At 62.1% G+C, this 45,002-nt stretch carries 41 protein-coding genes; 18 read left to right on the top strand and 23 right to left on the bottom strand.

Annotated elements, in window-relative coordinates; all coding sequences use genetic code 11:
- From NE547_RS18440 to NE547_RS14420, 13 genes are all read right to left on the bottom strand, one after another.
- The coding region (locus tag NE547_RS18440) for a 4-hydroxyphenylacetate 3-hydroxylase N-terminal domain-containing protein (protein ID WP_305148467.1) at positions 1-127 on the bottom strand (127 nt) is incomplete at its 3' end.
- A 31-nt stretch (positions 128-158) separates the two neighbouring features.
- Complete coding sequence (locus NE547_RS14475) at positions 159-2,276, bottom strand: alpha/beta hydrolase (RefSeq protein ID WP_256176253.1); 2,118 nt, start codon at positions 2,274-2,276, stop codon at positions 159-161.
- A gap of 66 nt (positions 2,277-2,342) precedes the next feature.
- Complete coding sequence (locus NE547_RS14470; RefSeq protein ID WP_256176252.1) at positions 2,343-3,467, bottom strand: homoserine O-acetyltransferase; 1,125 nt, start codon at positions 3,465-3,467, stop codon at positions 2,343-2,345.
- Positions 3,468-3,496: 29 nt separating this feature from the next.
- Positions 3,497-4,837, bottom strand: a complete 1,341-nt coding sequence (locus tag NE547_RS14465; RefSeq protein ID WP_256176251.1) for a GntP family permease — start codon at positions 4,835-4,837, stop codon at positions 3,497-3,499.
- A gap of 315 nt (positions 4,838-5,152) precedes the next feature.
- On the bottom strand, positions 5,153-6,601 hold the full coding sequence (locus NE547_RS14460; RefSeq protein WP_186906963.1) for a sigma-54-dependent Fis family transcriptional regulator: 1,449 nt from the start codon (positions 6,599-6,601) through the stop codon (positions 5,153-5,155).
- A 54-nt stretch (positions 6,602-6,655) separates the two neighbouring features.
- The gene (locus tag NE547_RS14455) at positions 6,656-6,970 is read right to left on the bottom strand and encodes a hypothetical protein (protein WP_186906964.1); all 315 of its coding nucleotides are present in this window, start codon (positions 6,968-6,970) and stop codon (positions 6,656-6,658) included.
- Between the two features lie 144 nt (positions 6,971-7,114).
- A complete protein-coding gene (locus NE547_RS14450; RefSeq protein WP_186906965.1) occupies positions 7,115-8,359 on the bottom strand; it encodes an ABC transporter substrate-binding protein in 1,245 nt (414 codons plus the stop codon).
- Positions 8,360-8,431: 72 nt separating this feature from the next.
- A complete protein-coding gene (locus tag NE547_RS14445) occupies positions 8,432-9,310 on the bottom strand; it encodes a branched-chain amino acid ABC transporter permease (protein ID WP_186906966.1) in 879 nt (292 codons plus the stop codon).
- A 13-nt stretch (positions 9,311-9,323) separates the two neighbouring features.
- Complete coding sequence (locus NE547_RS14440; protein WP_186906967.1) at positions 9,324-10,199, bottom strand: branched-chain amino acid ABC transporter permease; 876 nt, start codon at positions 10,197-10,199, stop codon at positions 9,324-9,326.
- An 18-nt stretch (positions 10,200-10,217) separates the two neighbouring features.
- Positions 10,218-10,919 (bottom strand): ABC transporter ATP-binding protein, encoded by a 702-nt coding sequence (locus NE547_RS14435; protein ID WP_186907009.1) that lies wholly within the window; start codon positions 10,917-10,919, stop codon positions 10,218-10,220.
- 1 nt (position 10,920) lies between these two features.
- Positions 10,921-11,682, bottom strand: a complete 762-nt coding sequence (locus NE547_RS14430) for an ABC transporter ATP-binding protein (RefSeq protein WP_256176250.1) — start codon at positions 11,680-11,682, stop codon at positions 10,921-10,923.
- A gap of 117 nt (positions 11,683-11,799) precedes the next feature.
- Positions 11,800-13,200 carry a cell wall metabolism sensor histidine kinase WalK gene (locus NE547_RS14425; RefSeq protein ID WP_186906968.1) on the bottom strand — a complete coding sequence of 467 codons (1,401 nt, stop codon included), beginning with the start codon at positions 13,198-13,200 and terminating at the stop codon, positions 11,800-11,802.
- Positions 13,187-13,864: a response regulator transcription factor gene (locus NE547_RS14420; RefSeq protein ID WP_186906969.1), complete on the bottom strand. Its 678-nt coding sequence runs from the start codon at positions 13,862-13,864 to the stop codon at positions 13,187-13,189. The genes NE547_RS14425 and NE547_RS14420 overlap by 14 nt, the downstream gene beginning before the upstream one ends.
- Before the next feature lie 352 nt (positions 13,865-14,216).
- On the opposite strand from NE547_RS14420, the gene rbsK reads away from it, so the two are divergent.
- From rbsK to NE547_RS14375, 9 genes are all read left to right on the top strand, one after another.
- Positions 14,217-15,182, top strand: coding sequence for a ribokinase (gene rbsK / locus NE547_RS14415; RefSeq protein WP_256176249.1), 966 nt, complete (start codon positions 14,217-14,219; stop codon positions 15,180-15,182).
- Between the two features lie 30 nt (positions 15,183-15,212).
- Positions 15,213-15,824, top strand: a complete 612-nt coding sequence (locus NE547_RS14410) for an SIS domain-containing protein (protein ID WP_256176248.1) — start codon at positions 15,213-15,215, stop codon at positions 15,822-15,824.
- Positions 15,817-16,224, top strand: a complete 408-nt coding sequence (locus NE547_RS14405) for an RbsD/FucU family protein (protein ID WP_256176247.1) — start codon at positions 15,817-15,819, stop codon at positions 16,222-16,224. The genes NE547_RS14410 and NE547_RS14405 overlap by 8 nt, the downstream gene beginning before the upstream one ends.
- 346 nt (positions 16,225-16,570) lie before the next feature.
- Positions 16,571-17,329: a carbohydrate ABC transporter permease gene (locus tag NE547_RS14400; protein ID WP_256176246.1), complete on the top strand. Its 759-nt coding sequence runs from the start codon at positions 16,571-16,573 to the stop codon at positions 17,327-17,329.
- A 10-nt stretch (positions 17,330-17,339) separates the two neighbouring features.
- The gene (locus NE547_RS14395; protein WP_256176245.1) at positions 17,340-18,185 is read left to right on the top strand and encodes a carbohydrate ABC transporter permease; all 846 of its coding nucleotides are present in this window, start codon (positions 17,340-17,342) and stop codon (positions 18,183-18,185) included.
- Between the two features lie 64 nt (positions 18,186-18,249).
- Positions 18,250-19,575 carry an ABC transporter substrate-binding protein gene (locus NE547_RS14390; protein ID WP_243204691.1) on the top strand — a complete coding sequence of 442 codons (1,326 nt, stop codon included), beginning with the start codon at positions 18,250-18,252 and terminating at the stop codon, positions 19,573-19,575.
- A 78-nt stretch (positions 19,576-19,653) separates the two neighbouring features.
- Entirely contained in the window at positions 19,654-21,156 is a 1,503-nt protein-coding gene (locus NE547_RS14385; RefSeq protein ID WP_186906975.1) for an FAD-dependent oxidoreductase, read from the top strand.
- 61 nt (positions 21,157-21,217) lie between these two features.
- Positions 21,218-22,120 (top strand): dihydrodipicolinate synthase family protein, encoded by a 903-nt coding sequence (locus NE547_RS14380; protein WP_186906976.1) that lies wholly within the window; start codon positions 21,218-21,220, stop codon positions 22,118-22,120.
- Between the two features lie 123 nt (positions 22,121-22,243).
- The gene (locus NE547_RS14375) at positions 22,244-23,251 is read left to right on the top strand and encodes a LacI family DNA-binding transcriptional regulator (RefSeq protein WP_186906977.1); all 1,008 of its coding nucleotides are present in this window, start codon (positions 22,244-22,246) and stop codon (positions 23,249-23,251) included.
- Between the two features lie 93 nt (positions 23,252-23,344).
- On the opposite strand, the gene NE547_RS14370 is transcribed toward NE547_RS14375, so the two are convergent.
- A complete protein-coding gene (locus NE547_RS14370) occupies positions 23,345-23,575 on the bottom strand; it encodes a hypothetical protein (RefSeq protein ID WP_256176244.1) in 231 nt (76 codons plus the stop codon).
- A 43-nt stretch (positions 23,576-23,618) separates the two neighbouring features.
- Complete coding sequence (locus NE547_RS14365) at positions 23,619-24,794, bottom strand: NADP-dependent malic enzyme (protein WP_256176243.1); 1,176 nt, start codon at positions 24,792-24,794, stop codon at positions 23,619-23,621.
- A gap of 523 nt (positions 24,795-25,317) precedes the next feature.
- Here NE547_RS14365 and trpE point away from each other — a divergent pair.
- From trpE to NE547_RS14325, 8 genes are all read left to right on the top strand, one after another.
- Positions 25,318-26,793, top strand: a complete 1,476-nt coding sequence (trpE, locus tag NE547_RS14360) for an anthranilate synthase component I (RefSeq protein WP_256176242.1) — start codon at positions 25,318-25,320, stop codon at positions 26,791-26,793.
- Complete coding sequence (locus tag NE547_RS14355) at positions 26,790-27,368, top strand: aminodeoxychorismate/anthranilate synthase component II (RefSeq protein WP_186906981.1); 579 nt, start codon at positions 26,790-26,792, stop codon at positions 27,366-27,368. The genes trpE and NE547_RS14355 overlap by 4 nt, the downstream gene beginning before the upstream one ends.
- Positions 27,361-28,374 (top strand): anthranilate phosphoribosyltransferase, encoded by a 1,014-nt coding sequence (trpD, locus tag NE547_RS14350; RefSeq protein WP_186906982.1) that lies wholly within the window; start codon positions 27,361-27,363, stop codon positions 28,372-28,374. The genes NE547_RS14355 and trpD overlap by 8 nt, the downstream gene beginning before the upstream one ends.
- A 2-nt stretch (positions 28,375-28,376) precedes the next feature.
- Positions 28,377-29,171, top strand: coding sequence for an indole-3-glycerol phosphate synthase TrpC (gene trpC, locus NE547_RS14345; protein WP_256176241.1), 795 nt, complete (start codon positions 28,377-28,379; stop codon positions 29,169-29,171).
- Entirely contained in the window at positions 29,168-29,773 is a 606-nt protein-coding gene (locus NE547_RS14340) for a phosphoribosylanthranilate isomerase (protein WP_256176240.1), read from the top strand. The genes trpC and NE547_RS14340 overlap by 4 nt, the downstream gene beginning before the upstream one ends.
- Before the next feature lie 4 nt (positions 29,774-29,777).
- Positions 29,778-30,962, top strand: a complete 1,185-nt coding sequence (gene trpB, locus NE547_RS14335; protein WP_186906985.1) for a tryptophan synthase subunit beta — start codon at positions 29,778-29,780, stop codon at positions 30,960-30,962.
- Positions 30,959-31,765: a tryptophan synthase subunit alpha gene (gene trpA, locus NE547_RS14330; RefSeq protein ID WP_256176239.1), complete on the top strand. Its 807-nt coding sequence runs from the start codon at positions 30,959-30,961 to the stop codon at positions 31,763-31,765. Before trpB ends, trpA begins: the two co-directional genes overlap by 4 nt.
- 226 nt (positions 31,766-31,991) lie before the next feature.
- The gene (locus tag NE547_RS14325; protein WP_256176238.1) at positions 31,992-36,371 is read left to right on the top strand and encodes a glycerophosphodiester phosphodiesterase family protein; all 4,380 of its coding nucleotides are present in this window, start codon (positions 31,992-31,994) and stop codon (positions 36,369-36,371) included.
- A gap of 78 nt (positions 36,372-36,449) precedes the next feature.
- On the opposite strand, the gene NE547_RS14320 is transcribed toward NE547_RS14325, so the two are convergent.
- The 8 genes from NE547_RS14320 to NE547_RS14285 all read right to left on the bottom strand — a co-directional run bounded on the left by NE547_RS14320 (position 36,450) and on the right by NE547_RS14285 (position 43,748).
- Positions 36,450-36,869 carry a MaoC family dehydratase gene (locus tag NE547_RS14320; protein ID WP_256176237.1) on the bottom strand — a complete coding sequence of 140 codons (420 nt, stop codon included), beginning with the start codon at positions 36,867-36,869 and terminating at the stop codon, positions 36,450-36,452.
- A gap of 17 nt (positions 36,870-36,886) precedes the next feature.
- Positions 36,887-37,309: a MaoC family dehydratase gene (locus NE547_RS14315; protein ID WP_186906990.1), complete on the bottom strand. Its 423-nt coding sequence runs from the start codon at positions 37,307-37,309 to the stop codon at positions 36,887-36,889.
- Positions 37,306-38,328, bottom strand: a complete 1,023-nt coding sequence (locus tag NE547_RS14310) for a 3-oxoacyl-ACP synthase (protein WP_186906991.1) — start codon at positions 38,326-38,328, stop codon at positions 37,306-37,308. The genes NE547_RS14315 and NE547_RS14310 overlap by 4 nt, the downstream gene beginning before the upstream one ends.
- A gap of 1 nt (position 38,329) precedes the next feature.
- Positions 38,330-39,889, bottom strand: a complete 1,560-nt coding sequence (locus NE547_RS14305) for an AMP-binding protein (RefSeq protein ID WP_256176236.1) — start codon at positions 39,887-39,889, stop codon at positions 38,330-38,332.
- A 13-nt stretch (positions 39,890-39,902) separates the two neighbouring features.
- On the bottom strand, positions 39,903-40,520 hold the full coding sequence (locus NE547_RS14300; protein ID WP_186906993.1) for a flavodoxin family protein: 618 nt from the start codon (positions 40,518-40,520) through the stop codon (positions 39,903-39,905).
- 325 nt (positions 40,521-40,845) lie between these two features.
- On the bottom strand, positions 40,846-42,342 hold the full coding sequence (locus NE547_RS14295; RefSeq protein WP_256176235.1) for a sodium:solute symporter: 1,497 nt from the start codon (positions 42,340-42,342) through the stop codon (positions 40,846-40,848).
- 1 nt (position 42,343) lies between these two features.
- The gene (locus NE547_RS14290) at positions 42,344-42,787 is read right to left on the bottom strand and encodes a hypothetical protein (RefSeq protein WP_186906995.1); all 444 of its coding nucleotides are present in this window, start codon (positions 42,785-42,787) and stop codon (positions 42,344-42,346) included.
- Positions 42,788-43,133: 346 nt separating this feature from the next.
- Positions 43,134-43,748 carry a TetR/AcrR family transcriptional regulator gene (locus NE547_RS14285; RefSeq protein WP_186906996.1) on the bottom strand — a complete coding sequence of 205 codons (615 nt, stop codon included), beginning with the start codon at positions 43,746-43,748 and terminating at the stop codon, positions 43,134-43,136.
- A 332-nt stretch (positions 43,749-44,080) separates the two neighbouring features.
- Here NE547_RS14285 and NE547_RS14280 point away from each other — a divergent pair, with 332 nt between their 5' ends.
- Complete coding sequence (locus NE547_RS14280; RefSeq protein WP_256176234.1) at positions 44,081-44,824, top strand: alpha/beta fold hydrolase; 744 nt, start codon at positions 44,081-44,083, stop codon at positions 44,822-44,824.
- Positions 44,825-45,002: the final 178 nt, after the last annotated feature.

The raw sequence follows: 45,002 nt of genomic DNA, 5'->3' as shown, positions 1-45,002 counted from the left end.
CGCTGTTCAGCGAGGGCCGCAGAATGGGGTCGTCCACCGGGTCCTCCACCTTTTTCCCAAACAGATATACCTGCATCTTCCGCTTCCGGATGCTCTCAATGTACTCCTCGCCCGTCATCAGTGACATAATAAACGACTTCCTTTCCAATTTATCTTTTTTAGATGGATATGACCATATGGGAGATGGTAAAGACCAGCACGATGAACGCCGTCAGGAATCCGCCCAGCCAGACGCTGCCGCTCTTTCTGCAAAGCACACGGCTCATAACAGCGGAAATCGGCAGGATAAAGAGCAGTCCGAAGCACATGATGCCCGCCAGGGCGGTGGGGAAGGCCATGCCGATGGTGGACATCCACTCCGCGGAGGTCGTGCCGGGGATATACTGGATGCCCCGCACGCCGGTGGCGAAGAGCATGCCATAGTCGTAGGCAAACAGGACTGCCAGTCCGCCGCAGGAGACCGCCGCGATCAGCAGATAGCTCACCCAGGCGGGGGCATTGTTGATGCGGGTCAGGGAATTGTAAATCACCCCCGCCAGCAGGAAGAAGAGGATCCAAACCGGAAGGTATTTGAAAAACGCGATCCAGTGGGCGGCATCCATCGGCATAATGTTGAATTTGAAGAAGGCGAAGTGCGTGCCGGAACAGGCGGCGCAGAGGTAGACCACGGCGTACACCCCGCCGAAGGAGACTGCGGCCAGCAGCAGGGACTTGAGCACCTGCGCCGCCGGCAGCTTCAGGCCGGTGTTTTCCAGGCCGAAGCCCGCTCTCTTGGCGATGAGGAAAAACACCAGCAGGTACAGCGCCAGGAAAACGGCGCCCACCACGCAGTTAAAGAGCATCAGAGAGTTCATGGGCGCCATATTGAAGAAGGCGTTGGGCATAAACTTGGTCAAAAACTTGAACCACTGGGGCTGCATGTAATAGGGATATCCGATCAGCCAGTAGTACAGCAGCGGCGCCGGCAGCAGGAAGATCAGATACAGCGCGGCGTATTTCAGCGCGCCCTTCCCGCCGGTCACCGTGCTCATGGATGGGGCCTCCGGCCGGACGATGGTGGCAAAGAAGGGCAGGCGGAGCAGGGTGAGCGCCAGGGCCACGAACGCCGTCAGGGTGGCCGTCAGGCCGATCAGTCCGCAGGCCGCCCGGCCGTGCCACACCTGGTCGGCGGGGTCGATGGTGGCCTCCCCGCCCCGCAGGGTGATGTCGAAGAAGTCGATACCGTAGGAGATGGCGGTCTCGTCATAATAGGTATCGGAGTGAGTGCCGTCGAAGGAATAGGCGGCCCGGATGGGCTGCATGGTCACAGCGGCGGAGGCGGCGGCGGTCACGGCCTCCGCCCGGCTCAGGGGCGTGGCCGCGGCATCCCCGTACAGGAAGTAGGTGCCGGAGGGCACGTTGGACGCCCCGCCGGTGCCGCAGGCGAACTTAAAGCTGGTGGTATACCGGGCGGCGTCGTCCACCCCCCAGAGCAGGCCGGAGAACTCGTCGTAATCCCCCTCGATGGTACACATATTTACAGGTGCGGCATACAGGGGGAACACGCCGTTTTCAGCGTTGACCCCGTTGTACGTCAAGTCGTTGACGTTGCGCACATTATAGTTATAGCCGGTAAGCACCATGGAGCTGGGGAGCACGATGCCCGCGTCCATGGCGGCCAGATAGGCGGCGCCGGCCGCGGCCGTCTCGTCCTGACCGGCGGCAGCGGCCTCAGTCTGGGCCGCGGTATAGGCGGCCTGCCACTTGGCGTACGCAAGGTAGGCGCCCTCCTGGATGGCGGCGGTGCCCATGGAGTGGCCCAGCATACCGATCCTGGCCGCGTCCACATACTCCAGCTTGCCCAGCTCCTGAAGGGCGGAATAGCTGCCCAGGTCGGGCGCGTAATTTTCTACGTTGCCCATCTCCGCCTGGCGGTAGCCGTCGGGCGGGAGGGCGGACTCCCCGTGGCCATAGAGATCCAGCGCCATGACCACATAGCCCCGGCGGGAGAGTTCAATGGCGTTTGGCTCCATGGCGTCCAGGCTGGCGGTATAGCCGTGGCAGAGCAGCACGGCGGGCAGCTTGTTCTCCGCGCTGGCCTGGACCGGGATATAGAGCTTGGCGTGACTGAGTGCGCCCACATCGGTGGTAAAGGTGATCTCTTCGGTGCGCACCGCGCCGCCGCCGGTGGCGATGACGCCGCCCACGGCGGAGCTGATCAGCATCGCCAGCAGGGCGGCGATCAGCACGATCGCGCAGGCCCGCGGGCCCCGCTTGTGCGAAATGTTCTGTTCCATTCTTCTTCCTCCCCGCCCCCCCGGCGGACGCTCCGCCGGGGGGCTCGCTTTTCTTTCCGCAGCCGGTTACAGGCGGGACAGGAAATCCCGCACTTTGTGGTCGAAGCGGAAGGTTTCCAAAATCCCGGCCATATGGCCCAGGTCGCTGTCGATGGGGTAGCATTCCGCGTTCCCCCCCAGCCAGGTGATGCGCTGCGTCACCCAGTCCACAAACTGCCATGGGTGCAGCACGTCCAGCCGCGAGGGAATGGCCAGCACCTTTGCCTTGATCCGCGCCAGCGCCGCGTCAAGATCGCCGCCATAGGGTCTGGAAACGTCATAGTTCAGGCAGGTGCGGCAGGTATACAGCCAGTGGTTCAGGTCTACAAAGGGCACGGACAGCTCCACAATGGCATCCAGCTTGTCTTCAAAGGACGCCTGGCCCAGCACGCTCTCATAGCAGGCCCGGTCGGCGCTGACGTCACGCTTGTAGGTCCGTTCGTAGTAGCCCGCCTGGAAGGCGGCCACATTCATCATCTCCAGGCACAGCCGCAGGGTATCGGTGGGCTGTTCTTCCTGGTCATAGTAGTTTCCCCCCTGGAACTTCGGGTCGATCTTGGCCACCTTGATGGCGTACTGAAGGGGGTTAAAGCCGCCCCAAACGGGCAGTTTCGGCGTGCCGATGACCGGGATGATCGCATCCATCATGTCCGGGTAGGCCACCGCCCACTGCCAGGAGGTCATGGCGCCGAAGGACGGGCCCATGACCGCCTTCAGGTGGGTGATCCCCAATTGCTCCAGCAGGTGCTTTTGGGTATTTACCACGTCCAGCACCTCGGGCACGGGAAAATCCAGCGCGTAGGGCTTCCCGGTCTCCGGATTCACGGTCATGGGGCCGGTGGTAATGACGTTCGGATTCTTGGCGCCGCAGTTGCACAGATTGTCGGCGCAGACGACAAAGTATTTCTCGGTATCCACTGCCTTACCGGGGCCGATCAGCCCGTCCCAGAAGCCGGGCAGCGGGTCGCTCTCCTGGTATTTGCCGCAGCAATGGCTGCTGGCGGAGAAATAGTGGACCACCAGGATCGCGTTGTCCTTCGCCTCGTTCAGGGTCCCGTAGGTCTCATACCCCAGGCGGACCGGCAGCGTGCGGCCGCAGGTAAAGGAAAACGCGGGGATCTCAAAGGATTGTTTTACGCTCTTCAGGCTCACAGGAAGCCTCCTCCTTTCCAGCCGTGGGTTCAGATAATGCCGACGGAGATCATAAGGATGCACAATACCGTCAGCAGGATGGGCATCACCACGGTCAGGGGGAATACATGCTTGTAGGAATCCTTGGCGGTGACGCCGCAGACGGAGCACATCAGAATAAAGGTGGAGCAGTGGGGCAGCGTGTCCAGGCCGCAGCAGGCGATGGTCATCAGGCGATGGAATGCCTCGGGATTGATGCCCAGGTTGATGTAGTTGGGCAGCATGGTGTCAGCAAAGATCTGCAGGCCGCCCAAAGCGGTACCGGTGATGCCGGCTACCACGTTGACCGCCACGGACGCGGACACATAGGGGTTGAAGGCAGTGGTCAGGCCGTTGGCGAAATCCACAAAGTACTGGAAGCCGGGGGCCGCCTGCACCACGCCGGCGAAACCCATGACGCCGCCGGTCAGCAGCAGGGCGGAGGTGCAGGAGGACCACATTCCAGTGGTGAAGGTCTTGAGCACGCCGTGCTTCTTATGGGCGCCGAAGAAGACCTTGGGGTTGAGGACCACGCAGGCCACGATGGCGATGCACAGAGAGGTCAGGATGCTGTTGGTGGCGCTCATCACGTTCTTCAGCAGGATCATGACGAACACAACAATCAGCAGGGGGATAATAGAGGCCCAGAAGGGGGGCAAATTCTTTTCCTCGTCATCATCCAGCGCATCCGTGCCGGAGACCACGTAGCCCACGCCCAGGGCGGTCTGCCGTCTGGCCTGCCAAGTGACATAGATCCCGGCCAGGACGGTGCCCACGATGCAGGCGATGACGCCCATTACAGGAGCCGAAAACGCGTCCACCCCCAAGCCGTACTCCGGACGGGCCAGCAATGCGTTGGTGCTGGTGGGGTTGCCGGGCAGGCACAGGCACAGGGTCACCGAAGCGCACAGCACAATGCCGGGCAGCAGGTTTTTCGTAATGTTGGCCTTGCGGAACAAGGGGGCGGCCACGGGGTAGACGGCAAAGACGATAACAAAAGCGGAAACGCCGCCCATGGCCATCAGCAGGGTGATGAGCAACGCGCCCAGGGGAGCCCACTTCACGCCGAAAATCTTGAACAGCACCTTGGCCACACTCTCAGCCGCACCTGTGACCTTCAGGAACTCACCGTAAGCGGCCGCCAGGCCGAACAGCAGGAAATAGTTTCCGACAAAGTTTTTCAGTCCAGTAGCGTAAGCGCCGCTGAAGGTCTCCCAAAAGGGAAGCAGGTTGGTAACGACAACTACCAGTGACGCGATCAGAGATGCAATGAATGCATTGACGCCCTTGTAACTTAAAATGATCAGACACGCGATGGCCAGAAGCAGGCCGATAACACCAATTGCGCTCAAACGAATTTCCTCCATTTCTTTCTGTTGGACCATTCTCCGCGGTGAACCGTATTTACGGCGTCTCAGGTAGATCAAATCTGCTCGTACAGTTGGCCAACTGTCCCTCGACGCAATCGATAGTTGCAAACGGCGTGCCAACTTCGGTCTTTTCTTTCTCACCTGCGCAAACCCGTTGCGGCACAGCCGCTTCTGAAGTTTTTGCAAAAAAGTCCGCCCCTCGCTTTTGTTGCAAAAATAAAACAAAAGCGGGGGGCTTGTTCCAAAATCATTTCTGATCCGGCCATTTGGGCGTTTGTTGCAAAAATGAATCGTGTTTTATTTTTGCAACAGCCGTTCCTGTGCGTACCGCTTCCGCTTTCGCACAAAAGTAGCCGGGTCCATGCCCAGACTGCGGGCCGCGTCCCGGACGTTTCCGAAGCGCTCGTAAGCCCGGTTGATAAACTGCAGCTCAAACTGTCCGGTGAGGGCCTTCAGGTCCACCGTGGGGCCGTCCTCCCCGCCGGGCAGGGGCGGCGTCCAAACACTGTGAAAGGGCAGGTCCTCGGCCCGGATCTGATCCGAGCCGCTCATGATGACCATACGCTCGATGATGTTTTTCAGCTCCCGCACGTTGCCCGGCCACGCATAGTTCAGCATGGCCTGACACGCGGAGGCGGTAAGCCGCTTGCGCAGGTTGTACTTTTTGTTTAGCTCCTCCAGAAAGCTCTCGGCAAAGGGGATGATGTCGTCCCGCCGTTCCCGCAGGGGCGGGATGGTGATGGGCACGACGTTGAGCCGGTAGAACAGGTCCTCCCGAAAGGTCTTGTCCCGCACCATCTGCCCCAGATCCCGATTGGTGGCGGCCACGACGCGCACGTCCACGCTCACCGCCTCGTTTCCGCCCACCCGGGTGACGGTGCGCTCCTGAAGCACCCGCAGCAGCTTTACCTGCATCTCCAGCGGCAGCTCCCCAATCTCGTCCAGGAAGAGCGTGCCCTTGTCCGCCACCTCGAACAGGCCCGGTTTACCGCCCCGGCTGGCCCCGGTAAAGGCCCCCTGCACATAGCCGAACAGCTCGCTTTCGATGAGGTTGGGCGCGATGGCGCCGCAGTTGACCGTGAGGAAGCGCCCCTCCCGGCGGGCGCTGTTCTTGAAGATGTATTTGGCGATCTTTTCCTTGCCCACGCCGGTCTCCCCCAGCAGGAGCACCGTGGTATCCAGCGCCGCCACCCGGTCCACCAGTTCCAGCACCTCCAGCATCCGCCGGTCGGCGGCGATCAGGTCCGCGGAGTCCAGCACCTGCTTGCGGGTGTATTCGATCTCGGAATAGTACTTTTCGTTCTGCTCGGCGCTCCGCCGGTACTTTTCCTGCAGATCGTAAAGCTCGGTGGTGTCCCGCACGTTGGTCACCACCATGACGATGTCCCCACTCTCGTCAAAAACCGGGGTGGAGGCAATGAGGGCGTGGCGGCCGTTGCGGAAGACCTGCTCCAGCGTGACCGGTTTTCGCTTGGAGATGGCGATGAGCGTGCCCGAGCGGTCGACGATCCCCTCCCGCTCCAGGTCCCACATGCTGCGCCCCAGCACTTCCTCCGCCCGCAGGCCGGTGATGGTCAGATAGGCCTGATTGACCCGGATGGTGACGGCCTGCCCGTCGGTAATGAAAATACCGTCGTACGAGCTTTCGATAATGGCGTCCAGGCGGTCGTAGGCCTCCTGGAGGCTCCCGAACATCCCGGCGGCCTGGTGGGGGTGATGCAGAAATGCGGGTTCCCGGTTCGGCATGGCGGCGCCCTCCCTTCTCAGATGGTTCCAGTATAATTTGCCCCGGAATGCCTGTCAAGCGCGGACAGCGCCGCCCCCGGTGCGGCATGCGTACCGGGGGCGGCCAAGTCTCTGCGCCTCAGCCGTGTCCCCGGGCCTCCAACGCCCGGGCAGTTCCCGCCAGCAGCCCACGGTACACAGCCAGTTGGTATAGCCGTGCTCCTCTCCCCGCGCCCCCGCCGGAAAGGGCGCGGGCCGAAAGCTCTCGAACCGGGCCAGCCAGGGCCCGTACCGGCGGACGATCTGCGGTGCGTGGGCCTTGTAGTACCACTCTTTGCAGGGTGCCAGCCAGTTATAGTCCAAATCGTGCAGCACAACGCGTTTGATCATAAGACCGCCTCGCCTTCCGCTCGCTGTATGCAGACCGCCCGCAAAATACGCAGTCCCTCCCCAGAACCGAAAAACGCGGTCCCGGCCGAGTGCCGGGACCGCGTTCGGATTTTTGGGGGAAGGCGCGCTTCCCCGGAGCGGCTTTTACTCCACAGCCTTGGGCGCGCTGCCGTCACACTGGAAGAAGTGGACATCGGCTACCTTCTTGCCGTCTACCCACTGGAAGCTCCCCTGGACGCCTTCGAAGACGGGAGAGTTGTACAGCCAGTTGCCCAGCGCCTCGCGCTCCTCGGAGAGCTTGGCGGGGTCGCCGGTGAGCTCCAGTTCCTCAATGCCCTGCTTGATGGCCATCATGGCGTCATAGAAGCCGGGCACCGGGGGCGCGGTGGGGGTTTGTCCGTCGTTGGCCTGCTGATAGGCGGCCACCAGGGTCTGCCATTCCTCGCCGGAGTAGTCGGGGTTGAGCTTGTTCCAAATATAGGTGCCGTCGCAGTCGGAACCGGCCACATCGAAGTAGTTGGCGTCATAGCTGGCGAAGGTGGCGCAGATGCGGCGGCCTTCGTCCACGCCGCGCTTGCGCAGCTCGGTCAGGACCTTGGCGGCCTCGTCGGCCCGCAGGTTCAGGTAGTAGCCGTCGGCCTTCAGGTTCAGGGCCTGGATGGCGGAGGCGGAGCAGTCCAGCTGGCCGGTCTGCACCTCCACCGTGCCCACCACTTCGATACCGGAATCGGGCAGCTGTGCAGTGAGCAGCTCCGTGGCGGCCGCCTGGGAGGCGTCGGTGGGGGTGTAGAAGATCACGATCTTCTTGATGTCGTCGTTTACGGCGGTCCACTCCTGCGCGGCGGCCAGGTCGCCCTCCTCGGAATCGGTCATGTAGCCCATGACGTAAGGGGCGTACAGGTCGCGGATATCCTGGAAGGAGTAGGCGGCGATGTTGGGCACGCCGCCGTCATAGGCCACCTGGCCGGCGGATTCGGCGCCGGGGGCGTCCATGGGGCCCAGCACCACCAGGGCGTTGTCCACCACGCTGGTCATCTGGGTGACGGCCTTGGAGGTATCAAAGGCCGTATCCAGCACCGTGACCTTCACCGGCACGCCGCGGATCCCGCCGTTCGCGTTGATGATCTCGGCGGCGTATTCGGCGGCCCAGCCGGCGGGCTTTCCCACATAGGCGATGGCGCCCGTGGCGGCGGTGAGCATGGGGATCTCCCACTCGGTGACGGCGACGGCGTTGGCGTCGGCGGGGGCGTCGGTACCGGCCGCGGGGGCGGTAGCGGGCGGCGTGCTCTCACCCGCAGAGCCTCCGCTGCTGGAACAGCCGGCCAGCAGGCCGATCATCAGCGCTAGGGAAAGCAAGAGGGCGGACATGCGAAGCTTGTTCCGTTTCATGCAGTTTCTCTCCTTTTCGTGACGTTATCTTCAAAGGCGGAGCCTTCCGCCGTTTGAACGGATGGGGGTACTTCAGCTGCGTCCCGCCGGGACCCTTGCTTCTCCCCCGCGGGCAAAAAGGCGCTTGATCTTACCGGGCAGTTCCCGGGTGATGATGCCCTCGGGCCGGGCCATGAGGATGACCACCAGGATCACGCCGTAGATGATCTGGGTAAAGCTGTTGATGCTGGCGGGCACCCACTGGGGCAGGCCCCACAGCAGGGGCACCGAGACGAACACCCCCCATTGGGTATAGCGCCCGCCCACAAAGAGCATGGTCATGACGGACAAAAGCAGGGAAAAGCCGAAGGTCTCGGGATAGATGGTGCGCATGTTGAAGGCGTAGACGGCGCCGGACACCGCGCCGTAGATCGAGGAGATGGTCAGAGAGAAGACCGTCATCTTCTTCACGTTGATGCCCAGCGTGGTGGCCATATCGGCGTCGGTGCCGATGGCCTCCAGCGCCCGGCCCAGCTTGGAGTGGTTGAGCCGGTAGAGGAAGGCGCCCAGCAGGATCACCAGGATCACAGAATAGAGCAGCAGGTGCTCCACCTTGGGGATGCCCCGGATACCGCGGGTGCCGCCCAGAAAGTCCAGGTTGCGGATGACCGATTGGATGATGAAGATCAGAGCCATAGAGGCCACGGCAGTGACCACGCCCGAGGTGCGGGAGAAGCCAAGCGCGGGCAAAAAGCCCAGGATCGCGCCCACCACGGCGGCGCCCAGCACGCACAGGAAAAAGGGCCAGCCCAGCTCCTTGGCGGCAAAGGCGGCAAAGTAGCCTCCCACGGCCATGCAGTAGACGGTGCCGTTGTACAGCAGCCCCGCCCGGAAGGGCACCAGCGCCCCCCACACCAGGAGGATGAAGGCGCAGCAGAAAATCAGATACAGGGTCATGGATGTGGACAGCATACGTCTTCCCCCCTTAGTGCTGCTTGCCGAACAGGCCGTTCGGCTTCCAGATGATGACCAGCATGATGACGCCGTAGAACACGGCCTCGGTCCAGCGGCCGGGCAGGTAGGCCAGGGCCATGGCCTCCACCACGCCCATGAACAGGGCGGAGAGCAGTCCGCCCTTCAGGTTGCCCATACCGGCAAAGAGCATGAGGATAATGGCCTTGACGGCAAAAGTGTCGCCCAGGGCGGGGGACCCGGCGCCCAAGGTCATGATGCACAGGATGGCGATGATGCCCGCCAGCAGGCCTGCGATCCCGAAGCCCAGCACGCCGGTGCGGCCAAAGGGGATGCCCAGCATCCTGGCCACCCGCAGGTTCTGCGCCATAGCCCGGATGGCGCGGCCCTCCTTGGATTTGAAGAGGAACCACATCAGCGCCACCGCCACCACGGCGCAGCATACCAGGGTGACGATATTGGCTGCGGAGAAGCTGATCAGGCCGATATTGATGGTGTTCTGGCGGCCGGTCATGGCGTCGGGAAAGGCGAAATTGGCGCCGCCGTTGATGTACTTGGAGATAAATTCCGTAATGATGATGCCGATGCCCATGGCCAGAGTGACGGTCTCCAGGTCCGCCCCCCGCACGGACAGGGGCCGGAACAGCGGCTCGGTGGCAATGGTGAACACGATGGCCGAGACCAGCATCACCACGATGCACAGGGGGATGTTGTTTCCGGTATGGGTCAGGGTGAGCCAGCCCATGGCCATGGTGAGCACCACAATGTGGGAATAGCTGTGGTGTACGATGTTGCGCACCAGCACCAGCAGGTTCATACCCAGCACCAGCAGCGCGTAGATGCCCCCGGTGGCGAGGCCGACGATGATCTGTGCGATGAACGATTCCATGGATTCCCCGCCTCCTTTCTATTCTCCGCCCAGGTAGGCGCGCCTGACCTCGGGGTCGTCGGCCAGTTGCCGGGCGGGTCCTTCCATCACGGTCACGCCCAGGTCCAGCACATAGCCCCGGTCGGCATACTGCAGCGCCTTGCGGGCGTTCTGCTCGGAGAGCAGGATGGTCAGGCCCTGCCGTTTCATCTCCACCAGGAACCGGAAGATCTTGTCCACGTAGGCCGGCGAAAGGGCCAGGGAAGGCTCGTCCAGCAGCACCAGCCTGGGTTCCCCCATCAGCGCCCGGCTGATGGCCAGCATCTGCTGCTCGCCGCCGGATAGGGTGCCCGCCTTCTGGGTCTTTCGATCATTCAGAATAGGGAAGTAGGAGAAGACCTTCTCCAGCATGGGGCCATAATCCCCTTTGTGGTGGTAGGCGCCCAGCTGGAGATTCTCCAGCACCGTCATATCGGCCAGCATGCCCCGGCCCTCGGGCACCACCGAGATGCCGGCGGCCACCACCTTCTCCGTCTTCCAGCGGGTGATATCCTGGCCCAGGAACGTGATCGTTCCGCTCTTTGCCCGCTGCAGGCCCAGGACGGCATTGATCAGGGTGGATTTCCCCGCGCCGTTCGCGCCGATCAGGGCCACGATCTCGCCCGGACGGACCTGCAGATCGATCTTCCTGACCGCGCAGATGGGGCCGTAACAGACCGACAGGCCCTCGACGTTCAACACATTAGTCTGTTCCAAGGTACGCTTCCACCACCTTTGGATGATTTTTGACCTCCTCGGGCAGGCCCTCGGCGATCTTCGCGCCGAATTCGATGGCCGTCACCACGTCGGAGGAGCGTGTGACCAGCTTCACGTCGTGGGCGATGAGGATGATGCTGGTACCCTGCTCCTTGATTTGACGGATCAGCGCTTCCAGCCGGGCCGACTCCTCGGCCCCCATGCCCGCGGTGGGTTCGTCCAGCAGCAGCAGCTTGGGGCCGGTGGCCAGGGCGCGGGCGATCTGCAGCAGGTGCTGGTCGGCCCAGGCCAGGTCCCGGGCCCAGCGTCCGGATGAGCGCTCCAGGCCCACAAAGGCCAGCTGCTCCATCGCCCGCTCCCGCATCGCCCGCTCCTGCCGGGACGCCCGGAAGGGCGCATGCAGGAAGGTGTCCGCCGCTTCGGTCTTGGTCTTGGCAACATAGCCGCACATCACGTTATCCAGTACGCTCATGCGCCCCATGACCTTGGGGATCTGGAAGGTGCGGCTGATGCCCAGGCGGGCGATCTCGTAGGCGGGCAGGCCGGTGATGTCCCTGCCGCCGAAAAAGATCTGTCCGTCGGTGGGCGGGAACACGCCGCTGATGACGTTGAATGTGGTGGTCTTGCCGGAGCCGTTGGGGCCGATGAGGCCATGGACGGTCCCTTGCGTTACGGTCAGGTCCAGTTCCTTGATGGCATGCACGCCGCCAAAGCGCTTGTTGACTTTACGCAGTTCCAGGATATCCAAGGCGTTCCCTCCTGTCTCTCTCGAATTTGGCTCCAGTATATCGGCGCTTTGTGATGGCCGCGTGAAAAAGGCGCAAAAAAGATGCACAATATTTCGTTGAAATATTGTGCATCCTGCTTATTCACAGGGCAGTGCAAACCAGAACCGGCTGCCCTCCCCCTCCCGGCTGTCCGCGCTGTAGCGGGCGTGATGGAGCTCCAGGATGGCTTTCACGATGGACAGGCCCACGCCTGTGCTGGCCGCATTCTTGTCAAAGCGGTTGATCTTATAGTAGCGCTCCCAGATCTCCCGGAGCTGCTCCGTCGAAATGCCGCCCCCGGTGTCGATGACCTCGAACAGGCCCTCCCCGGCCCAGCGGCTGACCCCCACGTACACCAGCTTATCTCCGCCGGTATAATTGAACGCGTTGCTGATGAGATTGAACGCGGCCCGCTCCAGCTGCTGCCGGTCCCCCCGCACGAGCACGTCCCGGTCCAGCGAGAGAAAGAGGCGGTAGCCCTCCCGCTCCCACAGATGCCGGAAGTCCCCCAGGGCCCGCTCCACGCTCTCCGCCAAGGGAAATACCTCCATATTCAGCTCCATGGTGCCCGACTGGAGCCGGGACAGGTCCAGCGTTTCGTTGACAAACCGGGTCAGCTTTTCCGTCTCCCGGACGATCACGTCCAGGTGGGCCTCCCGTTTTACCGGATCATCCCCGGAGATCTGCTGGACCATCTCGGCGTAGGCCCGGATCATGGTCAGGGGGGTACGCATGTCGTGGGAAACGTTGGCGATCAGATCCCGGCGCAGGGCCTCGGTATTGCTGAATTCCGTAGCCGCCGTGTCCAGAGCGTGGGAGAGGTGGTCCAGCTCCGTACAGGAGCCCTTGGGAAAGTCCACCCCGTAATCCCCGCCGGCCAGCCGCAGGGCCCGCTGGGTGATCTGAGTGATGGGGCGGGACAGGTTGGACGCCAGCAGAAAGGCCAGCACCGTCGCCACCACCAGTACCACCGCCGTGACCAGAAGAAACCGTGAGGAGAGCATGGAGAGCGTGGTGGATACCGGCACCATGTTCGTGCTGGTGAAAAGCACCTCCCGCAAGCCGTCCTGCAAAGCCACCACCTGGACCTGGACCAGCCACTCGCTGTCATGGACGGTGTCGGGGACCCGGTAAAAATAGTAGCCGTCGGTACCATCCAGGCGTGCAAAGATACCATAATCCACCAGATCCTCCTGGGGCGGAGGCGCATCGGCCCCGTCGTTGCCCAACGAGCGCAGCAGCACCCCGTCCTCCCGCAGGATCTGAATGAAAAAGCCGGACCGGGCCACCGAACGCAGGGAGTCCGCGAACCCCTCCCGCCCGTAGGTGGAGGAGATGATATTGCCCGCCTGCTTGAGCCGGTCGATCCGGTCGTTTTCGTAGGTGGTGCGGATGGTGGTGATCTGGACGACCCACATCAGCCCGCATACCAGCACCGCAAATCCCACCAGCGCCGCCCAGAGCCGGAAGCGGAAGGAATGCACGTCAAACCGCTTCAAATTTATACCCCGCTCCCCGCATGGTCACGATGAAGCCGCGGTAGGGCCCCAACGCGCTGCGGAGCATCTTGATGTGGGTATCCACCGTCCGGTCGTCTCCCAGAAAATCATTTCCCCACACCTTGCGCAGCAGCTGTTCCCGCGAGAGGACGATGCCCTTGTTCTGCACCAGGGTAAAGAGCAGATCATACTCCCGGGGCGTCATCGGCACCGCCCTGCCGTCCACCCGGACGCTGCGGCCCGCCGGGTCCACCTCCAGCCCCCCGAAGGCCGCGGGCCGGACCGCGCCCCCGTCCTGCGCCCGGGCGGAGCGGGCGCAGATGGCGCCCAGGCGTGCCACCAGCTCCCGGGGGGAAAAGGGCTTGACCACATAATCGTCAATGCCCAGCTGAAAGCCCTTGAGCTTGTCGTACTCCTCGCCCCGGGCGGAGAGCATCAGCACCGGCACCGACGGATCGCCCCTTCGGATCTCCCGGCAGGCGGCAAAGCCGTCCATCACTGGCATCATGATATCCATCACGATGAAGTCAAATTTCTGCATCCGGCACAGGGAGACCGCCTCCGCCCCGTTGGCTGCCTCCGCCACCGTATGTCCGTCAAACTCCAGATACTCCCGGATCACATTGCGGATCCCCTCCTCGTCGTCCGCCACCAGTCCCCGCATCTCGCTTCCTCCCTCCGTACACGTCTGTTTTCTTTAATCTTATGAGAACGTGCCGCCCCTGTCAAGAAAAACCGCCTCCCGTGCAGCTGGGAACGGCCGTTCCAGGCCGCATATCGCCCCCGTTTTTTGTGCGTTTCAGCCAAAGAAAAACAGGCATTTTTGATCTGTTTAACAAATTTGTGCAGAGCACTCAAAAAAGGGCTTGCCAACGGGAGCATTTCTTGCTACGATATAGAAAACGTTTGGTGTAAAACGTTTGCGTGAAAACGTTTTGTATCCAGACCAGACTTGACTAGGCCACACCGCAGATTGCGTTCGTCCCCGTCTGCGGCGGCGCCGGGAAGAGGGAGCCATGGGCAAAAAACCGAACATTTTAGTGGTGGGCAGCTTTGTGATGGACCTGATCGTCAGCACCCAGCGCCTGCCGGAGAATGGCGAGACCGTCCTGGGCACCGGCTTTCGCACCGCGCCGGGCGGCAAGGGCCTCAATCAGGCCGTCCAGGCCGCCCGGCTGGGCGCTCAGGTGGAGATGATGGGCTGCGTGGGCCGGGACGCCTACGGGGACACGATGCTGGCATGCGCCCGGGAGGCGGGCGTGGACGTGTCCCATGTAAAACACACCGACCAGGCGCCTTCTGCCATCGGCAATGTGCAGCTGTTCCAGCGGAGCGACGGCAGCACCCAAAACCGCATCGTGGTGGTCCCCGGGGCCAACCTGCTGCTGACGCAGGCGGACGTGGCCTTCCTCCGGGAGAAAATCGGCGGCTTTGACATGGTCATGCTGCAGCTGGAGATCCCCCTGCCGGTCAATATCGCCGTCGCCCGGTATGCCCGTGCCGCCGGGGTGCCGGTGATGCTCAATCCGGCTCCCGCGGCGCCCCTGCCCGCCGACTTGCTTTCCGCCGTGACCTATCTCTCCCCCAACGAGAACGAGGCGGAACTGCTCAGCGGCGTGCCCCTGCACCGTACCGAGCACGGCATCGACCTCAAGCGGGTGGAACATGCGGCGGCGGTCCTGCGGGACAAGGGCGCGGCGCATGTGATCGTCACCCTGGGGGACGTGGGCTCAGCCTATCTGGGAAAGGAATTTCTCCACTGTCCCAGTGTGTCCGGTATCCAGGCCATAGACCCCACGGCGGCCGGCGATTCTTACATCGGGGCCCTTTCGGTGGCCCTGGCCGGCGGCGAGCCGGTGGACGAGGCCATGCGCCGGGCTACCCACACCGCAGCCATCACGGTCTCCCGCATGGGGGCGCTTCCCTCGCTGCCCACCCTGGCGGAAGTGGAAGTCTCGCTGGCCCGGCGCAGCGTCTCCTAACTTCAAGTCCGTCCTACGGAGGTGTTTGTTATGGAATCCCTGACCCAATTTCAGCAGATCGTGGGGGAGAACGTCGCTCAGTTCGTCCAGGAACTGGATGAGGACTACCTCGCCCCCGCCCTGTCCCTTTTGATCGCGGCCAACGACCGAGGCAACCGAATCCACATCACCGGCATCGGGAAGCCCTCCCACGTGGCCCAATACGGCGCTTCCCTCATGTCCTCCATCGCCGTGCCCACCTATTTCCTGGACGGCACCGAGGCGGTCCACGGCTCCTGCGGACAGCTGCGGGCGGGCGATGCGGTCATCTGCATCTCCAACAGCGGCGAGACCATGGAGATGCGCGCCACCGTCACAGCCATTGCCAACAACGGCTGCAAGGTCATCGGCATCAGCCGCAGTCCGGATTCCTGGCTGGCACGGCACGCGGACGTGCACCTGACGGTCCGTGTGGATCAGGAGGGCGGTCCCATGAATCGTGCCCCCATCAGCTCGGTCTTGCTGGAAAACATCGTATTGCAGGCCCTCAGCGTACGCCTGCAGGCCCACTATGGTCTGACGCCTCAGGAGTACGTCCGTCACCACCCCGGCGGCACGCTGGGCAGGCTGCGGCCGGAAGAACAGGAGGCGGGCCATGGTTAGTACCCGATGCATCCATCCCGGCATCCTGTCCGCCCTGGCCCACGGCGGACACGGAGACAAAATCCTCCTTGCCGACGGGAACTTTCCGCTGTCCACCCGGGCGGGAAGTGCGGAAAAAATTTATCTGGGCCTGGAACGGGACCTGCCCACGGTGTCCCAGGTCCTCGCGGCCCTGAACAGCGTGGCGGTATTTGAGCGGGCGGAGGTCATGCTGCCGGAACACGGCGAGGAACCCGAATGCTTCGGTGAATTCCGTTCCCTGCTGGGCGGAATAGCGCTCTCCCCGCTGGGCCGCTACGAATTCTACGACGCCTGCTGTGAACCGGGCGTGATCCTGGCCATCTCCACCGGCGAGAGCCGGACTTACGGCAATCTGCTTTTGACCATCGGCGTGTGCTGACGCCCGTTCAAATGCATCCGCCGCGGATGTCCAAGCCGTTTAGGAACGCATAAGGGGGAAATGATTATGCCTGGAAGCAGCCGAGAAGTACGGCTTACCCGAAAAAGTTCGGACGTCGGTGTCGCCACCGCTTTTTTAGCGCCGGCAATCCTTATGATCGTGCTGGTTACGATCATCCCCATCTGTATGGCGATCCGAACCAGCTTTCATGCGACAAATTGGGGCTGTTGACAAAGTCCCTTATCGAAAAAGCAAATAGGTTTTTCTTGCTTGTTTGTTGTTATTTACTATCAAATATATGCTATTTGATAAACTTTTTGCAAGGCCATATTTTTGAAAACAGACTTTGTCAACAGCTCCAAATTACGCCGAGGTCGGTGCGTTTGTCGGACTGGATAACTTTATTGCCGTCTTTACCGGAAACGGCCTGAAAAACATCCTTAATTCCATTCGATATGTCCTGCTGTCTCTGGTGGTCGTCATCCCTCTGGGTGTGGCGATCGGGTCTCTGCTGAACCGCAAAATCCGGGGCAATACGCTCCTGCGTACCCTGATCATTATCCCCTGGGTCCTGTCCCAGACGGTGACGGCGCTCTTGTGGCGGTGGATTCTCAATGGCAATTACGGACCGATCGCGTATCTGGTTTATGAGCTGACCGGGCGGAAGGTAGACTTTTTTAGTTCGGCGGGCAGCGCAAATGTCATGCTGGTCTTTGCTAACGCCTGGAATACGGTTCCGGTGGTAATTATCCTGACCGTTGCAGCACTGCAGACCATCCCGGGCGATGTGATGGAGGCCGGGCAGATGGATGGCGCCACCCGCTGGCAGATCTATACCCGTATCACCCTCCCATTGATCCGCCCCACCATCATCACCGCGGTCGTCATGCAGAGTATGGAGTACTTTAATATGGTCACGCTGATTTACACCCTCACTGCGGGCGGCCCCTTCGATTCCACACAGACGCTCAGTCTGGCGGCTTATCAAAATGCCTTCAACTACTGGCACATGGATATCGCCTCGGCTTACGGCGTGATCATCTTCCTGCTGAATATCGTGTTCAGTCTGGTCTACGTGAAGCTGCTGAACACCAACCGAGAATGAGGTGCGTGCGATGAAAAAATCGAAGCTGGGCCGTACCCCCGGTCTGGACGCGCTGACCTATGCGGTATTGATCGCCGCCGCGCTGGTGGCGCTTTTCCCGGTGCTGTGGGGCCTGTTTACCGCCCTGAAGTCCCCTGCGGAAGTCAACTCCTTCCCCCCCACCCTGCTTCCCAACGAATTTACTCTGGAAAATTTTTTATCCGTTCTCTTTCGTTCCGGCTTCCCCCGCTATCTGCTTAACTCCGTAATCGTTACTGCCATCTGTATCGTAGTGGCCACCATTGTGGCCTCCCACGCCGCCTATGCCGTGACCAACTTCCGTATCCGCTTCCGTAACCAGATCATGTTTCTCATTTTAATGACCAGCATGATTCCCCCCGTGGTAATGCTGGTACCTCTGTATATGCTCTCCGTCAAAATCGGCCTCTACGACACCCACTTCCTGCTGATTCTGATCTATACCGCCTGGCGTATCCCGGTGCTGACCTGGATTTTGCGCGGCTTTTTCGAAAAGCTCCCCAAAGAGATCATCGAGGCAGGCACACTCGACGGCTGCTCCAAGCCTATGATCTTCTATCGCCTGATCCTGCCCATTTCCAAGCCCGGCATTGTGGCTGCGGCGCTTTTGTCCGCGGTATATGTCTGGAATGACTTTTTGGTCTCCTCCACCTTTACCAGCAAGGACAGCTTGCGTATGCTGTCCGTGGGTCTTTACAACTATATCTCCCAATATGGCATCCAGTGGGGCAATCTGATGGCGGCCGTGATGATCTCCATCGTCCCCATGGTGATCCTCTTCATCCTGCTGCAGCGGCACTTTGTGGAGGGTATGGCGGCAGGCGCGGTCAAGGGATGACCTGTTTTGTGGAAAACGGCTGGAACGCCGAGGATATATCATGAAATGTAAGGAGGAAATTCACATGAAAAAGCTCAAAAGGACCCTGACCCTTTTGCTGGCGGCAGCGATGGTACTGGCCCTGGCCGCCTGCTCCAACTCTAGCGGCGGTACTCCCGCTACCACCGCACCCGAAAGCAGCACGCCCGAGACTACGGTGCCGGAGCAGCCCCAAGGCGGCATCGACATGACCTTCTCCATCTTCTTGGACCCCAATTCCACCGATGATCCCCGCTGCGTAGTGCTTAAGGAGATCGTGGATGAGTACAACGCCACCAATCAGTACGGCAACACTGTGACGGTACAGAGCATCCATTGGAGTCAGTATGAGTCTCAGGTAATCCAGGCCACCGCCGCAGGCAATGGGCCCGACATTGTCAATGCCTTCTCCGATCAGCTCATGCAGCATATCGATGCCGGGACCATTCAGCCCATGACCCAGTTTGCCACATCGTTTATCGAAGAGAATCCCGACTATATCCATACCGTAGAAAAACTGACCCAGGCTGACGGCGAGATCTACTCTCTTCCCTGGGAAAGCCGCGTCACAGTGATGTGGTACCGCAACGACATCTACGACGAGCCCCCCGCTTCCTGGGACGACCTGCTGGCCACCGCCTCCAACAGCGACGGTATGAACCTGGGCTTTGCCCTGGGCCTGAGCGAGGGCAGCAACGGAACCGGCCTGATGGAGACCTTCGTGCCCTGGATCCGCGCCGCTGGAGGAGATATTTTTGACGCGGAAGGAAAGGCCATCTTCAACAGCGACGCCGGCGTGCAGGTAGTGGAGTACATCAAGTCCCTGGTGGATGCCGGGTGCATGGATTCCTCCGTGCTGAACATGACCTATGACGATATTGTGGACGGCTTCAAGGCCGGGAGCCTCTATGCCGTCAACGCCGGCACTCAGCGTGCCGCCACGATCAAGTCCTCCAGCCTGGCACAGAGCTATTCCTCCGCCCCCATCCCCGGCATCAACGACGGAGAAGTCGCCCCCGCCTTTGTGGCCGGCCAGACCTTGGCCATCGGCAGCCAGGCACAGGACCCCGCTATGGCTTGGGACTTTATTCAGTATTTCTATTCCGTGGAAAATCAGAAGAAGTGGATCAGCGCCAACTGCATGCCCATCCGCACTGCCGTCTACGAGGACGCCGACGTTCAGGCAATGGATACCTACGACGAGATGGTTATGTGGAGCGAGTATGCCAAAACCGGCACCATGACCTTCTATCCGGCTGATTATACCGAACTGGAGGTCAAGATCTGCCAGGCGGTTCAGCGTGTGGTCTTCCAGGGTGCTGACGCGCAAAGCGAATTGGATCAGGTCGCCGAGTGGTATAACACCAAATAAAAACGCTGCAGGCGCATGAACGCGCAGGCACGGCGGTGCCGTGCCTGCGCGAAATAAAACAGGATATGGTGTAAACGCATGAAACGCTACTACGATGTAATTGTTGTCGGCGGAGGTCCCGCAGGCATTATGTCTGCCATGGCCAGCGGCAAGCTGGGCGCCTCCACACTGCTGGTAGAAAAAAATGGGTTCCTGGGCGGGGCAGCCACAGCTGCGGTACTGGGCCCCATCTCTCCTTTTCACTATAAAGACGAGCAGGTCATCGACGGCCTGCCCCAAGATTTTATGGACCGCATGGTGCGTGCAAAGGGCAGTACCGGACATATGAAGACCATCGATCCGTACGGAAGCGGCGATTCCCTCGGCTTCTACGACCGGGAAAAATATAAATATGTAGCCGCCGAAATGCTGGTGGAATTCGGTGTGGATATTCTCTATCACGCCACGCTGAGTTCCGTGCAGATGGAGAGCAGCCGAGTGACCGGCATCACGGTTGCCGCAAAGTCGGGCGATCTGCTGCCACTTCACGCCCACGTAGTGGTGGACGCCACCGGCGACGGCGACGTGGCGGTGATGGCAGGGGAGAATTATGTGCTCGGCGATGCGGTGAACCACAAGATGTCTCCCTCCTCCTCCATGTTCGAGATGGCCAATGTGGACACCGGGCGGGTCTATCAGTATATTCTGGACCACCCGGACGACTTTGAGTTCAAATCCGATATCGTACCCATGCGGGAATTTGACGAACGGCTCAGGCAGAAGTATTTTGTCGGCCAGGGCTTTAAACAGCTGGTACGCCAGGCCGTGGAGAAGGGCGAGCTTTCCTTCGGCCGCGATTCGGTCATCGTTCTCAACGGCATCCACCCCAACACCATGCATTTCAACGCCACCCGTATCTGCGGCAAAAACGCCACCGATGTGGTGGAACGCTCGGAGAGCGAGCTGGACGGGCGCCGGCAGATCGAATCGGTCTCTGAGTTTATGATCCAATATGTGCCCGGCTTTGAACACGCATTTGTCAGCGTCACTGGTTCTGAGGTCGGCGTACGCGAGACGCGCCATATTGAGGGTCTGTATACCCTAACAGGGCAGGACGCCTACGAGGGACGCAAGTTTGAGGACTCCGTTTCCAGGGGCTATTTCCCCATTGATCTGCACAACCCGGACGGTGCCACCGGCTATGGCAACGGCGGCGTTTGGATGGTGCTCAAGGATACGTTCGATATTCCCTACCGCAGCCTAGTCCCCAAGCACATCGACGGGCTTCTGCTTTCTGGCCGCTGCATCTCCGGTACCAGCGAGGCCCATGGCTCCTACCGTACCCAAGGCGGCATTATGGGGATCGGACAGGCTGCCGGCGCCGCCGCTGCGGTCTGTGTACGCAACCAGGCGCAACCCAGGCAGCAGGATGTCAAAGAGATCCAGGCAGCGCTGGACCAGCTGGGCGGCCTCTACCGCAGAGATGAAGCGCGCGCCCGAAAGGAAAAGGCGCGTGCCCGCGCCATCACACAGGCCTACATCAAAAGCCAGAACGGGCGGCTGATTACGGACAAAGCGATTCTGGCCTCCTACGAAGATTGACCCGAATCCAGTCTCCGGGGCTCTGCCCCGGAGACTCTATCAATCACAGAAGGTGACAACTATGAAAACGGGTTCCAACTGCAAACTCCACGGCGTTATCCCCGCCATCGTCACACCCCTGCGTCCCAACGGCGACGTAGATGAAGCGCTGCTGCGCAAACAGACCGAATATTTGGTCTCCTCCGGCGTAAACGGCTTGTTTGTCTGCGGCGGGACCGGAGAAGGCGCTTATCTCACCACCGCCGAAAAGAAGCGGGTCTTCGAGGTCATCCAGGAGACCGCCGCCGGGCGGGTATTCCTCTGCCTGGCCGTTATCAACTCCAACACCCGCGCCACCCTGGCCGAGCTGGAGGCGCTCTCCATCTGCAAGCCGGACTTCTTCGTCTCCACACCGCCCTACTACCATGCCATGACCCAGCAGGACATCCTATCCCACTACGCGGCTGTCACCGCTGCTTCCACCGCCCCGGTCATCCTTTACAACATTCCATCCACTACCCACAACACGATCGAGCTGGACACGGTATACGCGCTCTCCAAACTGCCCAACGTGGCCGGTATCAAGGACTCCTCCGGGAATTTTGTTCCGTTTTCCCGTGGACTCTTCGGCCCCCGCTCGGACCAATTTGCCTGGATTCAAGGCGAGGATTATCTCTGCGGCTCCGCCCTGCTGTGCGGCGGAGACGGTATGGTTTCAGGCTTGTCCAACGCCCGGGTGGAGCCCTATGTGGAGATGTACCGGGCCTATGAGCAGGGGGACACTGACAAGATCATAGAATGCCAGCGGCGCATCAACTTCCTTTACCGGGTTATCCACAGCTGCGGCAACGGCAACGCCGCCATCAAAGCGGTAACCGAGCTGGCCGGCCGCGGGGCACGCTATATGCGGCAGGGCAGTATGAATCTGACCGATGAGCAGGTCGCCGTCATCGCGCAGATCATGGCGGAATACGAGGCGCTGTAGCGCGCTTCCCGCCTCCACAGGAGCGGCAAAGGGGTTGACATTGCTTAAATTTGCGGTAAGATTACATAGAAGCCAGGTTTAAGGCCTGTGTTTGTAAGGTTTTCAAGGTAATGGAGTAGGGTTATGTCAATCAAGACCATTGCAGAAATGACAGGATTGTCCATCACAACGGTATCCCACGCGCTCAATGGCACACGGCCGGTCTCACAGCGCAGCATGGAGCTGATCAATGAGGCGGCCGCTCAGATCAATTACCGGCCCAACCTTGCCGCCCAGATGATGAAGACCCACCGGTCCCGTACCGTAGCGATCATCATTCCCGCCACTGAGCAGAACAACTCTACTAACTGTTTTTTCTTTGATGTGCTCAACGGCGCCAAATCCCGCCTGCAGGAATCCGGCTATGAGCTGATCGTCTCCACCTATCCGGAGTCCCGCCCCCAGGATTTCTTCAGCGGAATGTCCATCCTCCACCGGCGCTGGATCGACGGCATCCTGCTGGTGCCGCCCACCCTGCGTTATGAGGACATTGCCCGGATCGAGGATTGCGGCGTTCCCGTGGTGCTGGTGGACCGCTGGGTGAAGGGGGGCAAGCTGCCCCTGGTCTGTTCCAATAATCGTGAAGTAACGGTAGAGGCCATGAAGGTCCTCTACCAGGCCGGACGGCGTCGGATCGCGTTCATTGGGGCGGATTTTCCCAACTCCACCGCCGTGGAACGCTACCAGGGCTATCTGGATGTGCTGGAGGAATTGGGCCTGCCCCGGGACGAATTGCTGATCTGCCGGATGGACGCCTACAGCATGTCCTGCGGCATGGAAGCCGCACGGCGGGTGCTGGGGGCGGGCGCGGACGCCATCTTTGCCGCCAACAGCATGCTGTGCCTGGGCACCGTCAAAGAGCTTCAGGAGCAGGGGATCCATGTCCCGGAACAGGTCGCGGTCATCGGCTTTGACAATTATGAGTGGACGGAGATCACCAATCCGCCCCTGACCGCCGTGACCCAGAACGCCAGTCTGATGGGCCGCACCGCCAGCGAACTGCTGCTGCAGCTGCTGGACGGCAAACAGCCGGAGCAGCGTGTGGTGCGCATCCCCGCCGCCCTGACCATCCGCCAGTCCCACGGTCTGTGATTTTCCGTTTTCCGTACAATAAAACAGAAGCCCGCCGCCTTCTTAAGGCGGCGGGCTTCTGCGCATATGTGCGCACTGCGTACGGTTTCCGCATCAGCGCTGGGGACAGCCGGCCCGCCGGTCTGCGCAGCAGAGCAGCAGCACGCCGAGGGCGGCGATGCCGGCCAGGGAGATGGCAGACCAAGCCTGACGATAAGAAGGGGCGGGCAGATAGCAGCCGAACAGGTTTGGTCCGATCCTGCATCCAAAGCCTCCGGCCACTTCATAAAGGGACTGAAACCGGGCCGCATTGAGCCATTTCAGGCCCTCCAGCGTATGATCCATGGCGCCGTCCCGCTTTCTGTCCCCATCTGCGGACCGCTCCCGCTCAGATGCGGGCCACGCCGCTGTCGCGGGCGGCCTGGGCTACGGCGGCGGCCACCGTCCTGCCCACCCGGGGGTCGAAGGCGGCGGGGATGATGTAATCGGCGTTGCGCTCTTCATCCGAAATGAGGCCCGCCAGCGCCTCGGCCGCCGCGATCTTCATGGCGTCGTTGATGTCGCTGGCCCGCACGTCGAACGCGCCCCGGAAGATGCCTGGGAACGCCAGCACGTTGTTGATCTGGTTGGGGAAGTCGCTGCGCCCCGTGGCCACCACCTTCGCCCCGCCTGCCTTGGCCTCGTCGGGGAAGATCTCCGGCGTGGGGTTGGCGCAGGCAAACAGGATCGCGTCCCGGTTCATGGTCTGCACCATCTCCGCCGTCACCGCGCCGGGCGCCGACACGCCGATGAACACGTCGGCCCCCGCCAGCACCTCCGCCAGGCTGCCCGCCCGCTTCTGCAGGTTGGTCACCCGGGCCATTTCCTCCTTGACGGCGTTCATCCCCTTCTCCCGGCCCGCGTAGATGGCTCCGCTGCGGTCGCACAGCGTCACGTCCTTCACGCCCGCCGCCAGCAGCAGCTTGCAGATGGCGATCGCCGCCGCCCCGGCGCCGTTTATCACCACACGGACCGTCTCCTTCCGCTTCCCCACCACCTTCAGGGCGTTGGTCAGGCCCGCCAGCGTAATGACCGCCGTGCCGTGCTGGTCGTCGTGGAAGATGGGGATATCGCAGCGCTCCTTCAGCTTCCGCTCGATCTCAAAGCACCGCGGCGCCGAGATGTCCTCCAGGTTCACGCCCCCGAAGGACCCGGCCAGCAGGGCCACGGTATTCACGATCTCGTCCACGTCCTTGCTGCGCACGCACAGGGGAATGGCGTCCACTCCGCCGAATGCCTTGAAGAGCACGCACTTGCCCTCCATGACGGGCATCCCCGCTTCCGGACCGATGTCCCCCAGCCCCAGCACCGCCGTTCCGTCCGTAACCACCGCCACGGTGTTCCAGCGGCCGGTCAGCTCATAGCTCTGGTCCACGTCCTTCTGGATCTCCAGGCAGGGCGCGGCCACGCCGGGCGTATAGGCCAGGCTCAGATCCTCCCGCGTGGCCACCGGCACCTTCGGCGTGACCTCCAGCTTTCCCTTCCATTCCCGATGCAGGCGCAGCGCTTCTTTTGCATAATCCATGTCGATTCCTCCCGCTTCTTTTTTGCTTCAGGGATTTGACCGTTCTTCTTCAGCAGTCATCATTATACTTGCACGTTCCATACCAAGTCAATGCCGATCCCCGCCTCCCGCCCCGCTCCGGAACAGCGCGGTCTGTTTTTCGGAAAAACCGGTAAAAAATGCTCCAGCCGCTCTTGACAACTCAATTTTTCTGGTGTATCATATGTCAAAATTTAATAGGGTAAACCGTTGATGTGAAGATAACGTCTGTTGTGCACTCACAGAGAGTCCGGGCAGCTGAGAGCCGGGCAGGACGCAGGCAGGCAAATGGATCACAGAGGGCGCGAGGAACCGCCGGCGAGGCTTAGTATTTCGCGACGTGGAGGCATACGTTTGTTGCCGGGGATATGCTGGTATCCCGCAAAGTGCGCGGCCCATCGGCCGCGAATCAAGGTGGCACCGCGAGCCGTGATACGCTCGTCCTTGACAGATTACTGTCAGGGACGGGCGTTTTTTGCTGCCCCGTCCCGAAGGAGGTCAACGCATGTATTATCCCTCACTCAAGCAGGCCCGCGCCATCGCGGCCTGCGGAGCCTACCGGAAGATCCCCGTCAGCCGGGAGCTCCTCTCCGATTTTACCACTCCCATTCAGGCGCTTCGTATCCTGCGGGCTCGGAGCGGGCACTGCTTCCTGCTGGAATCCGCCGCCGACAGCGGCGGCTGGGGCCGCTACTCCTTTTTAGGTTTTGACCCCACGCTGGAGGTCACCTGCACCGACGGCCTGCTCACGCTGCGGGGGGAGGAGCCCCTGCGCCGGCGCACCGCCCATCCCGGCCAGGCCCTGCGGGAGCTGCTCGCCGCCCACAAAAGCCCGCGCCTGCCCGGCCTGCCGCCCTTTACCGGCGGACTGGTGGGCTACTTCTCGTATGATTACGTAAAATACGCCGAGCCCGCGCTGGTGCTGGACGCCCAGGACCAGGAGGGCTTTCAGGATATGGACCTGATGCTGTTTGAGAAGGTGGTGGTCTTCGACCACTTCCGGCAGAAGCTCATCCTGATCGTCAGCGCCGGCGCGGAGGACCTGGACGTCTCCTACCCCGCCGCCTGCGCCGAGCTGGAGCGGATGGCCCAGCTGCTCCGCGGCGGCGAAGCGCTCCCCCGTCAGCCCGGCCGCCTGACCGGGCCCATCACCCCGCTGTTCGACCAGGCCGCCTACTGCGCCATGGTGGAGCGGGCCAAGCGGTACATCTTTGAGGGCGACATCTTCCAGGTGGTCCTCTCCAACCGGCTGGAGGCGGAATTTGAAGGCTCCCTGCTGGACGCCTACCGGATGCTGCGCACCACCAATCCCTCCCCTTACATGTTCTACTTTACCAGCGACGAGATCGAGCTTGCCGGGGCCTCGCCGGAAACGCTGGTCAAGCTGGAGGACGGGGTGCTGCACACCTTCCCGCTGGCGGGCACCCGGCCCCGGGGCAAAACGCCGGAGGAAGACGCCGCCCTGGAGAAAGAGCTGCTGGCCGACGAAAAGGAGCTGGCCGAGCACAACATGCTGGTGGATCTGGGCCGCAACGACATCGGCAGGATCAGCCGCTTCGGTACGGTGGAGGTGGAGCGCTACCAGTCCATTGAGCGCTTTTCCCATGTGATGCACATTGGCTCCACCGTCCGGGGCGTACTGCGGGACGACCGGGACGCGGTGGACGCGGTGGACGCCATCCTGCCCGCGGGGACCCTTTCCGGCGCGCCCAAGCTGCGGGCCATGGAAATCATTAACGTCCTGGAGAACAACAAGCGGGGCGTCTACGGCGGCGCCATCGGCTATCTGGACTTCACCGGCAACCTGGACACCTGCATCGCCATCCGCCTGGCCTTCCGGAAAAACGGCAAGGTCTTCATCCGCTCCGGGGCGGGCATCGTGGCCGATTCGGAGCCGGAGAAAGAATTTCAGGAGTGCATCAACAAGGCTCAGGCGGTGGTCCGGGCCCTGGAGCTGGCCCAGAAGGAGAGAGACCTATGATCCTGCTCATCGACAATTACGACAGCTTTTCCTATAACCTCTATCAGCTGGTGGGGAGCATCACGCCCGATATCCGGGTGGTCCGCAACGACGCGGTGACGGTCCGGGACCTGCGCGCCCTCGCCCCCAGCCGCCTGATCCTCTCGCCCGGTCCCGGCCGCCCGGCGGACGCCGGCGTGTGCGAGCAGGCGGTCCGGGAGCTGGCGGGCGCGGTGCCCATACTGGGGGTCTGCCTGGGCCACCAGGCCATCTGCGAGGCCTTCGGCGCGCGCGTTTCCTACGCCCGGCAGCTCATGCACGGCAAGCAGTCCCGGGTAATGCTGGATCAGGCCTGTCCCCTCTTCCGCGGCCTGCCGGAGGCCATCACCGCCGGGCGGTACCACTCCCTGGCCGCCGCGGAGGAGTCTCTGCCCGGCTGTCTGAAGGTCACCGCCCGCAGCGAAGACGGGGAAATTATGGCGGTGGCACACCGCAGCTATCCCGTCTACGGCCTGCAATTCCATCCCGAGTCCATTTTGACGCCCCAGGGCGCCGCCATCCTGCACCGTTTTCTGGAGGGAACCCATCATGATTAAAGAAGCCATTCATCAGCTTGCCGCCAAGCACGACCTGTCCTATGACACGGCCGCCGCCGTAATGGACGAGATCATGGGCGGCCAGGCCAGCCCGATCCAGATGTCCGCCTTCCTCACCGCGCTGGCCATGAAGGGGGAGACCATCGATGAGATCACCGCCTGCGCCGCCTCCATGCGCGCCCACTGTGTCCGGCTGCTCCACGACCTGGACGCGCTGGAGATCGTCGGCACCGGCGGCGACGGGGCCAACTCCTTCAATATCTCCACCACCTCGGCCTTTGTGGTGGCCGCCGGCGGCGTTCCGGTCGCCAAGCACGGCAACCGCGCGGCCTCCTCCCAATGCGGCGCCGCCGACGTGCTGGAGGCGCTGGGAGTCAACATCGCCCTGCCCCCGGAACAGAGCGCCCAGCTGCTGGAGGCGCAGCGTTTTTGCTTTCTCTTTGCCCAAAACTACCATATTTCCATGAAATATGTGGCGCCCGTGCGGCGGGAGCTGGGCATCCGAACCGTGTTCAACATCCTGGGGCCCCTTTCCAACCCCGCCGGGGCCCGGCGGGAGCTGATGGGCGTTTACGACGCCGCCCTGGTGGAGCCGCTGGCCCAGGTCATGTCCAACCTGGGGGTGCGGCGGGGCATGGTGGTGTTCGGCCAGGACCGGCTGGACGAGATCTCCATGTCCGCCCCCACCTCCGTGTGCGAGATCCGGGACGGCTGGTTCCAGTCCTATGAGCTCACGCCGGAGCAGTTCGGCTATCCCCGCTGCGGCAAGCAGGCGCTGGCAGGCGGCGCCCCGGCGGAGAACGCCGCCATCACCCGCTCCATTCTGGAGGGGACGGAGCGGGGCGCCAAGCGTCAGGCGGTATGCCTCAATGCGGGGGCCGCGCTGTACATCGGCGGCAGGGCCGGCACCATGGCCGGCGGCGTGAAGCAGGCGGAGGAGCTCATCGACTCCGGCGCGGCCCTTGAAAAGCTGGAGGAGATCGTCCGCCTCTCCCGGGAGGGCTGAGCATGGCCGCCACCATTCTGCAGGCCATTGCCGCCCACGCCCGGGAGCGGGTGGCGGCGGCGGAGGAGGAGACCAGCCTGGACGCGCTCCAGGCCCAGTGCCGGGCCCTGGGGCGGGCCGGCGGCGCCCCTTTCCGCGCGGCCCTGGAGCGGCCGGGCCTGTCCTTCCTCTGCGAGGTGAAAAAGGCCTCCCCCTCCAAAGGGGTCATCGCGCCGGACTTCCCCTATCGGGACATCGCGCGGGACTATCAGGCGGCGGGGGCGGATGCCATCTCCTGCCTCACCGAACCGAAGTGGTTCCTGGGCTCGGATCAGATCTTTCGGGAGATCCGGGGCGCCGTGTCCCTGCCCATGCTCCGCAAGGACTTCACGGTGGATGAATATCAGCTTTATCAGGCCAGGCTCATGGGGGCGGACTGCGTGCTGCTGATCTGCGCCCTGCTGGACACGGACGAGCTGGCCCGGTATCTGGGGATCTGTGAGAAGCTGGGGCTGGACGCCCTGGCGGAGGCCCACGACGCAGGGGAGATCGCCAGCGCCGTCTCCGCCGGGGCGAAGATCATCGGGGTGAACAACCGGAATCTGAAGGACTTTTCGGTGGACTTCTCCAACGCCGCCCGGCTGCGGGATCAGATCCCGCCGGGGGTGCTCTACGTGGCGGAAAGCGGCGTGCGCGCCCCGGAGGACGTATCCGCCCTGAAACGGATCGGCGCGGACGCGGTGCTCGTGGGCGAGGCGCTCATGCGCGCCCCGGACAGGGGGGCCATGCTCTCCGCCCTGCGGGAGGCGGCCCGATGACCCGCATCAAGATCTGCGGCCTCACCCGGCCGGAGGACGTGCGATATGTGAACACGGCGAAGCCGGACTGGTGCGGATTCATCCTCAATTTCCCCAGCAGCCGCCGAAACGTGACCCCCGAGCAGGCGCGCGCCCTGCGGGCGGGCCTGGACCCGGACATCCGGCCGGTGGGGGTGTTCGTGGACCGGCCGGCGGAGGAGGTGGCCGCCCTGCTGAACAGCGGCGTCATCTCCGTCGCTCAGCTCCATGGCCGTGAGGATGACGCCTACATTTCCGTCCTGCGAACGCTGGCTCCGGGCTGTGTGGTCTGGAGGGCGTTCCAGCTCCGCTCCCAGGCCGACCTGGCGGCGGCCGACGCCTCAGGCGCGGATCTGGTGCTGCTGGATAACGGCCGGGGCACCGGCCAGACCTTCGACTGGTCCCTGGCGGGGAGCGTGCATCGCCCCTTCCTGCTGGCGGGAGGGCTGACGCCGGAGAGCATCCCCCGGGCCGTCGCCGCCCTGCGCCCCTATGGGCTGGATCTGTCCAGCGGGGTGGAGACGGACGGGGTCAAGGACCCTGCCAAAATACAGGCGGCGGTGACCGCCGCCAGAGAGGAATGAGAGCATGTCCAAGGGACGATTCGGCATCCACGGCGGGCAGTATCTGCCCGAGACGCTGATGAACGCGGTGATCGAGCTGGAGGATGCCTACAACCGCTGCAAAGACGACCCGGAGTTCAACGCGGAGCTGTCCGAGCTGCTCAACGAGTACGCCGGGCGGCCCTCCCGGCTGTACTTTGCCCGCCGCATGACACAGGACCTGGGCGGCGCGAAGATCTATCTCAAGCGGGAGGACCTGAACCACACCGGGGCCCACAAGATCAACAATGTGCTGGGCCAGGCGCTGCTGGCCAAAAAAATGGGCAAAACGCGCCTCATCGCCGAGACGGGGGCGGGCCAGCACGGGGTGGCCACCGCCACGGCGGCGGCGCTGCTGGGCATGGAGTGCGAGGTGTTCATGGGCCAGGAGGACACCCGGCGCCAGGCCCTGAACGTCTACAAAATGCGCCTTCTGGGGGCGCAGGTCCATCCGGTGGCCACCGGCACCGCCACCCTGAAGGACGCAGTCAGCCAGACCATGCGGGAGTGGACCGCCCGCATCCGCGATACCCACTACTGCCTGGGCTCCTGTATGGGGCCCCATCCGTTCCCTACCATCGTGCGGGACTTTCAGGCGGTGATCTCCCGGGAGATCCGGCAGCAGCTTCTGGAGCGGGAAGGACGGCTCCCCGACGCGGTGCTGGCCTGTGTGGGCGGGGGCTCCAACGCCATCGGGGCGTTCTATCACTTCATCCAGGACCCCTCCGTCCGGCTCATCGGCTGTGAGGCGGCGGGCCGGGGGGTGGATACCCCCGACACGGCGGCCACCATCGCCACCGGCCGCCTGGGCATCTTTCACGGTATGAAGAGCTACTTCTGCCAGGACGAGTACGGCCAGATCGCCCCGGTGTACTCCATCTCCGCGGGGCTGGATTACCCCGGCATCGGCCCGGAGCACGCCTGGCTCCATGACACCGGCCGCGCGGAATACGTAAGCGTGACCGACAGCGAGGCGGTGGACGCCTTTGCGTACATGAGCCGCATGGAGGGCATCATTCCCGCCATCGAGTCGGCCCATGCGGTGGCCTGCGCCCGGAAGCTGGCCCCCTCCATGGGGCGGGAACAGATCATCGTCATCAACATCTCCGGGCGGGGCGACAAGGACTGCTCCGCCATCGCCCGGTATCGTGGGGAGGAGATCCGCGAATGAGCCGAATCAAAGAAGCGTTTGCCGGCGGGAAGGCCTTCATCCCCTTCCTCACCTGCGGGGACCCGGATCTGGAGACCACCGAGGCCATTGTGCACGCCATGGCCCAGGCGGGGGCCGACCTCATCGAGCTGGGCATCCCCTTTTCCGACCCCACCGCCGAGGGCGCGGTCATCCAGGCCGCCAATGCCCGGGCCCTGTCCGGCGGCGTGACCGCCGATTCGATCTTTGCGCTGGTGCGCCGCCTGCGCAGGACGCTTACCCTTCCCCTGGTGTTCATGACCTACGCCAACGTGGTCTTCTCCTACGGTACGGAGCGTTTCCTCTCCGCCGCCGCAGCCGCCGGGGTCGACGGGCTGATCCTCCCCGACGTGCCCTTTGAGGAAAAAGAGGAATTTGCCCCGCTGTGCCGCAAGTACGGACTGGACCTCATTTCCCTGATCGCCCCCACCTCGGCCGGCCGCATCACCCAGATCGCCCGGGCGGCGGAGGGCTTCGTCTACTGCGTGTCCTCCCTGGGCGTCACCGGCATGCGCCGCCAGATCACCACAGACGTGGGCGCCATGGTGGAGCTGGTCCGGCGGGCCAACCCGGGTATCCCCTGCGCCGTGGGCTTCGGGATCTCCACGCCCGAGCAGGCGGCCGCCATGGCCGCTGTATCCGACGGGGCCATCGTTGGCTCCGCCATCGTAACGCTGGCCGGGCGGTACGGGCGCGACGCCGTACCCGCGGTCCGGGACTATGTCCAGGCGATGAAGGCGGCGGTGAGCGCCCCGCAGCGTCCGGCAGAGGCAGACCCCCCCTAAATTTTACGTTTGTTTTTCCATTTGCCCGTTGGCGTCAGCTCTCTTGTTGCAATCTTTTCGCCCATTACAACCTTTTTTCTTGTCTGCCGCTGTCCTTGACCGAAACTGCAAACAGAGCTTACCGCCCCTCCGTTGCAGGAGACGGCCTCCCGCTTTTACAATGAAACGGCCGGCGCGCGTATGGACGCCGCGGCAAAGCCATTGTTTAATTGGGAGGAAACCAGGAGTGAAACAGACGATTCACAGGCTGTCCGGGCTGGTTCTGGCCGCCGCGCTGACGGCCCAGCTGGCGGCGCCGGCCCGGGCCGCGGAGCCCTTCGGCGGGCAGATCGCCGTACCGGAGCAGCTTTACTCCGGCGAAAGCGCCATGCTGACTCTGAACACCGGGGACGACTTTACCGGAACCAAACGCGTCACGCTGACGGCGGACAACGCCCCGGACTGCGTGGACGAGGGCCTTGTCCTCCACTGGGACGGGGTCTGCAACACGAAAAGCGGCCACGATGCCGCGGCCACGGTTTGGGAGGACTTGAGCGGAAACGGGGCCGATCTGGCCCTGTCCGAGCTCTCCGGGGACAACTACTGGACCGGGGAGGGCTTTCACCTCAAGAACACCGCTTACAGCACCCCTCAGTGTTTGCAGGACACCATCAACGGCAGCGCCTTCACCCTGGAGATGGTGGTGGACGACTACATTCTTTACGGCAACAGCTTCGGTACGCTGCTCAGCTCCGAAAACGACTCGTTCAGCGTCTTCCACCGGGCCAGCAACGGCATCTGGGAATTCAAGAACGGCAACAACCAGAACCGGCCCAAGCTCAACGACGCCGCCGCGCTGCTCCAGGGCTCCACGGTCTCCATCGTCTTTACCGCCGGGGCGGAGAGCACCGTCTATGTCAACGGCGAAGCCGCCGCCAGCTGGACCCCCGCCGGCGCCATCGGCGCCTCCGGCTGGATGCGCCTGGGCCACGACGACGACACCCGGAAGTTCGAGGCGGTCTTTCGTTCCGTCCGCCTGTATGACCGCGCCTTGAGCCAGGAAGAGGTCCAGGCCAACTACGCCTGCGACGCCCTGGAGCGCAGCGGCAGCCTGGACGCCAGCTTTCAGGAGCAAGCGAGCGGCACCGCCCTGGACCTCTTCTTTGAAAACGGCTCCGCCCAGGTACCCTTTTCGTTGACGGGGCAGGGGAGCTGCACCATTACCGCCGCCTGGGACGGCGGCAGCTGCTCCGCCGCGCTTACCCTGCGCAGCCGCGAGGCGGAGGCCGCCGCCGACGCCGAGGCCGCCCGGACGGCGGCCGACCTGCTGCGCTACAACCTGCTGGCGGCGGACGAGGGCCAGGATCAGCAGGCCGCCGCGGCCGCCGCGGAGCTGTTGGCCGGGAGTGATTTCCTCGCACGCGGCGGCCACGTAAACGCCGCCTGGGACGGCGAAAGCGGCCACTATGATCTGACGCTCACTCTGAACGCCGCGCTGCAGACGCTTTCCATCACCCCCAACCGCGTCGTTTACACCCAGACGTTTGACGGCGTGGCCGAGGGTCAGCTGCCCCAGGGCTGGTCCCTGACGGCCGCCGGAAGTGTGGACGCCTCGGTCACCGGCGGCGCGCTTCGCCTGGGCGCCGACGGAGACGACAGCGGCACTTCCCGCCTGCTCACCCCCGTGACCGCCGGTTCCGGTGAAAACGTGGACTTTATCTTTGAAGCGGACCTGCGCTTTGCCGGCGCCAGCCAGGCCGGGCGCTGGGCCGGTCTGATGTTCGGGTATCAAAACGCAGGCTCCTGGTGGCAGACCATCTCCCGCATCAGCGCCTCCAGCGGCGGTGTGGAGCTGGCCCAGTGGAGCAGCGGCTGGAACGTGGTATCCACGGGCAGCTTTACGCAGGACTTTGACCCCGATACGGTCTACACCTTCCGCACCGAGTGCGCCAGGGGCGTGGTGCGCCAGTACATCAACGACGTTCTAATCCTGACCACCCCCTTCAGCGGTCTCTCCGCCGGCCGCTTTGGCTTCTCCGACCGCGGCGTCGAGCTGTACATCGACAACGTGTCCCTTCAGGTCACCCCGGGCACCCAGGGCCGGGCCAACTATCAGGCTGATCTCTACGCTCCCGACACCGCCATCACTTCCCCCGCGGCGGTGGTGTATGACGCCGGAAACGACGCGCTGGCAGTCGCCGCGGCGGAAAAGCGCCCTTCCAGCATCATCGTCTATCCGGACAGCGCGCTGAGGGTCTATGACCGCAGCGGGGCGCTTCTCTCCGATTCGCTGGACGCCTACCTGGAGCAGACGGGGGACACCACCCTGCCGGTCCTCTTCCTCTCCGACGCGCCGGCGGCACAGGCGGTCAAGGACTGGATCACGGCGCAGAATCTCATGGATGTCTCCGTTCTGGCCGACTGCGCCAACGCCGCCCTGGTGGAGGAGATCGCCGCAGCCTGTACCGGCGTGCGGGGCGCGATCCGCTATACCTTCCAGGATCTGGACGCTGATGGAGACGGAAGCCTCACCGGCAAGGAGTTGTGGCGCGCCGCCAGCCTCACCAACGCAAGTCATGCCAAAATTGCTCTGCTGGACGCGCAAAGCGCCTCTCTGGAGCATATCCGTTTCCTCCAGCGGCGGCTGATCACGGTCTGGGCCGAGACGCCCGCCGATCCCAGGGCCGTCTATTCCATGGTCACGGCCGGCCCCAACGGCATCGTTACCACTGCCCCCGGGGCAGTCATCGCGGCCATGGAATCCCTGGACGAGGGCATCATCATGGCCCGCCCCACCTATATCACCGGTCACCGCGGCCAGCCCGGCGATACGACGGAAAACACGCTGAGCAGCGCCAAACACGCCTATGCATCCGGGGCCAACGCCATCGAAAACGACGTCTATCTTACCACCGACGGCGTGCTGGTCATCGACCACGACGGCACCACCGGGCGGCTGTACAACCAGAACCTGACGGTGGAGCGCTGCACCTGGGCGGAACTTCAGGCGCTCTCGTTCAAAAACCCCGTCAATCTGGAGGACGGCGAGGGCATGGCTACCCTGGAGCAGTTCTTCACGGAATTCAAGGGCAAGGACGTGGTCCACTTCATCGAGATCAAATCCAGCCAGACTGCCATCGTAGCCGCCGTCAAGGCCCTGGCCGAACAGCTGGACGTGGTGGAGCAGTGCGTGGTCATCACATTCAACGCCAACATCCGGGACGAGATGGCCAGGACCTGGCCCGAAATGTCCTGCGGCTACCTTACCGGGTTCAGCGATCAGGGCAGCGCAAACGCCAACATTCAAAGCGTGGCTCTGAGCGTCTGGAAGGACAACAATACCTTTAATCCCAGCTATGGCGGCGGCAGCGCCGCGTTTGTCCAGGCCATGCGGGACGCCGAATACCGCGGCATCACCTTCTGGCCCTGGACCGTGCGGGACCAGGGGCTTATGGATACCTACATGAAGCAGGGCATCAATGGCGACACCACGGATTACAGCATGTGGGCCAGCAAGTATGCGGTCTGCGTCACTCAGTCCGACCTATCCGCCAAAGCGGGCTCCCGCGTGGCGCTCTCGCCGGTGGTAACCACCCAGGACGGCACAGTGCTCGCCGCCCCCGTGGTGGAGCTGAAGGTCCTCTCCGGCACGGCGCCCGTCCAAAATGAGGACGGCACCTACACGCTGGCCGCCGGTGAAACGCTGGCCCTGCTGCGCTACACCTGCCCCTTCAACAGCGGCGGCAGCTACGATGTTTACTCCAACGCCTTTACCCTGACCGGCACCACGCAGGACGGCGGCCACGACGGCGGAGACGGGGCCGCTTCCAGCGGCAGCGCGGAGCTCAGCCGTTATCCCGTCAGCATCCCCTCCAACGTAACGGGCGGTCTCGTGACCGTCCGTCCCAAACGCGCCGCCATGGGGGACAAGGTCACGCTCACCGTCACCCCCGGCGAGGGCTATGCGCTGGATCAGCTTTCCGCCGCCGCTCAAAACGGCCGGGCGCTCTCTCTGACCGACGCCGGCGGTGGCCGGTATACCTTTACCATGCCCGCCGGCGCGGTAACGGTGTCCGTGTCCTTCGTTCCGACCGGCGAAACCCCTGCGCCCGTCCCCGCGCCTTCCTTTGCCGACGTTCCCTCCGGAGCTTGGTATGGGCAGGCCGTGTCCGGTGTCTGGGCGCGGGGCCTGATGCAGGGGACCAGCGGCGGCGCCTTCTCCCCCAGCCTTCCCATGACCCGCGCCATGCTCTGGACCGTACTGGCCAGGCTGGACGGGCAGAGCTTCTCCGGCGGTGAGCCCTGGTATGCCGCCGCCCGGCTGTGGGCCATGGAAAATGCGGTCAGCGACGGCACCAATCCCGACGGGCCTATTACCCGAGAACAGCTGGCTGCCATGCTCTTCCGCTATGCCGGAAGCCACGGGCAGAACACCGCCGCCCGCGCCGGTCTGGAGACCTTTGCCGACGGCGGGGCAGTCTCCACCTTTGCGGAAGCATCCGTAATGTGGGCTGTCTCCAGCGGCATCCTGACCGGAAAGCCCGGCAACACACTGGACCCCCAAGGTACGGCCACGCGCGCGGAGGTAGCCGTTCTCCTGATGCGTTTCCTGGCTCCGCAGGCCTGACCCGCTGCAAAAAGGCACGCCGCAGAGGTCCCCCTCTGCGGCGTGCCTTTCTTGCCGCGTCTTGCCGTTTCCGGTCCGTTACGCGCCTGGCGGCATAACCAGCGCCTGACCCGCGATCAGGCGCTTGCCTGCCTGGTTCTCGCAGGTGGTCTCCAGGACCACCCGGTTGCGCGCCGGGTCCAGCTCCCTTACGGTCACGGTAGCCGTAACGGTATCCCCCATGCGCACAGGGGCCAGGAATTTCAGCTCCTGCCCCATGTAAATAGTGCCCGGACCGGGGAGCTGCATCCCGATGACGGCGGAAATCAGCCCCGCCGAGAGCATCCCGTGGGCGATGCGTCCGCCGAAACGGGTCTCTTCCGCGTACGGCTCGTTGACATGGGCCGGATTCAGGTCGCCGGTGATCCCGGCAAAGAGATAGACGTCGGCCTCACTGATGGTCTTGGAGGTGCTGGCGCTCTGGCCCAGCTTCAGTTCCTGCATGGTCAATCCCTGCATGGGATCGCTCCTTCCGTTCAGCAGTAGGTCTTTACCACGGCCTGACCGGTGAGCACCTCCGCGCCGTCGCCCCGCCGGATGGCGGTCTCCAGCAGCAGACGGCGGTGCTCCAGCTTCTCCAGAACCGTGATGCGGACCGTAACGGTATCCCCGATGTACACCGGGGCCCGGAATGTAAATTGGTGGGAGACGTAGGTGGTGCCGAATCCGGGCAGCTTCTGCCCGATGGTTACCGATACATAGGCCAGCAGATGCACGCCGTGACAGATGCGCGTTTGAAACACGGTGCGCGCCGCGGCCTCGTCACTGACGTGAAAGGAGTCCGTGTCTCCGATGAGGGCGGAGAAGGCCCGCACCCGGGCGTCGTCCATAGTAACCGTCAGTTCCGCCTGTTCTCCCGCCCGGATCTCCGCCCAGGGGCGGAAAAAAGGCTCGCTCATTTCACCGGCCCCCATTGTACGCCGGTGGCCGCCCAGGTATAGCCCGTACCGGCGGAGACCAGCACCGCCCGGTCCCCCGCCTTCAGCTTGCCGCAGCGCGCCCCCTCCAGCAGGGAGATAAAGCAGTCGGCGGACTGGCAGTGGCCGTACTCCTCCAGCACGAAGGTGTTCTCCTCGGCAAGCCCAAACTGGTCCAGCAGGTGGAGCAGGATGGATTTTTTCATAAAGATGGGCGCCAGATAGTCGATGTGCGCCCGACCGAAGCCGCTCCGGTCGGCCGCCTTGGCAATGACGCTTACAAAATTCCCCAGGGTGATGGGGTCCAGCCGCTCCTTCATATTAGCCACGTCCAGCACCCGCAGAAAGTGATCCTCCCAGGGCATGTTTCGGAAGCCCTCGAAGTTGCGGCACCCGATGCCGGGCACCGATACGTCGGCGGCAAACTGGCCGTCGGCGATCATGGCGCTTTCCAGGATGACGTTCTCGTCAAGGTCACGCTCCAGCAGCGCCGCCGCCGCACCGTCCCCGAAGTTGAACATGAAGCGGCTGTCCGAATCCCGGTAATTGATCAGATCCCCCTCCTTTGAGGATGAGACCAGCAGCACATGCTTCAATTCCGGGTCCTGGAGCATCATGCTCTTGAGTACCTTCAGGGACCAAACGCCCGCGGAGCAGAGGTTATGGATCTCAAAGACGGCGGCGTTGACCGCGCCGATCTCGTACTGTACCCTGGCCGCGCAGTTGAACAGATAGTAATCTTTATACTCGCTGCCGCAGTAGACCACCAGGTCCAGATCCCTGGGGTCGAAGTCCCCCAGGCAGCGGCGGGCGGCCTCTGCTCCCATGGAGGAGACCGTCTCCTCCGGCCCGGCCTTGTGGACCTGCCGGATGCCGAATTTTTCCCGGATCACCGGCTCGGGGATCCCGGAGGCCGCGCCGATCCAGGCGCTGTCCCGGATGCCCTGGGGTACATAGCAGCCGATGCTGCGGATGCCCACGTTGATCTGTTTCTCCGCCATGTCAGTCCTCCGCTTTGCCGTACAGGTCGGTGACCTGCTTGACCACGATTTTGCCCACGTTGTTCTTGGGCACATCGTCCACGAAGGTGATATATTTCGGGATCTTGTAGCGGGCCAGCTTGCCGTCGAGGGCGGAGAGGATCTCCCCGCGCGTCAGGATCATGCCCGGTTTGAGCGAGACCACTGCCTTGCCCACCTCGCCCCACTTCTCGTCCGGGACGCCGAAGACGCAGCACTCCCGCACCGCCTCGATATCATAAAGGGCGCTCTCGATCTCCGGCGGGAAGACGTTCTCTCCGCCGGAAATAAACATATTCTTCTTCCGGCCCACGATATAATAGAAGCCGTCCTTGTCCACCGTAGCCATATCCCCGGTATGGACCCATCCGTCCACCAGGGTGGCGGCGGTCTCCTGGGGGTTTTCCCAGTAGCCGGAGAAGAGCTGCGGGCCGCTCCAAAGCAGCTCGCCCGGGGTGTCGGGGGTGGTGATCTCCCGGCCGTCGTCGTCGATGAGTTTCACCAGAGACAGGTACATGGGTTTGCCCACCGAGGCAAACTTTTCCTCCACCACGTTCTGGGGCACGAACTGGGCCGGGGTGGACAGGTTGTTGGGGCCCGCCTCGGTCATGCCATAGCCCAGGACAAACTTGACGCCCTTATTCCAGAACTCCTGCATGATGTTGATGGGGGTGGGGGCCGCCCCGGCCATGATCCAGCGCAGGCTGGACAGGTCCGCGTCCTTGAATTCGCTGCACTCCACCATCATGCGGAAAATCGTGGCCGCGCCGAAGAGACAGGTCGTGCGCTCCCGCTGGATGACCTCCAGCGTCTGCTTGGGATCGTAAACCCGGCTCAGGTAGAGCTTTCCGCCTGCGTGGAGCAGCGGCAGGGTGAGCAGGTTCCAGCCCCCGGTGTGAAACAGGGGCAGCAGGATAACGGCGCTGTCGCTGTAGCTCAAGCCCCAGGTGCAGATCTCATTGAAGGAATTGAACAGCTCGCTGCGGTGGCTCACCAGGCCGCCCTTGGGCAGTCCGGTGGTGCCGCCGGTGTGGATGATGAGGTGAATATCCTCCAGCTCCAGTGCGTCGCAGGCCACCAGCGTGTCCGGCTGCCGGGACAGGAGCTCGTCGTACGCCGGATGGCCCTGTTGGCTCTCGCCTCCCAGCACTACGAAGGTCTTCACCGGACACGTCCCCTCCAGCGCCGCCGCGTTGGCTGCAAACACATCCTCGTAAAAGAGCACCTTCAGGCCCTCCCGCTCCATGAGCTGCCCCAGCTCCTTGGCGGACAGCCGGGCGTTATAGGGCACCAGAATGGCCCCCAGCTTTCCGGTGGCGTAATAGGCGTCGATGAGTTCCACCCGGTTCCGGGACAGGAAGGCCACCCGGTCCCCCTTGGCAACGCCGCAGGCCTCTTTTAAATAGTGGGCCAGCCGGTTGGCCCGCCGTTCCAGATCGTCATAGGTATAGACCGCCCCGGTATCCAGATCCTCCACCGCCGCCCGTCCGGGATTCAGCCGTGCGCGGGAAGCGGCATAGTTTCCGATCCATGCATTGGACATATCACATCGCTCCTTATGTTCGGTTCAGGGCCTCTATCGTCCGCACCATCCGGCGGGCCATGCCCTGCATGATCCCCACGCCTTCGCTGTCCCCGTCGGCGTCTACCGCGCCGCCCTTTCCGGCAACGCCTACGTTCCAGTAAGTGTTTCCGGGAATGACGCAGTCGTTGCAGGCCGCCCAGAGCAGCAGCTGCGCGAAGGCAAAGTTCTGGCCCGCCCGCCGGGCCACGGTGACGGGCGCGACCACCTTGCCGGAGAACAGACTCCCCTGCCAGGTATAGCCCTCGTCCGCTTTCTTCATCTCGTTGCACGCCCAGCGGCCGGAGAAACCCGCCCGGTCCAACAGGGCCTTGAGTTCACAGGGAATGGAAGCATGATAGGTGGGCGCGCCCAGGAGAATGCCGTCTGCCCGGGCCATCTGCGCCAGGATGGGCTGGAAATCGTCCTCAATGACGCAGCGGCGGGCCTGGACACAGCCGTAACAGCCCTTGCAGCCATGAATGGTCTTGTCGCCCAGCCAGACCAGTTCGGTCTCCGCGCCCAGCGTTTGGGCCTCCTTCAGGGCAAGCTCCAGATAGCGGCGGGTGTTCCCCGACTCCCGGGGGCTTCCGCAAATGGCCAGCAGTCTCATATCGGTTCCTCCAATCGGTTTTGGGACGTCCCTGCCGGAACCGGCGCCCACACCGGTCCGTCAGCGGACCTCCGGTGATTCGCAGCGTCCGCTCCGTGGCGCCGTCCGCCACCAGGAGGGGCCGTGGGCGGCGCCTCCTGAATGGTCTGTGTGGTGCGGCCGGCCCCACGGAGCGGACACGATACGCGGGGGGAGGGCCGGGCGGCATTGCCGCCCGGCGGAACGGGAAGGCTGTTTTCTTCTTGGGAAGGATCCGAGAAGTCCCGGCCCGTCCTTTGGGCGCAACACTACGGGCGCACGGACGGCCTCGTCCTCCCCCAGGTTATCACAGCTTCAGCACTGCGTCCAGCTGGGGAGAGAGTTCCTTTTTGGGGACGATGATGGAAACCACCACCGTAACGGCCACCGCCAGGGCGGAGGTGATAAAGTAGCCGGGCAGGGCGCTGGGGAATTTGAATCCAAAGAAGGGGATGATGTTGAAGACCAGGGAGACGGCTACGCCGCACATGACGCCCTTCTCGTTGCAGCGCTCCCACAGCAGGCCCAGCACAAAGACCGGGAAGGTCCCGGAGACCAGGGTGCCCCAGCCGAAGGTGCCCAGCAGGGCCACCATCTCGGTCGAGTAGATGGACACCACGATGGACACGGCCCCCAGCACAAACATGAAGACGCGTGAGACATTGATCTGCTTTTCCGGGGCGATCTTAATGCCCAGCGCAGAGGTCAGGTCCTTGGAGATCAGCGTGGAGGAGGAGGTCAGGAACATACTGGCCGAAGACAGCGCGGCGGCCAGTATGGCGGCGTACACCAGCACCTGCGCCCAGATGCCCAGATAATCGGAGAATGCATAGATGGCCTGATCCCCGGAAACCAGCGGGTCGATGGTCCCGGTCGCTACCAGGTACAGCGCGCCGTAGGCCGCCACTACCGCCAGGAAGCCCACGATGGTGTGGGTCACGGCGGTGACCAGCCCGGCCTTAGGCAGATCCCGGGGATTCTTCACCGCGTACATACGGGTGAGCACCTGCGGCTGCCCTACGCAGCCCAGGATGGGGATGAGCATCCAGGTCAGGGAAATTCCGCCGGGCATGGTCCCCCAGGCGTCCAGCAGGGTGGCGCCCAGCGTCTTGGTGACCCCGTTGCTCCCGGTGACCTCCGGGACGGCGGACACGGCCTCCAGCACATTTCCAAAGCCGCCGGTGACCACAAAAAAGGCAATGATGAGCACCAGCCCCGCCAGCACCATGACGAAGCCCTGGAACGCCTGGCTCAGCAGGCCGCCCACTTCGCCCGACAAAGCGGTGTAGACGGTCAGCAGGCCAAAGATCAAAAACCCGGCCACGATGGGCGGGATATCCACCAGCTGGGCGATGAGGGCGCTGCCCGCGGAGATCTGGGCGGCCAGATAGCCCACGCAGCCCAGGCAGATAATAATGGACATGAGGGCTTTGATAAAACGGTTATGGTTGAAGCGCACGTCACAGATATCGCCCAGACTGGAGATGGGGGCGATCTCGGCCATGGCCCGCACCTTCTTGCCCAGGATGATGTAGCTCATGGCAAAGGCCGCGCCGGAGAGCATCCAGAACGTCATGGCGTTTCCTGAGGTGTAGATGATACCGGGAACGCCCACCAGGGCGAACGCGGAGGCAATGCCCGCCATGGAGGAAAGGCCCACGGCAACCGGGCCGAACATGGCGGTACCGCCGAAATAGGCTTGGGCGGTATTGGCTTTTTTCTTGGCCCAGACGCCGATGCCGAAGGAGACCGCGATCATCAGCGCGGAAAAGGCTGCGATTAAAACGACCGTACTGTGCGGCATATCATTTGACCCCCTTCATTCCCTTGACTTTGTCGCAGAACGCATCCCAGTCCTTCTGGGAGAGCCACTCATCCTGGAGCAGGTAGAGCCCCAAATTCAGGGTGAGCTGTCCGCCGATCCAATACAGGAAGATGGTGGGCGCAAAGGAGGGATGGAAGCCCAGCACCGTAAAGGCGGGCATCCCTCCGGCAAACCGATCGCCGAAGTAGCCCGACAGGATGAAGCTGACCAGCCACAGCGCCGCCCAGATCAGCAGGGGATAGAGCAAAAACTGTTTGGAGACCTTTCCCTGCTTTGCCACGCCCAAGATCATATGCAGGAACATGAGCGCCACGCCCAGGCACATGCCGAGAACAAAGTGTCCTGTGGTTCCCGTGATGATGCAGGCGATCCAGAGGATTGCGATCAGTACGATCAGCAGGGTCTTATGCTTGGAAATGTCCATGCAGATACCTCCTATTCTCTTGTCCTCTTTTTGCTGCGGCCGCCCGCCGGCTGACGGCCGCTTTATGAAACATGAATCATGTTTCATATTTAAGCCAAACATACCACACTCCACTGGCAATGTCAACAAGTATTTTTTTCACCCCGCTCCCGCTCTTGTGTTTTTGACGAATCCCTCAAAAAGGGGACGGCACAGGCCTTTCCCTGTGCCGTCCCCCTTTTTCAGCCGGATTGCCCCAACCGGAAGCAAGCCCTATCGTGCGGATTTTTTCGCCGTACGACTATTTTCGCCCGGTGGATGTAAGAAATCCCACGGCCGTTCCGTTCGCCCTCGTGTCTCCCCTGCGTCAGTCTTCCGGCGGAAAGATCCCGTCAATGATTTTCATCGCCTCGTTTACCACATGATCCAGATCGCGCTCCTCCTTGAAGACCACCCAGTGCAGGCCGATAAAGTTGCTGATGCCCATCAATGCAAAGCTGAGCACCTCTGGATCAATGTCGGCCACCTCGCCCTTCTCCCGCGCCTTCTTCAGCTGCCCCACGTAAGCGGCGGAGAAATTGGCATAGTATTCATCGAAAAGGCTCCGGTCAATAAACAGGGACTCCCACGTGATATTGAACACATATTTGTGTTCCGCCACAAAGCCCAGCCAGGCCCGCAGGCCCTCCCGTTCCGCCGAGCGCCGGGTGGTACAGTTGGCCACCGCCAGGCTGATGTGCTTTCGGATCCGATGCCCGTATTGGGACAGCAGGTATTTATACAGCATCAGCTTGCTCTCAAAGTAAATGTAAAAGGTCCCGGCGCTGACCTTGGCCAGGTTCGTAATGTCGTTGATGGAGGTCTCATAGTAGCCCTTTTCATAGAAAACCTGCTCTGCGGCCTGGCAGATACGGTTCAGGGTCTCCTGTCCGCGGACGGTTTTGGGCTGATTGACCAACGCCTTTTCCGGAGTGATATCCATGCGCAACCTCTTCTGTAACCGTTTTTGTTGCTTTACCCCGGCGCTCGGGCCGGATAAAGCCGCCCTTCGCCGTTGCTCACAGCAGGGCCTAAAATGACAGCGTCCGCGCACAGAGTGCGCGGATGCGCGGCAAACTACCCGTTATTTTATTATTTTATCATGATGTGAATCAGGTTTCAAGTCCTGTGTTTCCCGATCCCTTTTACTCTATTTGTGCACCACTAAAATCTCCGGCAATTTGACCATATATTGAAAATAGTTTGCCTGCATGATAAAATACATGCAAGTATTAAAAAGTGACAAATCGGAATTTTATAACGAGGTAAAAGAATATGAATTACAAGGGATACGGAAAAGAGAATAGAGATGTAATTATTCTTTTACATGGTGGCGGTTTATCTTGCTGGAATTATCGAGAGGAAGCAGAAACGCTTCAAAATAAATTTCATGTCATTATTCCTATATTGGATGGTCACACAGGAAGTGATAATGGTTTTACAACAATTGAGGATAATGCAAAAGAAATCATTTCCTTTATAGATGAGAAATTTAAGGGTTCTGTGTTGCTAATAGGTGGGTTGTCTCTTGGCGGTCAGATATTGCTTGAAATACTGTCGCAGCGAGGTAATATTTGCGAATATGCAATTGTTGAGAGTACTTTGGTTATTCCTTCAAAGCTCACATATGCTATGATTAAACCAGCGTTTGGAAGTTGTTACGGATTGATTAGACATAAATGGTTCTCAAAATTACAATTTAAGTCGCTTAAAATAAAGCAAGAGTTATTTGACGATTATTATAAAGATACATGTGGTATTGCAAAACAAAATATGATTGCATTTTTGCAAGCAAATTCTCTGTATTCTATAAAAGAATCAATTGAAACGTGTACAGCAAAAGTCAAAGTATTTGTAGGTGAAAGAGAAAATGCTGCAATGAAAAAATCTGCACAAATAATCAATGAAAAACTGAAAAATAGTTCTTTGCGTGTTATGAGGAAAATGTATCACGGAGAGTTTTCAATTAACCACGCAAATGATTATGTAGAAGAAATACTTGCAATGGTAAAGGTGTAAAAATTCAAGTTTGTAGGGGCAGTCTCGTTATGAGGCTGCCCTGTTATTTTGAGGTCGTGTCAAGATTTTTTCGCACTTTAGTTTGCAAGCTCTGGCATGAATGGAGTCAGCCGGCAATGGAGGCATCCTCAATGGCGGCCTCCAGGTGCTTCATATTCATGTACTTTTTGTTGCCCCA

The sequence above is a fragment of the Flavonifractor sp. DFI.6.63 genome, from assembly GCF_024462255.1.
GTDB classification, from domain to species: Bacteria; Bacillota; Clostridia; order Oscillospirales; family Oscillospiraceae; genus Lawsonibacter_A; species Lawsonibacter_A hominis.
Note: the sequence above shows the minus strand (reverse complement) of the source record. Positions and strands in the feature narration are given on the sequence as shown.

Bases quoted from the DNA above. Each gene is read 5' to 3' on its own strand.
- NE547_RS14475 (WP_256176253.1), bottom strand. From the start codon at position 2,276: ATGGAACAGAACATTTCGCACAAGCGGGGCCCGCGGGCCTGCGCGATC.
- NE547_RS14460 (WP_186906963.1), bottom strand. From the start codon at position 6,601: ATGCCGAACCGGGAACCCGCATTTCTGCATCACCCCCACCAGGCCGCC.
- NE547_RS14455 (WP_186906964.1), bottom strand. From the start codon at position 6,970: ATGATCAAACGCGTTGTGCTGCACGATTTGGACTATAACTGGCTGGCA.
- NE547_RS14450 (WP_186906965.1), bottom strand. From the start codon at position 8,359: ATGAAACGGAACAAGCTTCGCATGTCCGCCCTCTTGCTTTCCCTAGCG.
- NE547_RS14445 (WP_186906966.1), bottom strand. From the start codon at position 9,310: ATGCTGTCCACATCCATGACCCTGTATCTGATTTTCTGCTGCGCCTTC.
- NE547_RS14440 (WP_186906967.1), bottom strand. From the start codon at position 10,199: ATGGAATCGTTCATCGCACAGATCATCGTCGGCCTCGCCACCGGGGGC.
- NE547_RS14420 (WP_186906969.1), bottom strand. From the start codon at position 13,864: ATGCGGGGACTGGTGGCGGACGACGAGGAGGGGATCCGCAATGTGATC.
- rbsK (WP_256176249.1), top strand. From the start codon at position 14,217: ATGGGCAAAAAACCGAACATTTTAGTGGTGGGCAGCTTTGTGATGGAC.
- NE547_RS14410 (WP_256176248.1), top strand. From the start codon at position 15,213: ATGGAATCCCTGACCCAATTTCAGCAGATCGTGGGGGAGAACGTCGCT.
- NE547_RS14405 (WP_256176247.1), top strand. From the start codon at position 15,817: ATGGTTAGTACCCGATGCATCCATCCCGGCATCCTGTCCGCCCTGGCC.
- NE547_RS14395 (WP_256176245.1), top strand. From the start codon at position 17,340: ATGAAAAAATCGAAGCTGGGCCGTACCCCCGGTCTGGACGCGCTGACC.
- NE547_RS14390 (WP_243204691.1), top strand. From the start codon at position 18,250: ATGAAAAAGCTCAAAAGGACCCTGACCCTTTTGCTGGCGGCAGCGATG.
- NE547_RS14385 (WP_186906975.1), top strand. From the start codon at position 19,654: ATGAAACGCTACTACGATGTAATTGTTGTCGGCGGAGGTCCCGCAGGC.
- NE547_RS14380 (WP_186906976.1), top strand. From the start codon at position 21,218: ATGAAAACGGGTTCCAACTGCAAACTCCACGGCGTTATCCCCGCCATC.
- NE547_RS14375 (WP_186906977.1), top strand. From the start codon at position 22,244: ATGTCAATCAAGACCATTGCAGAAATGACAGGATTGTCCATCACAACG.
- NE547_RS14370 (WP_256176244.1), bottom strand. From the start codon at position 23,575: ATGGATCATACGCTGGAGGGCCTGAAATGGCTCAATGCGGCCCGGTTT.
- NE547_RS14365 (WP_256176243.1), bottom strand. From the start codon at position 24,794: ATGGATTATGCAAAAGAAGCGCTGCGCCTGCATCGGGAATGGAAGGGA.
- trpE (WP_256176242.1), top strand. From the start codon at position 25,318: ATGTATTATCCCTCACTCAAGCAGGCCCGCGCCATCGCGGCCTGCGGA.
- NE547_RS14355 (WP_186906981.1), top strand. From the start codon at position 26,790: ATGATCCTGCTCATCGACAATTACGACAGCTTTTCCTATAACCTCTAT.
- trpD (WP_186906982.1), top strand. From the start codon at position 27,361: ATGATTAAAGAAGCCATTCATCAGCTTGCCGCCAAGCACGACCTGTCC.
- trpC (WP_256176241.1), top strand. From the start codon at position 28,377: ATGGCCGCCACCATTCTGCAGGCCATTGCCGCCCACGCCCGGGAGCGG.
- NE547_RS14340 (WP_256176240.1), top strand. From the start codon at position 29,168: ATGACCCGCATCAAGATCTGCGGCCTCACCCGGCCGGAGGACGTGCGA.
- trpB (WP_186906985.1), top strand. From the start codon at position 29,778: ATGTCCAAGGGACGATTCGGCATCCACGGCGGGCAGTATCTGCCCGAG.
- trpA (WP_256176239.1), top strand. From the start codon at position 30,959: ATGAGCCGAATCAAAGAAGCGTTTGCCGGCGGGAAGGCCTTCATCCCC.
- NE547_RS14320 (WP_256176237.1), bottom strand. From the start codon at position 36,869: ATGCAGGGATTGACCATGCAGGAACTGAAGCTGGGCCAGAGCGCCAGC.
- NE547_RS14315 (WP_186906990.1), bottom strand. From the start codon at position 37,309: ATGAGCGAGCCTTTTTTCCGCCCCTGGGCGGAGATCCGGGCGGGAGAA.
- NE547_RS14310 (WP_186906991.1), bottom strand. From the start codon at position 38,328: ATGGCGGAGAAACAGATCAACGTGGGCATCCGCAGCATCGGCTGCTAT.
- NE547_RS14305 (WP_256176236.1), bottom strand. From the start codon at position 39,889: ATGTCCAATGCATGGATCGGAAACTATGCCGCTTCCCGCGCACGGCTG.
- NE547_RS14300 (WP_186906993.1), bottom strand. From the start codon at position 40,520: ATGAGACTGCTGGCCATTTGCGGAAGCCCCCGGGAGTCGGGGAACACC.
- NE547_RS14295 (WP_256176235.1), bottom strand. From the start codon at position 42,342: ATGCCGCACAGTACGGTCGTTTTAATCGCAGCCTTTTCCGCGCTGATG.
- NE547_RS14290 (WP_186906995.1), bottom strand. From the start codon at position 42,787: ATGGACATTTCCAAGCATAAGACCCTGCTGATCGTACTGATCGCAATC.
- NE547_RS14285 (WP_186906996.1), bottom strand. From the start codon at position 43,748: ATGGATATCACTCCGGAAAAGGCGTTGGTCAATCAGCCCAAAACCGTC.
- NE547_RS14280 (WP_256176234.1), top strand. From the start codon at position 44,081: ATGAATTACAAGGGATACGGAAAAGAGAATAGAGATGTAATTATTCTT.